The following is a 42506-nucleotide window of genomic DNA, read 5'->3' as shown; positions in this document are numbered from 1 at the left end:
TTTTTGATGAGGGCTTTTCGATTATTATACGATTCGCTTATTGTGCGTAATGCGCACGAGGACCACCAATATATTTGGGCCGTGATCCCAGAGCTGTGACATGGGCAGCGCCGAGGGACTTGATAGAGGGACGGATCGGGATTTGAACATGTTTGACATGCATGCCGATTGCTGTGTCGCCAATATCGATGCCAGCTTTTGCTACTATGTGCTCCACTTCAATAGGCTCATCGAACAGCTGGAAAGCGGCAACTGAGCAAGCACCGCCTGCATGCAACTGGGGCACTACTGCGACTTCTTCTAATTGATATAGTCGAGCCGTTTCACGCTCAACAGCTAAAGCCCGATTGAGATGTTCACAGCCTTGAACGGCTAAATGAATATTTTTGGGACGCAAGATCGCTCGTAGTGTTTCAACGATAACCATGCCTACTTCTTTACTGGAATTTTTGCCAATCAAGCCGCCTACGACTTCACTTGTTGAACAACCAAGGACAAAAAGATCATTTTCACCAACATTCGCTGTCGTAATGACTTCTTCAACGATCGTAGTTAAATCCGTTTTTAATTGATTGATATCTGTCATAAGAATCACCTTTCATTTAAAGAAAACTTTTTCGTGCGGCGTAAGGCATGCGTCAGGGGTAAAGCAACGATGCTGCCAAAGACCGTTTGGATCAAATTACTTGGGATCGAGGCGATCCCAGCGCCTAAACCGAATAGCAAAACTGTTGCTGCTGCATAGCCGGCGATCATGATTAAGCTGCCGACAATGACTGCTGCTAGTGGCCGATGGCTCATTCTACCTACGATCCAGCCTTGCACACCATGGATCACGATGGAAAAGAAAGCCCATTCAGGGTAACCTGATAGAAAATCAATGATGCCGCCGCTCATTCCACCGACGAAGGCACCGGCGCTAGGTCCGAACAAAAGGGCCGAGATATAGATCCCTGCTTCACATAAGGTCACAAAGCCCTTCGTTTGCGGAACAGGAATGATAAAGGTCAAAGAAAGTGCACACGTGAGTGCCGTCAGCATAGCGATCGTCGTTAGGTTTCTTACTTTCATAGGTGTTCCTCCTTTTTAAAATAGGCGAGCTGATTGACGTTGCCAGAGGTACCTAAAGGCAAACCGTCTTCAATCCCTGCCCAAACAAATGCTTTTGCGGTTTGGATAGCTGCTTCCAACGAAGTGCCTTTAGCAAGCATTGCGGCAATCGCTGATGAGAGGGTACAGCCAGCACCGTTGGTTGTGGTTCGCGTACTTTTTTCTGCCTCAAAAACGGTAAATTGTCCTTCTTGATACAAAACATCATAGGCTGTTTCCCCAGTTAGTCGACTGCCACCTTTGATCAGAACATTTGGGGCACCAAGCGCATGGATTTTTTTTGCCGCCGTTTTCATCTCTGCTAAAGAGGTAATGCTTTGTCCAGATAAGTGTTGTGCTTCGAGCAGATTAGGTGTCACTAATGCTGTGTAAGGAAACAATGAGATCAATCCTGCTTGATAGGAGTGGTTAAAGGCAGTATCTCCTTCTTTGAAGGCGAGAACGGGATCGAGCACGATCGGTCCGGTAAATGTTTGTAAAAAAACTCGCAGCAATTCAATGATGGCCGTTTGATGAAGCAGCCCGATTTTGATTGCATCTAGGGATACGACCGAGCGCAGTGAATCCAGCTGTGCTTGGATCACAGGCTCAGGGAGATCATGGAACATAAGATCATCCTTGATGGCGACCACACATGTTAATAGGGCATGGCCAAACACCCCGAATTCCTCAAATGTTTTCAAATCAGCCGTCATGCCGCCACCTGCCAAACTGTCGAGACCGGCGATCGATAAGACTTGTTTCATGTCTGCTGCTCCTTTCATTTCTCATTTCTTTCTATTATAAACAGTCGGTAAAAAAGAAAAACGGCCAATTGGATGTTTTTTCCTCATCCAATTGACCATTTGCTTATTTCTCATTTAGTAAATCTCGCTCACGATACCATTCATCGGGACGCCAGATCCATTCAAAGCCATCGGCAGCTAAGAGATCATAGGCTGCTTGGGGGCCCATCGTTCCTGCGGCATAGTTTGGAAAATCAGGTGTTTCTTGGTCCCAAGCGTGACGGATCACATCAACGATGCGCCAAGATTGGGCAACTTCATCCCAGTGGGTAAAGTTAGTGCCATCACCGTTCAAGGCATCTAGAATCAGTTTTTCGTAAGCTTCAGGGGTGTTTTCGACGATTTCAGTACTATTTCGGTAATCGAGCTTCACTGGCAATGTCTCAAACCCTTGGCCAATTTCTTTTCCGTTCAAGGAAAGAGAGAAGCCTTCCGTCGGTTGAATGTAAATCGTCAGCACATTCGGTGCCAAACTCTCGATTTGCTTTTGTTCATTTAGGTCTTGCTTAAAGACATTGACTGGGACTTGTTTAAAGACAATGTTGATGCGAGTGCCTTTTTCCGTCAACCGTTTCCCAGTGCGCACATAAAATGGTACGCCGGACCAGCGGAAGTTATCGATCAAAAATTTCCCAGCAACGAAGGTTTCCGTTGCCGATTCTTCATCCACATTGGCTTCTTCACGGTAGCCAACAAATTTCTTGTCTTCTAATTGTCCTTTATCGTATTGCCCACGAACGAAGTGTTGTTTCACTTCTTCTTCGGAGTAGATACGGATCGCATTTAAGGCTTTGATTTTTTCTGTCCGTAATTCTTTTTCAGAAAAAGCCACTGGCGGTTCCATGGCTAATAAGGAAAGAATCTGCAGAATATGATTTTGGACCATATCCTTCAAGGCACCGCTCTTATCATAATAGCCGCCGCGTTCTTCTACGCCTAAGTTTTCTGCGATATTGATCTGAACATTGTCAATGTAACGATTGTTCCACATTGACTCAAAAATGTTATTGGCAAAACGAATCGCAGAAATATTTTGGATCATTTCTTTTCCTAAATAGTGATCGATTCGGTAGATTTCTTGTTCCGTAAAGACTTGATTGATCTCTTCATTCAATTCTTTTGCTGAATTATAGTCGCTTCCAAACGGTTTCTCGATGATCACCCGATGGTAGCCGTCAGTATCCAGCATTCCTTGGGATTTCAAGTGAGAAACGATCGTCCCAAAGAAATTAGGGGACATTGCTAAGTAAAAAATCTGATTGCCTTCTAAATGGTATTTCTGATCTAAGGTTTCCGCCAAATCCTTTAATGAATCATAATGGCTCGTATCTGTTACATCATGTGATTGGTAGTAGAAATGAGAAGCGAATGTCTCTGCTTGTTCTTGTGAGTCACTCAACTCTTTGATTGTACCCATCACCACTTCACGATAGTGTTCATCCGACCAAGGACGGCGTGCAGTACCAATGACTGCAAAATCTTCTTTCAAATCGCCTTTTTTGTACAACCGAAACAAAGAAGGATATAGTTTGCGTTGGGCAAGGTCGCCCGTACCGCCAAAAATCGTAAAAAGGACTTTTTTTTCCATCATCTTCACTCCTTACAGTTTATCGACAAAAATCGTGCTGGCGGCTTTGTAGCTGACAGCAATTTCTTTTGTGTCATTTTTGATCGTAATCGGACCCTCGTATGCTGCCGCATCGATGATCTCGTATTCTTCATGAATATTCAATTTGATCGAAACGAGATAATCCAGCAGTTCTCGTTCGTCAAGGACACGGGCGATACGAATCTTGGTTCCTACCGGATAAGAACTCATGGTGTTTTTTTCGCCTTCGTGAATGAGTTCTCCTTGTTCAGGAATCATTCCCCCATGTGGGCAATACCGAGGATGATCAAGGTAGGCTTCTAAGCGGCTCGCCAACGTTTCTGAGGTGACATGTTCTAAAACTTCTGCGTCATCATGAACTTCATTCCATGAATAATGCAGGTGCTCCACAAGAAAGACTTCCCATAAACGATGCTTACGAATGAGGGCACTTGCAGAAGCTAAACCAGTTTCAGTCAACTGTACCCCTTGATAAGGTGAATGTTCGACTAAGCCTTCTTTTAATAATTTTGAAATCATTTCACTTACTGAAGCTGCTGAGACGTCCAGACCTGACACGATTTGTTTGTTATTGATCTTCTTTTGGTCACCACCAAGCTCTAAGATGAGCTTTAAATAATCTTCACGATTTGGTGTCATCGGATCCATCCTCTCTTATCAAAGACTATCAAAGTAGATTTTATCAAAAAAGCCAGCTGATTACTATGAAAAAAGCCGCCGGTTCTCAATATTCTATGTAAAAAGAAGACCGAGGGGAGCTACTCCACCTCAGCCTTTTTTTATTAAGCCCAATCACCATTGCGGAAGACAGGAACTGTGGTGCCATCTTCTTTGATGCCATCGATGGACATTTGGTCAGAGCCGACCATGAAGTCTACGTGGGTTTGGCTGCGGTTTAAACCAGCCGCTGCCAGTTCTTCTTCACTCATCTCAGTGCCGCCTTGTAAGCTGAAGGCATAAGCAGAGCCTAAAGCCAAGTGGTTTGAGGCATTTTCATCAAACAACGTATTGAAGAAGATGATGCCAGATTGTGAGATAGGGGAAGGGTCAGGGACTAAAGCGACTTCACCTAAAGATTTCGCTCCTTCATCGATCGCTAGCAATTTGCCTAACACTTCTTCGCCTTGTTCTGCAGAAAAGTCCACGACTTTACCGTCTTTGAAGGTGAATTTCATGCCAGAAATAATCGTTCCTGCGTAGCTCAATGGTTTCGTACTTGAAATATAGCCATCGATGCGACGATTATCTGGGGCAGTAAAGACTTCTTCTGTCGGCATGTTCGCCATGAATTTTTCATTGCGGGTGTTGTAGCTGCCAGCACCTTCCCACAAGTGATTTTTTGGTAGGCCGATGATCAAATCGGTACCCGGTGCTGTATAGTGTAATGCGCTGAATTGTTCTTTGTTCAATTCTTCTGCCTTGACTTGCAGTGTTTCATCATGTTTTTTCCAAGCAGCAACAGGATCTTCTTCGTAGATACGCGTCGTTTTGAAAATTTGATCCCATAGCTTGTCTTGTGCTTCTTCTGGGGAAGCATCAGGGAACACTTTTTGTGCCCAATCTTGACCTGCAGCAGCAACAACGGTCCAGCTGACTTTGTTGGCTTGTGTTGCTTGACGCAGTTTCATCATCGCCTTACCAGAAGCTGCTTGGAAAGCGGCGACCCGATCTGAGTCAACGCCCGCTAACGCATCGGGATTGGCAGAAACGACACTGATGCGGCTCGCACCTTTTTCGACCCAATCTTCTGTTTGATCAATTTTGTGTTGAGGGATCGTAGACAAGCGATCCTCAGCTGCATGCGCAAGAAATTCTTTTTGAACCACATCGTCGGTCCATTGAACGATTACTTCATCAGCGCCTAGCTCATACGCTTTTTTTGTCAATAGTCGAGCTAACGGTGCTTGGTCCACGGCGATTTGGATGACGATGGTGTGCCCTTTTTGGACATTTACACCAACTTCTGTGATCAGTTGGGCATATTTTTCAAGGTTCTGATTAAAGTTTGGTAAAACCATTAAAATTCCTCCATTTATTCTAAAATTATAACTGTCTTCATGATAGCACTAAGTATTTTTGAAAACAAACGAAAAAGAGAGCAAAAAAACAGAGGTCTTCAAATTGAAAAACTGAAAACACTAGGGGCAATAATTTTAAAAGTTTTTTTGCAAACTTAAAAAAACATGATACAATAAGTAAAAGGTATTTCTGAAAGCGATGTATAGCAGAATTAAGGAGATTAAAAAATTATGGCAAGAAAGAAAACTATTACTAGAGACCAGATTTTAAAAGCTGCCTATGAAGTTGTCGCAACCGAAGGATTTACACGTTTTACCGCACGCAATATCGCAGCGAAGATGAAATGTTCAACGCAACCGATCTACTTAGAATTTAAAAATATGGATGACTTAAAAAATGCATTGATCAATCAGATTTACGACTACTTAGCGACAGAAGTTTTTCCAGTTGAAAGACGGGGAGATGTCATCGTTGACTTAACGTTAAATTATATTGGCTTTGCAAATAAAGAAAAACGATTATACCGAGCGCTATACTTAGAAGAGCATGGTGGTGGGGATTCCATGCAGCAGTTTTCATTTGACCTTTTTGTGAAATCAGTGAAAAAAGAACCAAAGTATCAAGATCTATCGGACGTGAAATTACAGTCCTTGCATACTGGTGTCTGGATCGTCGCTACTGGCTTAGCGGCATTGATGTCTTCGGGGATCATTCATCCCACAGAAGATCAGATTGCTAAGCTGATGACGGAAACCACCGATAATATTTTAGCAAGAGAAACACCCATCGATATCAGTTATCATTAAGCAACAAGAAAACCTCCGACAGAATCAAGTGATTTTGTCAGAGGTTTTCTTGTTTTATTCTGCAAATGCTTCCGCTAGCTTTTTGGCAAAGGCTTCTAAGTTTTGAATATCGTCTTCTTCCGCAGCCAAGTCGACCTTGACGCTATCTGCCCCTTTTGTTGCACCTGTCTTACTAAAGACGGCTTCAAAGTCATCGACGGACTTACAAAAGTCATCATAAAAGGTATCGCCAGAGCCGCAGACCCCAAAGATTTTGCCACTTAAATCAAGTTCTTGCAAATCTTCGTAAAAATCGACGATCTCATCAGGCAATTCACCGTCACCGTATGTATAGGTTGCGACGATACAGATATCGGCGTCTTCAAACTCATCGGCATCCACTTGGGTACACTCATTCATTTCAACTTCCATGTCAAGATTTTCAAGGGCTTCAGAAACGATATCTGCAATTTCTTCCGTATTCCCCGTCATGCTTGCATAGACGATTTTTGCTAAAGCCATGGGCTTTTTCCTCCAATCTCATTCCTATTCTCAAGGAAAACTCTCTTACAGATTATAGCAAATGCATGAAAGATTGAAAACAAAACTTGAAAAACTCTTTACAATGTCTGTGAATTTTGTAAAATAAGGGATTTCTATGGTAAAATAAGAGGAATTTAATTAAGGGAGACGAGAACATGATTACATTAAAATCTGCCAGAGAAATTGACCGCATGGCCGAATCCGGCGCGCTGTTAGCAGATGTCCACAAACAATTACGCAGTTTCATCAAACCAGGTATCACGAGTTGGGATATCGAAGTGTTTGTCAGAGATTATATTGAAAGCCACGGCGGCATCGCTGCCCAAATTGGTTTTGAAGATTACAAATATGCCACTTGCTGCAGTATCAATGATGAGATTTGTCACGGGTTTCCTCGAAAAAAACCATTGAAAGACGGCGATCTGATCAAAGTCGACATGTGTATTGATTTAAAAGGCGCCATTTCTGATTCTTGTTGGAGTTATGTCGTAGGGAACTCGACGCCTGAGATCGATCGTTTAATGGAAGTAACCAAAAAAGCATTGTATCTAGGAATCGAACAAGCGCAAGTGGGTAACCGAATCGGTGACATCGGTCATGCCATTCAAACCTATGCGGAAAAAGAAGGCTACGGTGTTGTGCGCGATTTCGTAGGACACGGCATTGGTCCAACGATCCATGAAAGTCCGATGATTCCTCACTACGGAGAAGCCGGCAAAGGGTTACGTTTAAAAGAAGGAATGGTTATTACCATCGAACCTATGATCAATACAGGGACGTGGAAAATGAAAATGGATCCTAACGGCTGGACCGCCTATACTCTAGATGGTGGCTTAAGTTGCCAATATGAACATAGTTTGGCGATCACCAAAGAAGGGCCACGCATTTTGACTTCTCAAGGAGAAGAAGGAACCTACTAAATTTTGGCGGTAGGAGACTTCTGATTGTTACGTATGACAAAGAAAAAAAGGCAGATGATTCGCTGGCGGAGGAAGAAACATGAAAATCGTTGATAAAGTAAAAAGCAATCAAAAGCTGATGCGTTTCATTGAAACAACGCAAAATAGAATAACCGATTCAGAGATGGGGACCACATCGGTCGTCGTCGCCTACTATTTATTGCTTTCACTTTTCCCGTTAATGATTGCGCTGGGAAATCTGTTGCCTTATTTATCGATTGATCCGAACACGGTTTTATCTTATGTACAAGAATTGATCCCTAGTCAAATCTATGACTTTATCGGACCAGCGATCGAAAACCTCCTCACCACAAGCTCTGGCGGGTTATTATCGATCTCCGCCTTGGCTGCGTTGTGGTCTGCGAGTCAAAGTATCAATGCCTTGCAAATTGCGATGAACAAAGCCTTCGGTGTGGACCAGCGTTCCAATTTTGTCGTGGTGCGCGCAGTATCATTTGTGATCATCCTGCTCTTTATGATTGCGATCGTTGGTGTTACGATGGTATTTGGGCTTGGAAAAATCATTCTTGATTTTTTGCAGCCGATTTTTAAGTTTCAAGACAATCTGATCGATACGTTCCAAACAGTCAAATGGCCAGTCACGATCGTTGCTTTGCTGTTTATCATGATGCTGATCTATTGGTTAGTGCCGAATGCAAAGGTCAAGTTGCGTTCGACTTTGCCAGGGGCGATCTTTGCAACGATTGGCTGGATGTTGCTGTCACAAGTGTTTGGCTTATACGCCCGTTACTTTGCTGCGAAAATCATTGGCTATCAAATTATTGGAAGTTTTATTGTTTTAATGATCTGGTTGAATCTTGCTGCGACGATTATTATCTTGGGTGGAATCATCAACGCAGTGGTAGAAGAGTATGTGTCGGGACAAGAGATCAAAGAACGAACAGATCCTGTTCAGCGGATTTCTTCGAAAATCGAAGATACATTTACCAATAAAGAGAAATAACGGAAAGCGAGAATAAACGATGGATTTTGCATTCAAATTTGTAATGCGCTTATTTATAACAATGATCGTGTCTTTATTATTGACACCAGTCATCAAATTGATATCTTGCAAGATTGGTGCAGTTGATCGTCCAGGAGAGCGTCGGATCAATACGAAGACCATGCCTTCAGCTGGGGGATTAAGTATTTTTTTAGCCTTTTCCTTTGCGCTGCTTTGGGAATTTCGAACAATGATCCCTTTCGACTTCGTTTGGCCGATTCTTTTAGGTGCAACAATAGTGGTGATTACAGGATTGTTGGATGATATATTTGAACTGTCGCCAATGCAGAAATTAATAGGTCTGACATTCGCAGCGCTGGAAATTTATTTCGTTGCTGGAATAAAAATCAGCACAGTCACGATTCCTTATTTTGGCTTTATTGATCTGGGATGGTTTGCCTTGCCTATGACTTTGATTTGGATACTGGCAATTACCAATGCGGTGAACTTAATCGATGGTCTCGATGGGTTGGCGAGCGGCGTCTCTATTATCAGTTTGACGACGATAGGGATTATCAGCTATTTCTTTCTGCCGAATTTTGTGGAAGTACCAATGGTCATTTTTACTTTGATCGCAGCAATCATCGGTTTCTTTCCATATAATTTTTATCCAGCAACCATTTTTCTAGGAGATACTGGAGCATTGTTTTTAGGATTTATGATCTCTGTGCTCTCACTACAAGGATTGAAAAACGCAACTTTTATTTCTGTTCTGACGCCCATGTTTATTCTCGGTGTACCGATCACGGATACCGTTTATGCGATGATCCGAAGAAAGTTTAATAAACAGAAGATTTCCTCTGCCGATAAAATGCACTTGCATCATCGATTGTTGTCGTTAGGGTTTTCTCATCGCGGCACAGTGCTAACGATCTATGCCTTAGCATTAGTCTTTTCTTTTATTGCTTTACTAATGAATTACGCGAGCAATACAGCGATTGTTTTATTAATCATTAGCACAGGATTTGGAATTGAGCTGTTTATTGAGCTGATTGGATTAGTCGGTGAAAATCGTCAACCACTCATGTGTGCGTTAAAGTTTCTGGGAAATCGGCGATTCAGACAAAGTGTACTAACTGAACGTGCTGAAAGAAGAAATGCTGATCAAGAAAAAGAAAACAAAGATTTGGCTGCTAATGTTTCTCAGACTAAAGAAAAGCGGCGAAAGAGAAAACATTACCAAGCAAAACACAAAAAATAAACGATGACAGTTGCGGCAAAAGAACCCAACGGATGAAATGGATATTGATAGAAACCAAACGGTAAAAAATCAGGCCGGGAATCCTGATTTTTGCCGAGCAGCTGCGTATCAATGATTCTTAAAAAACAGTGGGGTGCTCTTGCCGCTTTTTTGAAGTGGCAGAAGCAAAGCCGTTTCCTGTCGAATTCTTCCGTCTTGAATTGACGGATCTAGCCCTAAACGTCTATACTTAAAAAGAGCAGCAGACTAATCAAAGAAAGAAGGATATGAACGAATGCCAAATGTGAAACAACTGACGTCAGAAAGAATGGGAACAATTTATGAGCTTTCCAATGATAGCGGTACCATCGTAAGGCTAAGTCCTGAAGGCGCACGCTTATTGGATTGGGTCGTTCCAGTAGAAGAAGGTCGCGACATTGTGGTCGGTTATGACACGATCGAAGGACATCGCCAAGCACGTTATTATGGCGCAACGATCGGCCCTGTGGCGGGAAGGATCGCAGGTACTCGCTTTGAGATCGACGGACAAGAATACCAAACGGAAGACAATGATGGCGGCAATACGCTTCATGGCGGTTCAAAGGGGCTGGATACTGATACATGGATCACTGAAACCTTTGAAGAAGCAGACAAAGCTGGGGTGATTTTTACTACCACACGGCAAGATGGCGATGGCGGGTTTCCTGGGAATGTTCGTTATCAAGTCACCTATACGTTGACGAATGACAATGAACTATTGCTTGCTTATGATGCCAACACTGACAAAGCGACTTTATTTAACCCAACGAACCACGGTTATTTCAATTTGACAGGTGATACCCAACAGCCGATCGATGACCACTTGGTTCAAATCAATGCCGAACATGTGGCTGAAACGAATGACGATGTGACGACGACCGGTGAAAAAACGCCTGTCGCAGGCACAAAGTTTGATTTTAGACAAGAACGCCCGATGGGAACGACGATGTTGGATGATCCGTTCTTATTAGACCATACGCAAGAGTGGGATCTAAAAGTAACCAGTCCCGATCAAAAAGTGCAGCTGACTGTAACTACTGACCGTCCTGCCGTTGTTATTTACACAACGGGTGAGGGAGAAGCTGGTGCATCAATGAAGACTGGTCCTTTTGCCAATCATGGCGGGATGGCGATCGAAACACAAGGTGTTCCTGGTTCTGAGAAATTTACCCACTTTGGTGAGATCGTGTTGCGTCCAGAAGAACCCTTCCACTCTGTGACGACGTATCAGGTCCACTTTTAAGCATAGGAACCAAATCATTTTTAATGAAATAGAAAAAAGCATTGTCAAAACGCAGAAAGTTTGGCGATGCTTTTTTTTGACAAAATACGATTACAAATGTAAACTTAAAAATGTGAATCACTTATGAAAGGAAGTGGACAAATGCAACCTGTGGTCGAACCAATCAAAATCAGCGATTCTGAATGGGAAGTCATGCGTGTGATCTGGACATTAGGACAATCCGACGCGAAAGAGATCACCGCTTTATTGAGCGAAAATAAAAATTGGAAAGCAGCAACGGTCAAGACGCTTTTAGGACGACTCGTCAAAAAAGGCGTATTGAAAACAGAAAGCCAAGGGAAAAAATTTGTTTATTCGCCGCTTGTTTCCGAAGAAGCAACCGTTCGCAGCGCAGCTGAGAATCTTTTTTCTCATATTTGTGCCAAAAAAGTTGGGCAGACATTAGCAGAAATGATCCAAGAAGCAGCATTGACGGCAGAAGATTTGGCGATGCTCCAAGCAGCAGTCGACCAAAAAGTGCCAGTAGCAGCGATCTCATGTAATTGTATTCCTGGTCAGTGCCAATGCAAAACCCATGCAACAAAATAAGTAGCCAACGAACTGTTAAAAGAAATGAGGAATCGTAATGAAAAAAAACATGCAAATCAGCGGAATGAATTGTGCCCATTGTGCCGCAAAAGTTGAAAAAGCGCTTAGTGAAGTACCGGGTGTGAAAAAAGCCAAAGTGGACTTGAAAAAAGCTCGCGGAACAGTCAAGTTTGACGAGTCGCAAGTGACAGAAACAGCCTTAGTCAATGCGGTCTCCGAAGCGGGTTATCAAGGGGTATTTGAGTAAGCAATGGAATTGCTAAAGTGAAAATGAAAAATCAAAACAAATGAAAAGTGTCCAGCCGCTTGAAGCTTTTGTATGAAGGAGCAAGACTGTACGCACATTCAGTGAAATAGGAAGGGGAATACTAGGATGAATCAGAAAAAAACGTCTTCCGCAAGTAATAGACAGACGTCAAGCCATCATAGGCATGAACCTGCTTTGAATGAGCGGGATAATGGTACACAGGGAAAAGAGCAACATGCGCAATCACAAGTGACAGAAGTCCCTGAGCCTAGCCATGAGATGAATGGGATGGATCATCTCATGGCGACATCAAAACAGCCGGAGCATGAAAGCTCCGATAGTAACCATGGTCTTATGGATCATGAAGTGTCCAGCATGGACTATAGCCATAAGGGCCATGAGATATCTGGCATGGATCACGGCCATAAGGACCATGAGATGTCTGGTATGAATCATAGTCACATGAATCATGAGATGTCTGGTATGGATCATAGTCATATGGATCATGGAATGGGTGGCATGGATCATAGTATGCATATGGGAAATTTTAAGCAAAAGTTTTGGCTATCCTTGGTTTTGGCGATTCCAATCGTCATTTTATCACCAATGATGGGCATCGAATTGCCCTTTCAGTTCACGTTTCCTGGCTCAGATTGGGTCGTATTGCTTTTAGGAACGATCCTGTTTTTCTATGGAGGGCAGCCGTTTTTAAGTGGTGCGAAAATGGAATTGAAACAAAAAAGCCCAGCCATGATGACGTTGATTGCTATGGGGATCACGGTTTCTTATTTTTATAGTCTTTACGCATTTATCGCCAATCATTTTCTTGCTGTTCCTCATGTAATGGATTTCTTCTGGGAACTAGCGACTTTGATCGTGATCATGTTGTTGGGCCATTGGATCGAGATGAATGCCGTTTCTAATGCTGGCAATGCATTACAGAAATTAGCAGAACTATTGCCAAAAGAAGTGATTCGGAAAAATGCGGATGGATCAGAAGAACAGATTCCATTAGAAGAAGTGACCAACAAAACACAGTTGATCGTTCACTCAGGAGATAAGATTCCTACCGACGGAACGATCCTTGAAGGAGAAACAACAATCGATGAGTCGGCAGTGACTGGTGAATCCAGACGGGTACCTAAAACCGTCGGCAGTACTGTCATTGGAGGATCTGTCAACGGCAATGGTACCATCACGATGGAAGTCACAGGAACTGGGGAAGACAGCTACTTAGCGAAAGTCATGGAAATGGTGCGAAAAGCCCAAGCAGATAAATCCCGCTTAGAAGCACTTTCGGACAAAGTGGCAAAATGGCTGTTTTATATTGCGTTAGTTGCTGGTGTCTTGGCATTTGCTGTATGGCTGTTTGTTGCTGACCTACCGACTGCTCTTGATCGAATGGTCACGGTGTTCGTCATTGCCTGTCCCCATGCGTTAGGGCTAGCGATTCCCCTCGTAGTTGCTCGTTCGACATCGATCGCTGCCAAAAATGGCTTGCTCTTAAAAAATCGCAACGCACTGGAGAATGCGCATCATGTTGATTATCTGATCCTCGATAAGACCGGTACGTTAACAGAAGGAACGTTTACCGTAACTGGCATCGAGGCGACAGGCAGTCTTTCTGCATCAGAAGTACTAGCTTACCTAGCAGGTCTTGAGAAAACCGCCAATCATCCGATCGCAGAAGGTATTTTAGCCCAAGCTGAAAAGGAAAACATCACAGCCAAAAAGGCGACTGATGTTCAAACAAGAACAGGGATTGGTCTGGAAGGCGTGATCGATGGACAGAAGTGGGTGATCGTCAATCAAAAAGGATTGGAGCAATTAGCCATTCAGTATCAAGGGAACTCCTTGGAAAATTATCAAGAACAGGGCAATACCATCAGCTATTTGGTTCATGACGGAAAAGTGGAAGGAATCGTCGCATTAGGGGATAAGGTGAAACCAGAAGCGAGTCAATTTATTCAAAAAGTGAAAGACTTAGGCATCACACCAGTTATGGCTACTGGAGACAACCAAGAAGCGGCGCAAGCCGTAGCCGGTTACCTAGGAATCGAAGCCTTCCATGCGGCAATGTTGCCAGACGATAAAGAACGTCTAGTCAGTGACTATGTCAAAGAGGGCAAGCACGTCGTAATGGTAGGCGATGGAATCAATGACGCCCCAAGTCTTGCAAGAGCGACGATCGGGATTGCGATCGGAGCGGGTACCGATGTAGCGATCGATTCAGCCGATGTCGTTTTGACGAATAGCGAACCTCAAGACATCTTGCACTTCTTGACTTTGGCGAAAAAAACAAGACGCAAGATGATTCAAAATCTCTGGTGGGGCGCAGGATATAATATTTTTGCCATTCCTTTGGCAGCTGGCGTCCTCGCACCGATCGGGATCATTTTGAACCCAGCAGTCGGAGCTGTCTTGATGTCTATGAGCACGATCATCGTTGCCATCAATGCAATGACCTTATCAATCGAAAAAAGCGGCGATTAGCCGCTTTTTTGTTTCTTTTCCTAGGAGCAGTGAAATACCTCTATAATCTGCTTCTGGATTTATGCTATAATGTGTTCGTTGAGACAAGGAGGACGTTGATTATGGAACTGAAGAAATTGGATGTTCCCACTACTTCAATTACTGAAGTAAAAAAATCTCCGATGGATGTATTTAATCAAGCGCGAGAAGCAGGAACAGCAGTATATGTATTCAATCGTGAAAAAGTGGCGGGGGTCATGTTGACACAAGAACAGTATGAAACGTTATTGCAGGAATTAGATTATTTGCGTCAGCGACCGATGATGGAAGAAGAACCCGAACAGCCGCCAGTGGCAGGGCTAGAGGAATTCTTACAAATCATGCGGCAAGCGCTGATCACCGGTGCGAGCATCTCGGCAAAAAATTTAGATGAGCGAATGGTGGCGTTAGGGTTCATCACTCGTAAAACTGGTTTTGGCGGTGTCGTTGACATGGTGAACGAATTGAAAGAAACAGGCAAGATCGTTTACCAGCTACGTAAAAAACAAGATGGTAAATCGGTGACCGCTGAAGTCATTGGAGAACAAGACAATCAAACGCAATTATTTGATAAATTGATCATCAAAAAAATCTTTCTAAAAGAAAAATAAACGCTGGAACTTGTCCCAGCGTTTCAGACGGTAGACAAAGTACGGATGTGTTCGTACTTTGTCTTTTTTTCTATAAAATACTGGAGCTTGTTAATTTTTTTAAAACTGTGAAAGATATTGCTCATCCAACCAACAAAAGTTCCAGCCAGTTACAGACTAGGTTTTAAGTCAGCCAGTAAGTTTTCCCGTCTTTCGTCCGTTGCATAAATCCGTATTCGATCAAATAACGTCGGACAGTGACGTAATCGGTGATCGCTTGCTTTAATACATCGTTTACGGCAGCTTCTGAATAATTTTTCTTCGGATCAAATTTTTGTGCCAGTACACTCAAGACAACGATCTTGCGCTTTTCTTTGCTGGGAAACTGTTTGATAAACCCCGTTTCATCAAAATAAGTAGCAATGATCTTTTCTCTTTCACTAGCCGTAATGGCATAGCGATCATCAAGCATCGTCGCCCCTTTGTGAGGCGGCAGCAACGGGGTATCTTGCAACAAGGACATGATACTTAAAAAAACAGTCGCTTGTCGCTGTTTTTCTTTTAGTTTAAAGCGATGATTCCTGACGGTCGAAGAAGAGATACCTAAGCGCTGGGCAATCACAGTATCGCTAACATCTTGGGCAAACAGTTGTAAAATCTCCTGTTGGCTTTCTGATAGGCCTGTTTGTTCTTTTGGTAAAGCCAACAATGCGGATAAAACGGTTCCGTGATGCTCAGTGATATGCTGCATCATTCGTTTTTTTGCTGTAAAAAAGGCGCCATCAACGGGATAGATTTCTTCTTTGTCGAAGGTCTCCTGACAAAAGACGCAACAATAATCCGTTGGTGTTGCGACATATCCTTGCTGATAATCAGAAATGGTAAACTCTTGATAAGGTTTCATTTTGGGTTCTCCTCTTATTGTTTATATATACTAACATAAGTTGAATTTGTTTGTAAATAGACAAACGAATTTATCGTTATTAGATTAATTTCATCCGTTGCTTAAAATCGTCGCCTTTTTGTGTTAGGATTAACAACAATAGCGAATGAATTTGCTTAATTCAAAGGAGTGATACTATGGCAGACGTAAGCCAACGCTTCAATCACGAAGTGTACAATATAGCTGTTTCATTGATTCGTAAATTTGATGAACGGGTTTCTTCAATTCCTGATATTTTAAAGTTAACGTTAGGCGAGCCGGATTTCAACACACCGGAGCACGTGAAAAAATCGGGTGTCCAAGCAATCGAACAAAATTTCAGCCACTATTCTGGAATGGCAGGCTTAGCAGATGTTCGGCAAGCAGCCAGTCTCTTTTTGAAAAATAAATATCAGCTTGATTACGACTTTCAATCAGAAGTATTAGTGACGATCGGTGCAACGGAAGCAATCTCAGCTTCTTTATTAGCCACGTTAGAACCTGGTGATAAAGTGATTCTACCAGCACCAATTTATCCAGGCTATGAACCAGTCATCCATTTAGCTCATGCCAAACCGATTTATCTTGATACGACGGATAATGAGTTTGTTTTAGCGCCAGAAGTTTTGGAAGCAGCCTTAAAAGAACATGGGGAGCAAGTCAAGGCAGTCATTTTAAATTATCCTAGCAATCCAACAGGGGTCGTTTATACCCGAGAACAAGTCAAAGCATTGGCAGAAGTTTTAGAAAAATACCCCGTTTTTGTTATTAGCGATGAAATTTATAGTGAGTTGACTTATGATGAAACCCACGTATCCATTGCTGAATACTTGCGGGATCAAACGATTGTAATCAACGGCTTGTCGAAATCACACGCGATGACTGGTTGGCGCGTCGGCTTCATTTTTGCACCAGCAGCGTTGACTGCTCAGATCATTAAGGTCCACCAATACTTAGTGACCGCGGCATCAACGATTTCTCAAAAAGCCGCAGTGCGGGCATTGATCGAAGGCATCAACGATGCAGAAGTCATGAAAGCCGATTACCGTGAACGCAGAGATTACTTGTTTGAAAAGATGACTGCCCTTGGTTTTGAAATGGCGAAGCCATCTGGTGCATTCTACATTTTTGCCAAAATACCAGCAGGTTTCAACCAAGATTCCATGGCTTTTTGTGTCGACTTAGCCGAAAAGAATCAATTAGCAATCATTCCAGGGATCGCCTTTGGTCCCGAAGCAGAAGGCTATGTTCGTTTAAGCTATGCGGCAAGTATGGAAAACTTGGTGGAAGCGATGGATCGCTTGACACGCTATATGCAAAGCAATTGATTCTACAAACGTTTCTTTAGTTCATAAGTGGTTAGATAAAGTAAGCCCCCTCTGATGGATGCAGCGGGGGCTTTTTTAGGCAATCGACGAACTTTACAAAAGATTTACATCACTTTATCGATTCTTTACATGAAATCCATCAAGGGTTTACACCGCCTTGCTAAACTAAGCATATAACGAAAGGAGATTTACTAAATGAAAAAATTGGGACTTTTATTTTTTGCAACTGGATTATTATTAGCTGGCTGTGGGAGCGGTGGCGCAAGCACTGAGAGCAGTCAAGCATCAGGCGGATCTTCATCAGGTGCCGCATCAAATGAAAATGTAGAAATTTTAGCTGTGGGCTCAACGGCATTGCAACCATTAGTTGAAGCAGCAGGTGAAAGCTTCTCAGCAGACAATCCCAATTATACAATTACGGTTCAAGGTGGCGGTAGCGGAACTGGCTTAAGTCAAGTAGAAGCAGGCGCGGTGACGATCGGCAATTCCGATGTGTTTGCGGATGAAAAAGATGGTGTGGATGCCAGCAAATTAGTTGACCATAAAGTAGCCGTAGTTGGTATGGCACCAGTGGTAAATAAAGACGCAGGCGTTACGGACCTTAGCCAACAAGAATTGATCGATATCTTTACAGGCAAAGTGAAGAATTGGTCTGAACTAGGCGGAGCAGATCAAGAAATCTCTGTAATCAACCGCGCATCAGGCAGCGGTACGAGAGCGACCTTTGAAAAATGGGGCTTAGATGGTGCAGAGACGATCCAAACACAAGAGCAAGATTCTTCTGGAACAGTCCGTAAAATCGTTGCTGAAACACCAGGAGCAATCAGCTACCTTGCTTTATCCTATTTGGACGATTCGATCCAAGCGCTGTCTCTTGATGGGGTAGAAGCGACTCCTGAAAATATTGCAGATAACAAATGGCCAATCTGGTCTTACGAGCATATGTACACGAACGGCGAGCCAGATGCAAACGTCAAAGCCTTTCTTGATTACATCATGACAGACGATGTCCAACAAGGAATCGTTATCGAATTAGGTTACTTGCCAATCACTGATATGAAAGTAGAACGCAGTGTAGACGGCGAAGTAACGAATGTTGAATAGTGAAATGACCGAAGAAGGAGAATGCTCCTTCTTTTTTTGTGTTTAAAGCATCAAGAAGATGGTATTGGCTGGTGCTTCATTTGGTAATGAAAAACAACTACAAAAACAGCCGATAACAATTATTCACCTGTTATCGGCTGTTTTTTATCAATATTCATCTTTTTCATGAAGTGGCAAAGTCACCGTAAAGGTAGAACCAATTTTGGGGAAACTGTCAACCTTGATGCTGCCATCTAATAATTTGGTATAGTCTTTAACGATAGCCAGCCCAAGTCCAGTGCCGCCAGAATTGCGAGCGCGGGCTTTGTCCACCCGATAAAACCGCTCAAAAATCCGTTCTTGATCTTCTTCATCGATGCCGATGCCTTGATCCTGCACTTGAAATAGCAGCTGGCCGTCTTGCTCTGAATAGGATAATGTGATGACCCCACCAGGTTTTGAATAGGTGACAGCATTTTCTACCAGATTTTTTACGATGGGCTGCAGCAGCTCTTTTTTGGTAGATAAAATGAAGTGTTCGGGTCCTTCAAATTGAAAGGTCAATTGCTTCTTAGCAGCTGCGGGACCATAGGTTTGAACGACTTGTTGCAGCAGCTCAGAAAAGTTGATCGGTTGGTCGACATACTGGAAAGAATCACTGTCTTGAGACAGTTGGATGATATCTTGTATTAGATTTTTCAAGCGATAAGCATCTTTTTGAATGATCTCTAAAAAGGTCTGCAACGTTTCTGGGTCTTCTTTGGCGCCGTCCAGCAGTGTTTCGGTAAACCCAATCAAGGAAGTTACCGGCGTTTTTAATTCATGGGAAACATTGCCGACAAAATCTTTTTGCATTTTTTCTAATTGTCGAATGCGCGTCAAGTCATAAGAAATACCAATCAACTGGTTTTCTTGGAAGCTTCGCAAGGTAACATCCAAGACTTTTGAACGTTCCCCGCTAAGGGTGGTTTCCGCATGGAAAATAGGGGTCTCGTCGTTAAATTGATAGATCAATTGGATCAGTTGTGTGTCATGAATCACTTCAGTGAAGGGCTGCGGCAAGGTTGGCGCAGTTTCCATCCCCAACTGTTCTTGCATCGTCGGATTCAACAGCAGCAGTTGATTTTCTTCATTAATGATAAAGACACCGATCATCAGTTCACTGAGCAGTCCATACAACTGTTGTTCAGATGCCGCATAGGCCCGATAGGTCTGGCTCATTTGTTCGCTCAGCTGATTGATCAGTTGATACAACTCGTCATGTTCAGGGGTTTCTTGCATAATGATTGCTTGTTGATCGGGCGAGGTGATCATTTTTTTTACGACGGGCAGAATCGTTTGGATTGGACGATTCCGCTGACGCAGCGTGTGAAAAATCAGCAGGCTGATCAAGAAACAAAAGACAAGATAGACAATCAAGATCGATTGCTTGATTCCTTGGTTTTTCGTAAAAAAAGCAGCAGTCGGTTCTGCGATCCGCAAGATTTGAGTTAAGTTTCCATCTTCTTTGACAGGAATCGCCACATAAAGCAATTCTTCATGCAAGGTGTCGCTTTCCCGCAACGATTGACCAACGGCGCTTCCGCGCAAAACGGCTTGAACCTCTGGACGATCGGAGCGGTTTTCATGGAGGGTATGATCATAAGTATCGAAAATGATTTGGCCTTGATCATCTAACAAAGTGATGCGGCTATTGCTGTCTTGAACATAGGCATCGGCAAATTGTTCGAGCGCTGCGGTTTGGTTATCTGAGAGATTCAAAAACACAGCGGCTTTCTCTTGCAGAAAATCCACTTGCTGGGCGATGACTTGCTGACGGTAAAAACTGCTTAGAACTTGCCAACACAGGAAAAAAATCAGCAATAGACCGATTGACCATAAACCATAGCCATAGCGTTTTTTCATTGGGTCGGCTCCTGAAATTTATACCCAAATCCTCGAACGGTCACCAAGTATTCTGGACGCTTGGGATCAGCTTCCAATTTTTCTCTTAAATGACTGATGTGAACATCCACGATGCGACTTTGTCCATCAAAGTCAAAATTCCAAATACGATTGAGTAAGGTATCGCGATCGATCACGCGGCCTTTACGTTTCATAAAGTAAACCAGCAGCTCGAACTCTTTCGGTGTCAGGAAGATTTTCTCCCCATTCACACTGACCTGGAAATTGGTCAGATCGGCTTGAATTCCGCCGATTTGCAAGATTTCTGCAGGTTGATCTTCTTCTCGTGCTTGTTGACGAGGTTCTAAGCGACGGAAGATGGCCTTCATTCGAGCCAATACTTCTCGAGGGCTGAAGGGTTTCGTCAAGTAGTCGTCAGCCCCGATCTCTAAGCCCAAGATCCGGTCGATCGGATCATCTTTTGCGGTCAAGACGAGGATCGGTGTCTCGATTTTTTCTTGACGTAATTTCTTTGTGATTTCGATACCGTCCAAATTCGGCAGCATGACATCCAAGATGATAAAGTCAAAAGGTTTTGACAACGCCAAGTCGAAGGCTTTTTGACCATCTGAGGCGGAAACGACTTGGTAGCCCTCTTTTTCTAAATTAAAGGTTAAAAGTGTGACGATTGAAGGTTCATCATCGACAACGAGTATTTTTTTCATGATAGACTCCTTTCGTTTCTTTTTTTCAAGAAACGATTAAATTTCAACGAACAAGTCCTATTTTAGCATGAATAGACAATTGGTACTATTGCAACCACTAAATAAATGCTATAATAAAGGACGATTTCATAGGAAAGCTGAGGGTGCTAAATGATTGGAATCAGTGCGTGTCTAGGCGGTGCCCTTTGCCGCTACGATGGAAAACATCAAGCAGTACCACAATTGATCGAACTTGTTCGTGCGGGTCAAGCAATGATGGTCTGTCCAGAAGTTCTTGGCGGCTTGCCGATTCCACGCGAACCGGCCGAAATCGTCGGTGGCGATGGGGTGGATGTTTGGGCGCAACGAGCGAAGGTCGTCACCATTTCAGGAGAAGACGTGACGGAACAATTTACTAAAGGCGCGAAAATTGCTTATCAAAAATTACAAGAGCAAGGCATCACCCAACTGATCTTAAAAGAGAAAAGTCCCTCTTGTGGCAGTCAGACGATTTATGATGGCAATTTTTCTGGAATCAAAAAAACAGGGGTCGGTGTCGCTTGTGCCTATTTTCGACAACAAGGCATGACTGTTTTGTCCGATGTCGAATGGCTTGCAAAACAGGAGGAAGCAAATGGAAATTGAAAAGACCAATCGCATGAATGCGTTGTTTGAGTTTTATTCCACGTTATTGACGGAAAAACAGATGAATTACATGGAATTGTATTACGCAGATGATTTTTCTCTAGGAGAAATCGCTGAAGAGTATCAAGTTAGCCGTCAAGCAGTCTATGACAACATCAAACGCACCGAACGTATTTTAGAAGACTATGAAAAAAAACTACATATGTTTTCGGATTATATCATGCGGGAAGACTTGCTGGATCAGCTAAGCGAGTATACGAAAACCCACTATCCAAAAGACGAAACCTTACAGGGGTTTATTCAACAGCTCCAAGAAATTGAAGAATAAAGGAATGAAAAAAAATGGCATTTGAAAGTTTAACTGAACGCCTCCAGCAGGCAATGAGCAAACTGCGCAGAAAAGGAAAAGTATCTGAAGCAGATGTAAAAGAAATGATGCGTGAGATTCGTCTAGCTTTATTAGAAGCCGACGTCAATCTACAAGTTGTAAAAGAGTTTACCAAAAATGTCCGTGAACGGGCAGTGGGGGTAGAAGTATTAGAAAGCCTATCTCCAGCGCAACAAATCGTTAAGATCGTTGATGAAGAATTAACCAAAACATTAGGATCAGAAACAGTTGGGATCGAAAAATCACCGAAGATCCCAACGATCATCATGATGGCTGGTTTGCAAGGGGCAGGGAAAACCACCTTTGCTGGGAAATTAGCCAACCATTTGATCAAAACCGAAAACGCACGTCCATTAATGATCGCTGGTGACGTGTACCGACCAGCTGCGATCGACCAGTTGAAAGTATTAGGGCAACAATTGGATGTACCTGTTTTTGATATGGGAACTGATGTCAGTCCAGTTGAAATCGTCCGCCAAGGATTGGCTTTGGCTCGGGAAAAGAAAAATGACTACGTTTTGATCGATACGGCGGGTCGTTTGCATATCGACGAAAACTTGATGGAAGAGCTAAAACAAATCAAGGACTTGGCACAGCCAAATGAAATTTTACTGGTAGTGGATGCGATGACAGGACAAGATGCTGTCAACGTGGCGGAAAGCTTCAATCAACAACTGGGGATCACAGGGGTAGTCATCACCAAGCTAGATGGCGATACTCGTGGCGGGGCGGCATTGTCGATTCGTCAAGTTACGGGCGCTCCAATCAAGTTCACTGGTACCGGTGAAAAATTGACTGACCTTGAAGTATTCCATCCAGATCGGATGTCTAGTCGGATTCTCGGTATGGGTGATATGCTGACTTTGATCGAAAAAGCACAGCAAGATTACGACGAGAAAAAAGCAGAAGAACTTGCTCAAAAAATGAAGGAAAACTCCTTCGACTTCAATGACTTTGTTGAACAGATCGATCAAGTCATGGGCATGGGCCCAATTGAAGATCTTTTGAAAATGATTCCGGGAATGAGCCAAATGCCTGGCATCGAGAACGTCAAAGTTGATCCAAAACAAATTGCCCGTCAAAAAGCCATGGTTTATTCTATGACACCAGCTGAACGGGAAAATCCTGATTTGTTGAATCCAAGCCGTCGCCGCCGTATTGCTGCTGGTTCTGGAAACAGTGTCGTCGAAGTCAACCGTATGATCAAACAATTCAAAGAATCTCGCAAAATGATGCAGCAAATGAGTAAAGGTAATATGAACATTCCTGGCATGGATCAAATGTTTGGCGGTGGGGTCAAAGGGAAACTTGGAAAAATGGCCATGAACCGCATGGTCAAGAAACAAAAGAAGAAAAAGAAAAAACGCAAATAATCGTTTAACACTGATAGGAACTGAGAACTGAACCTTATCTTTGTGTAATTAAAAAACATGATCTGAAAAGGCACCAAATCGAGAAGCTGTACCTGCTGATTCTAGCAACTGCAGCTCCTCAGATTGCCTTCTTCAGGTCATGTTTTTTTATGCTCACAGCGTCCTCTTTAAATGAACTCCTTCAAAGAACATCAAATAAAACATCTAGAGAACATCCTTTTTTATAGAGAAAGCCAGCTTTCTACCGAATATCTCAAATCGTCCAAGAGTCAAAAATAGCGATCAACTATCGTTGCGGACAACTCTAATAATAGGATAGAAGCAGAACATTCGTGCTTTTTGTTAAATGGTGCTACTATTAATTTATAGCAAGTATGAAAGGAGTTTTTTACGATGACAAACAAAGATCGCATTGAAGGAAAAGTAACCGAAACAAAAGGGAAACTTACAGGAGATGACTCCGAAGAATTAAAAGGCAAAACCCAAAATAAATATGGGAAAGCCAAAGATAAGGTTGAAGATTTTGCGGATGATGTTTCTCGTAAAGTAAATGACTTCTTTGACAAAAAAGACGACGACAAACCTAAACATTAAACTTAAAAGCATCCCTGCAACAAGAACATGTTGCAGGGATGCTTTTTTATATTCCACTGATTTGTTTGTTTTTTCGTTTGTACCACCAATTCATCAGCGCTTTAGGATAGACAAGCAGCAAACTGATGAATAAGCAGGCAACCAGTAATAAACCGAGCCGAAGAGCGATGTTCCAGAGACTGACATCATACCCCTCATAGAGATTACGGTAAAAAATTTCTAGTGGGTAATAAGAAATCATGGATAAATAGAACCAGGTTCCCAAAGAAAGCAGCCAATAAACTGGTGCGCGCAATTTAGGGATCGTTAAATAATCACCGTCATTTTCTAAAGAGATTTTCGAGAACACTTTTTCGGCAGCAAGAATCAGCAAGCCGCTCAAGCCGAGGTAAAGGAGCAGCAGCCACCAAGGGTAGACATATCCTTGCGGCCAATCGATCCACGTTTGAAAAGGAATCAGAAAATCCCCATGACCAAGAAACACAAAACTAAAAAACTCGCGGGTACATTGGAAAAAGCTATACCCCATTGATCCTAGAGAAATAGTGAAGAAGACCGAGAGCATGCCAGTAAACAGATTCCCCAGCAAAACGCCTAACAAGAGACCTGCAGCAAATACTAGCAGATTCGTTGCCAAGGTACTAAGGGCAGAAAGCAGCACGTCTTGAAGCGGCACAGCGAGATAGCGAGCTGGGATCATCGTGTATTCGATCAGGATATGACCTAACAGACCCAAGACTAAACAAGCGGTCAAGGGTAAGCCGATAAAAAGCAGTTTCTTGTGAAAGACGTGCTTTCTGCTAAAGGGTAAAGCAAATAAAAAGCGATTGAAATTGGTGCGGCCATCGACAAAAAAGGACAAGAAGCCCCAAATAAACAGGAAGACAATCACAAATTGATTCATGGTGGTCATATAAGGGCGATTGTAATAAATCTCATCAGGGGACTCATTGCTGATCGTCAATACCGCATCGCGGTACTCTGTTGCCGAATCAAAGTAAACCGGGGTTTCACCCTTGTAGCTTTTGACATAGTACTCTCGATTTTCGTTGAAATCTTTGATAAATTCTTCAGATGTCAAATAGCGTTCTTGCTGATGCCAGGCTTTTTGTGATTGACAGCCATCACCAAGGTACATTAAGAGTAAGACAAAACAAAAGCCGATCAGCAGCTTGCCGTAGCGTTCTTTAAATATATTGCTTAACATCGTTTTCCGCCTCTATCCTTCCACTAATGCCTCTTGTCGTAAATTTGCTTCAAACAGATCTTCCAAGGTCAATGGCAATTCTTCGAAAACCAAAGGATCAAGTTGCTGGATCTCAGCCGCCAGCTCCTCTGTGTAATTGTCAAACAAAGCGGTCAGAACCCGTCCTTGTTTTTGAATCAGCTTGGAGCGCTGCTTGATAAGGGGAGGAATCTGTTTGCTGCGAAAGACAAGTTGGAGTTTGCGAGATTGTTCGCGAATCGTTTCCAAACGGTAGTCTCCTTCAATCGTTTTCCCTTTGATCAACAAGGCACGATCAATAATATGCTCTAATTCATTTAGATTATGGGAAGCGATCAATGCGGTACGATTCGACTCACTGAGGCTTTCCAGCAATAGTCCGATCACTTTTTTACGGACGATCACATCAAGCCCATCAAAAGGTTCGTCTAACAGTAAGAACGTCGCATTTGAAGCGATCGCTAGAATCATCTTATAAAGACCTTGCATTCCTTTTGACATTCGCCGGTAAGAAAGCGTTAGCGGCAGACCATGGCTTTGCATCAATTCTAAATAAAGATTTTGATCAAAATTCGGATAAGCAAGCCGATAAAATTGATTGATTTTTTTTAACGAGTAGGCAGCCAGAAAGTTTTCTTTTTCATCGATATAAAAAAGCTGTTCTTTTAATTCCGGGTGCTGATCCAGGCGTTGGTTATCGATTGAAATCTCGCCATCATCTAGTAAATAATGTCCAGCGACCGTCCGAAACAACGTGGTTTTCCCAGAACCATTGCGGCCGATCAATCCTACGAGTTCTCCTTTTTCCAAAGAGAAGTTCACGTTTTCTAAGATAGTTGTTTGTTCCATTTTCTTGGTCACATGTTCGATCTTCACTGTGGATCGCCTCCTAACTCTTGTTCAAAGCCATTCATCCAATCGCTCAGCTCACGCATGCTGATCTGTAAATGGCGTGCTTCGATCACCAATTCTTTCAAACGTTCTTTCACTTGTAAGATCCGAATCTCATCGCGTGGCAGATCCTCAGTAACTTTCACAAAGGTGCCTTTTCCTTTGATGGTGACAAGCACTTGCTCATTTTCCAATACTTTGTAGGCTTTGCTGACTGTATTTGGATTCATCAACAGGTGCTTGGCCATTTCACGAACCGAAGGCACTTGATCTCCGGCGGTTAGAACACCGTTCAGAATATCTTCTTTGATACTTAAAACCAATTGCTCATAGTAAGGTTTGCTGCTGGCTTTGTTAATACGAACCACAAAATCAGCTCCTTTCATTTATGTGTACTAGTATACGTAGTACACTAGTGGAAGTAAAGTCTTTTATGATAAAATAAGCAAAAAGGAGCTGATGAGGACAATGGAACGATGTGAGTGGGCCAACAGTACACCAGCAATGCAGGAGTATCATGATACAATCTGGGGGAAACCTGAATACGAGGATCAGCAGTTGTTTCGAAAACTGGTGTTAGATATGAATCAAGCAGGATTGAGCTGGCAAACGATTTTAAACAAGATGACGAATTTCGATGCAGCATACGATCAGTTTAATATCATAAAAGTAGCGAACTATACGGAAGAAAAAGTGGAAGAACTGATGATGAATCCCGGAATCATTCGCAATCGACGAAAGATTGAAGCAGCGATCATCAATGCCCAAGAAGTTTTAAAAATCCAGCAAGAATACGGCAGTTTCTCCGCATTCTTGTGGCGATATGTCGATCATCAGCCAATCATTAATGAATTTCAGCAGCAATCCGATGTACCGACCCATTCGGAAATCTCTGATCAGCTAGCGAAAGATTTGAAAAAGCGAGGGTTTAAATTTGTCGGAACGACCATTATTTACGCCTTTATGGAAGCTGTCGGCATGGTCAACGATCATTTAGTCACTTGTGTTTGTCGAACATCAGCAGCAAACAAAGAATAAAGGAGCGAGCATAATGGGAAAAGTGATATTCTATGGTGCGATCAGCCTCGATGGCTATTTAGCAGGTCTGAAGGATCAACTGGACTGGCTGTTTCAAACTGATACCGGTGTCGCCACGACTTATGAAGCATTTTTTGCAACCATCGATGCGACAGTGATGGGGAGAAAGACCTATCAAGAAGCAAAAAAACTTATGGATGGAGGACTGTTGTATCCCGAAACGACAAATTATGTTTTTTCCCGTACACAAAAAGAACCGTTGCCGGATGCAATCCTAGTGGAATCGGATCCAGTGGCATTTGTTTCAGCATTGAAACAAGAGAAAAACGTATGGGTAGTGGGTGGGGGTTCCCTATTAAAACCCTTACTAGAAGCGGATCTGATTGATGAATGGTTCATTCAAATTGCGCCGGTTCTTTTAGGAGACGGCAAACGATTGTTTGAAGCAGGGGATTATGCGAGGCGCTTGACGTTTGTTGAAACAAAACAGATGGGGGAACTGACAGAACTTCATTATGTTCGAAAAGCTGAGCAAGTAAGCAAGTAAAAAATACAAACTATTTTTCTACGCAAAAAAGACCAAGAAACTCAACGCTGAGTTCCTTGGTCTTTTGATACAGATTCATGGATTAGTTGAATCGTTGAAAGAATTCAATATATTTTGCAAGGATCGTTTCGAAGAAGCTCACTGTATCTGGGTTGATCTCATTGTTTTCATCGATCAAGTTGGTGATTCCACCGATATAGGCTTCTGGTTGTTGCAGAGTAGGCATATCCAAAAAGACTAATGATTGACGTAGGTGATGGTTTGCACCAAAGCCGGCGATCGCTCCTGGAGAAACGCTGACGACTAAGGCTGGTTTGCCACCCCAACTGCTCGCACCGTAAGGACGAGAACCAACATCTAAAGCATTTTTCAAGGCTGCAGGAACAGAGCGGTTGTATTCTGGTGTAAAGAAGAAGACACCATCAACGGCGCTTAATGCTTCACGAAATGCTGTCCATTCAGCAGGAACTTTTCCTTCAACTTCCAAATCTTCATTGTAAAAAGGCAAGTTGCCGATCTCGATGAAAGATGCTTCAAAACCTTCTGGTAATAGTGATGCGAATTTTTTCGCTACGAGTTTATTGTAAGAACCTTCCCGCAAGCTGCCGACGATAAAACCGATTTTTTTTGTCATGTAAAATTCCTCCTTGTTGTTTTCTACTCATTTAGCTTACCAAAAGTAAGTGGATGGTGCAAATAAAACGATTTGACCTTAAAAAGGTTTCTCTAGTATTTATGATACGCGTCCAGATTCATTCTGGCAAAAGATAACCATGCCGAAAAAACAGGAAAGAAAAACTTTTTTCAGCTGTAAAGAAAAAACTCTTTACACCATCAGAAAAACCTGTTAAACTAGCTCTTGTGATTAAATCAATGGAGGTGTAAATAATGGCAGTAAAAATTCGTTTAAAACGCATGGGTTCTAAAAAGAAACCTTTTTACCGTATCGTCGTAGCAGATTCACGTTCTCCTCGTGACGGACGTTTCATCGAAACAGTTGGTACTTACAATCCTTTACTAGACCCAGCTGAAGTAACAATCAAAGAAGATCTAGTTCTTGATTGGTTATCTAAAGGTGCGCAACCTTCAGATACAGTTCGTAACATCCTTTCTAAAGAAGGCGTTATGAAAAAACACCACGAAGCAAAATTCACTAAGAAATAAGGTGACTTTGGATGAAAGATTTGCAAGAATTAGTCTTAACGATCGTTTCACCACTTGTTACCAAACCTGAGGATATCAAGCTTGAGCTGGTAGAGTCAGATGATTTCTTGGAATATAATCTTACTGTGGCACCAGAAGATATTGGCCGTATCATCGGTAAACAAGGTCGGGTTGCCAAAGCAATTCGAACGATCGTTTACAGTGTACGGACAAATGGACCGAAAAAAGTTCGTTTGAATATCATTGATGGTAAATAAGCAAGAGTGTAAAGCATTTCTCAAAGAGAAATGCTTTTTTTGTAAAATTCATGCTTAAGATGGAGGACAAAAAAGGATGGTTTTGAGATAATCAAAAATGAGGAGGTGCTTGTATGTCTCAACTAATCGCATGGATCGTCGTTCTTTTGATTCTCGTCTTTATTTATAAAATCGGTTCTTTTCTTTGGCGAACGCTAGGGATCTTGTTGTTGCTCTTTTTAATTTGGGTCTATCGTGAGGAGATCATGACGCAATTGAACCAATGGACACAAAACTTTCGTTGGGGCGACCTATCGACGATCGCCAATCAAGTTTGGCAATGGATCAAGGACGGCTTCCAATCACTGCAAAATTGGGTCACTAGTCTTTAAAAAATCGACAAAAAAAATGACAGACAATCTGACTTGTTTGTCATTTTTTTTATTGAGGGGTACCCTTTGTATAAGGAGGGGAACATCATGAAAAAAGAACTAGGATTATTTGTTACGCTGCTAGCGATCGGAACCTTGGCTGGCTGTACTAATCAAAAAGACCAAGAAACCAGTCAAGCCAGTACAGCTGAAACAACAGCAACGACTATGGTGGAAAGTACCCAAACACAAAAAAGTAGTCAGTCAGAAACCAGTCAATCAACTGCATCGACTAGTCAGGCGGTTTCTGAGGATTCTTCAAATACGAGTAGCACCACAGACATCTATAGCCAAATACAAGCGGTATTCCCTGATCTTGCCTTGCCAAAGGACGTTCCGCTTGCTTCGGGTAAAGTGTTGAATGCTGCCACAGCTGGCAGTCAATCCGATGCCTCGATTCTTTATTATGGACTTGATCAGCAATTGTCTCTCAATGACAAGGCGTTGAACGAAGAAACACCGCTTGCTGCTTTTCAATCAAAAGAGTATCAATCAGCGGCTGCAGCGGTCAATGTAACAGCGGATGATGGCGGACAAGCCGTTGATCTCGGATATGGGATTACTGGGCATATGCAAGGAGCTGCTGGCTCCAGTTATTTAAGTTGGCAAGAAGGAAATTGGTCATTGACTGTTCGAGCAGTCAACCAAGAGGAACAAGATCCTGTGCCGGTTGCCAAAGAAGTGGTAGCGTATCTAGAAGAAGCCATGCTTCCAGCACCTGAGGTCGGTCAAATCACTATCGATGTGGGAAAAAATGACCATACAGCAACTACCGTGGTCTGGCAACAAGAAAAGATGCTTCGAACGGTGCAACATCAAGATGCACGTTCAGCATTGGAAATGGCCGTTTCAATGAATCAATAAGTTTCAGATTAGGACATTGCCCCTTTGATCAAGCGTCGAAGGGGCGTTTTTCGCGCGATGATTTTGAGGAAAACAGGGGGTGCTAGGAAACGGCTAGAATTCGCTACTTTGCTATGCTAAAATAGAACAGAAGTTAGAAGAAATGGGGAACGAACGTGACAGAATATTTAAACGTAGGGAAAATCGTCAATACACATGGGATCCGTGGAGAAGTACGAGTGATATCGCAAACGGATTTTCCAGAAGAACGCTACCGTAAAGGGGCTGAATTGACACTTTTTCGTGAAAATAAAGAGCCATTACCATTGATTGTTTCAGGTCATCGCAAACATAAAAATTTTGATTTGTTAACGTTTGAGGGCTATCCTAACATCAACGACGTTGAACCGTTTCGTAACGGCATTTTAAAAGTTACCAAGGATGATTTGGTGGATCTAGCAGAAAATGAGTTTTACTACCATGAAATTATTGGTCTGGAAGTCGTCGAAGAAGATGGTACAGTCATTGGCAAAGTCAAAGAGATCCTTTCACCAGGCGCCAATGATGTTTGGGTCGTTCAACGAAAAGGGAAGAAGGATGCCTTGATTCCTTATATCGAGTCGGTTGTCCACACGATCGATCTTGAAAATGGTCAGGTCACTGTGGAAATCCCAGAGGGGTTGTTAGACGATGAGAATTGATGTATTGACACTATTTCCACGAATGTTCGAAGGTCCTCTAGGAGAGTCGATCATCGGCAAAGCACGGGAAAAGGGATTGTTAGAAATCAATGTCTCTAATTTCCGTGATTATTCTGACAACAAGCATCAAACAGTGGATGACTATCCTTATGGTGGTGGAGCAGGAATGTTATTAAAAGTCCAACCTGTCTATGACAATATCAAAGCGATCGAAGAAGCGACACCAGAAACGAAAAAGCGGGTGATCCTATTAGACCCAGCGGGAAAACCCTTTGATCAAAAGATGGCGGAAGAATTCTCTACCGAAGAGCACCTTGTTTTTATTTGCGGTCACTATGAAGGCTATGATGAACGAATCCGTTCATTGGTCACTGATGAAGTGTCACTGGGCGATTACGTCTTGACTGGCGGCGAATTGGGGGCAATGGTTATGATCGATGCGACGGTCAGGCTATTACCAGAAGTTTTGGGCAATCAAACCTCCGCACAAACTGATTCTCATTCCACTGGTTTATTAGAGCATCCGCAATATACACGCCCAGCAGAGTTCAAAGGCATGAAAGTGCCGGAAGTTTTGATGAATGGCAATCATAAATTGATCGAGCAGTGGCAATTAAAAGAATCCTTGCGCCGAACGTATCAGCGACGTCCAGATATGCTGGAAACTTATCCGCTGACCGCTGAAATGCAGAAGCTTTTAAAAGAAATTGAAGACGAAGCGAAGACTGGCAACTAAAATAGTGCCAGTTTTTTTGATATTCTGCGCCATGACAAGAAAATTCTCTTTACAGCCTATGGTCGACTGTGGTAAGATATTTCAGTGAGTGTAAACTCAACTATTACGATGTTCCGCTGGAGCTTTCATGCTTTAAGAATGTTTGGGAATAAGGAGAATGATAAACATGAATCCATTGATTCAAGAACTAACTCAAGAACAATTACGTACTGACATCCCAGCTTTCCGTCCTGGGGACACTGTTCGCGTTCACGCGAAAGTTGTCGAAGGAACTCGCGAACGTATCCAGTTATTTGAAGGTGTTGTCATCAAACGCCGCGGTGCTGGTATCAGCGAAACTTATACAGTTCGTAAAGTATCAAACGGTGTAGGTGTTGAACGTACCTTCCCATTGCACACACCACGTGTTGCACAAATCGAAGTTGTTCGTTACGGTAAAGTACGTCGTGCAAAATTGTACTACTTGCGTGCATTACACGGAAAAGCAGCTCGTATCAAAGAAATTCGTCGTTAATCATTTATTATCAGATGAAGCAAAAGCCCTTGATTTCAAGGGCTTTTTTCTTTTGTTCGGCGTTATGTTCTATCATTTTAAAGTTCTAGAATTGATTAATTGTGGAAAAAGGGGAGGCTGTTACAGTGTTTTCTTTCTTCATAGATAAAAAGACAAAGTACTGGTTATAGTACTTTGTCTATCGAGAGGCTGTCCATTGTTCGGACGAGCGTTTTTTAATTAGCTTTGTCTATTCATCCCTTGAAACAACAACCATAGATTTGATCGTTTTTCGTTCCTGCATATCGGCATAGGCTTGGTTGATATCATCTAAATCATAGGTTTGGGTGAAAACGCGGCCTGGATTGATAGTACCATCAAGCACCGCTTTTAACAGGATTTCCTTATCATATGTTGTGACCGATGCAGATCCTCCCGCAATGGAAATGTTTTGAGCAAAAGTGGAACCGATTGGTCGATCGTCATAGTGAGGGACGCCGACATAACCTACACGACCACCATTATGCAATACACCAAGGGCTTGTGTAATGGCAGCTTCTGTACCAACACATTCAAGAGCGGCATCCGCGCCTCCGCCAAGGATCTCGCGTACCTTCGCGATTCCCTCTTCACCACGCTCAGCCACAACAGCTGTAGCACCTGATTGAAGAGCCATTTCTTGTCGATCTTTATGACGGCTCATTAAAATAATTTGGGAAGCCCCACGCATTTTTGCCGCGATGACAGCACATTGTCCTACGGCACCATCGCCAATCACGACGACTTTATCCCCTTTTTCTACATGTGCACAACGTGCCGCATGATATCCTGTGGGCATAACATCTGCCAAAGTTAAAAGAGACTTGATCATACCTTCCGTATAATCAGCTGGCTGACCTGGAACTTTTACAAGGGCCCAGTTGCCGTAATGGAAGTTGATATACTCAGATTGGAAACCGTTAGACCAATTCTTTGTACCTTGATGACGGTCGCATGTGCCATCAAAGCCGGCACGGCAAGCATCACATTCACCACAACCATGGGTGAAGGGGACGATGACAAAATCTCCAGGTTTCACAGTCGTAATGTCTGGACCGATTTCTTCAACGATGCCTAATGCCTCATGACCATCATTAACTGAATGAGGTTCTTTACTATCGCCATGGGCATACGACCAAAGATCAGAACCGCAAACACATGCTCGGACAACTTTAATAATAACATCATCGGCTGCTTGCAAAGTTGGCTTTTTTACTTCTTCCACTTTAACTAATCCTGCTTTTTCAAAAATTGCTGCTCTCATATAAATCCTTCTTTCTTAAGTTAGTATTGTTAGTATAAATGCTGAAGTTAACTTTAGGTCAAGAAAAAGACACATCAAGAAATGACGTTCTCTAAAAAATTCCATTCAGGTTTTCCTTCAAGAGCAAACGTAGTGCTAACAAAAATAATTATTTCTATTCGTTAGCCGTTTCTTACGATGTTTTAAGTGGAGCATGCGCAAATGACGCCTGGAGACGGTTTGTCATTCAAACCGCCTGCCGTTTCTGAAACTTCTATCCAACTTCCCTCAATGCTTCATTTGGCGCAACAAAAATTACATGTACGTCAGAGTAACTTTTTTCATAAATGATTTTAGCTTATCTAGCAGAGGATACCATGAAATGATCGTCTAAAGTTTTGCGAAGACAGAATACTTTCTTCAGATTCAAGTTTATTTCCCTCTCAACAACTGTTACTGATCAGCAGTTTTTTATAAAAAAGGCAAAGAGGCAATAAACGGAGATTTTAATTAAACGTTCACTACACATTTAGGCTATAGAAGTTCATTTTGAGTGATTAGGTAGTTGCTGATTGATTACTATGTTTTTCCGTATTATGTGCCGATCGTAGTTGGGGAGCCTTTTGGGCTTTTTGATTTTGACACAGTAAGGCCATGAAGCAGGTTACGGGATGTTTCTTATGCTGCGTACCGCTGGGTACCCTTGTATTTTGATGGGAACAGTCGTCTGAGTGAAACACAATGCCATCGATTGAAACTTTTTGTGGATACTTATCGGCTGTCCAATAATGACAGAGTACAGATTGTCGATTGTTTGATCGACCGCCTTTGTGCACTAGTTGCTTTTGTGAGTAGAAAAGGAGAAGAAGGGAATGGAAATTTTCAGAAAAACATTGACGAGGGATATCTTGCTAAATACCAATAGGACATTCAGCGCCTGAAAGAAAATAAATCGCAAGTCATCGAAGGGATAAAAATAGAAGAATAGAAGAACAGTGAGTACAAATCATCCTACAGTCTTCTATCAGATCGTCTTGGTGTTTTTTATTGAAACGATTGTTATTTATAGAGATGAATTATCTCTATCTTTTTACTTTTTAATTTTATGTAATCTGGAAATAAAGAAAAAATTTTGAATGATTTCATTATTGTTTTCTAATAAATGATTACAGAAAAAAAGCAATAAATTCCCCTTTTTTTGATGATTTCTATGGTAATCTTCTCGATAGAGAACTTTCTTTTATCTAGCTATTGCTGACCTCTATGCGTTAGTTAACTACTTCACAAATAAAAGGAAGTTCTTTATTTAATCGAATTGAAAGAGGTGTCTTTGTGAAAGCAGCTGTAGTATCAAAAGATAAGGTTGTAAAAATCGAGGAAAAAGAATTAAGAGCGCTTCGTCCGAATGAAGCATTATTGAAAATGGAGTGTTGCGGTGTCTGCCATACTGACTTGCATGTAAAAGATGGCGACTTTGGAGATGCATCTGGGATCGTACTCGGACACGAGGGAATCGGTAAAGTGGTTGCAATCGGTGATGATGTTACTTCTCTAGCAATCGGTGACCGTGCAAGTGTCGCTTGGTTGTATGAAAGCTGTGGATCATGCGAATATTGTGTGAACGGGAATGAATCATTATGCCGTTCGGTTAGAAATGCCGGCTATTCTGTAGATGGTGGTATGGCTGAAGAATGTATCGTTGTAGCTGACTATGCAGTGAAAGTTCCAGAGGATTTAGGTTCTGCTGAAGCCAGCAGCATTACTTGTGCAGGTGTAACCACATATAAAGCGGTAAAAGTTTCTGACATTAAACCAGGTCAATGGATCGCCATCTATGGTTTAGGGGGACTAGGAAACCTAGCCTTACAATATGCTAAAAATGTCTTTAATGCAAAAGTGATTGGAATCGATATCAACGACAAACAGTTGGACTTCGCAAAAGATCATGGCGCTGATCTTGTAATCAATCCTGCGAAAGAAGATGCGGCAAAAATCATTCAAGAAGCAACCGGCGGCGCACATGCAGCTGTAGTAACAGCTGTTTCAAAAGCAGCCTTCAATTCTGCTGTTGATGCTGTTCGTGCGGGCGGTACGATTGTAGCGGTCGGTCTCCCACCAGAAAGCATGGACTTGAACATTCCTCGACTTGTATTGGATGGGATTAAGATTGTCGGTTCCCTTGTTGGAACACGAACTGATTTAGCAGAAGCTTTCCAATTTGCAGCGGAAGGGAAAGTCGTTCCTAAAGTAGTCATGCGTCAGTTAGAAGAGATCAACGATATTTTTGATGAAATGCTTTCAGGAAAAATCAAAGGACGGATGGTCATTGATTTTCAAGAAAAATAAACGAAAATAGAGAAACCGACTATGAATTTTTAGCGAAGGAGAAAATTTCGTGTGTAATTTATTGATCATTGACAGCGAAGAGCGAAGAGCAGTTAGCGAGATGGTTCGTTTGATTGATCGTCATTTCCCAAATGTCATCTTGCTTCCAATGGTTGATTCGAAAAAAGCACTTCAGCGTACCTGTCTTGAGCAGATGGTTGAGATTGCAGTGATCAATGCGGATGGCGAAGAGGACTGTTTTGAATTATACAAAGAGTTGCTTTCTTTTTATCCGAATGCAAAAGCAATTTTGTATTCTGCAGTAGAAAGTTTTGCTATCGCTCAAAAAGCGTTGCGTTACGACTTGATCGATTATTTGGTCGAACCGATCACCAATGATTTTGTTTATGCATTGGACCGAGGGATTCAATCCATCAATCAGATTTCCTTGCTGCACGTCGAGAAAAACAATGAAGCTTCTCCTTCGCTTTCTTTAAGACATAAGATATTGCGCTATATTCATGAAAATTATAGAGAACATATTACGTTAGACACTTTAGCAGATCACCTGCATTTAAGTCGGTATCACACCAGCCGTTTGATCAAGAATACATTAGGAATGACCTTTTCATTGTACTTGATGATTTATCGTATTGAAGTTGCCAAAAAAGAACTCTCAACAAGTGATCGATCAATCAGTGAAATTTCTGTTAGAGTAGGATTCAATGATCCAAATTATTTTAGTAAGAAATTTAAAAAAGCAACTTCTTATACGCCCAAAGAGTATCGAAAAATTTATCGTGGGAAAGTAACCGTGATCGACTCAAGACTTGAGCTTTGAGTATTAAATAAAGTAGTTTGGGCTGATTGTATTAGCGAAAACATGATTCTTTGCTAATGCTTATCAAGTTACTTTTTCATAGATGAGAAAAGCTAAAAGGCCTATGTGTGCAAGGCCTTTTTTTACTTGAAAAAAATTTTGGATCAAGTTATTCAGACTAGCAGCAGAGGACAAAGACTGATGTTTTTGTGAATGAACCGATAGGTGCTATAATGAGAACGGATTCAGCAGTGCAGCTTACCAAAGAAAGGGAGCAAGAAAATGGCGAACAAAATGGTGTTTATTAACTTGCCTGTCACTGATATCAAACGTGCAACATCCTTTTATGAAGCGCTGGGGTTTGTAAAAAATGAAGAGTTCTCAAACGAGACCAGCAGTGGAATGGTTTGGAGTGAATCGATTTGGTTAATGCTGTTAGAACATGCGTTTTACCAACAATTTCTAAATGGTAGAAGTATTGCAGATACAAAGAAGACGAGTGGCGCATTGATCGCGTTTAGTTTTGACACACCAGAAGAAGCAAAGAATTTTGCAAAAATCGCTGAAGAAAATGGTGGACAGTCGTTCCAAGTTGATATGGGGATTCCAGAGGACATGATGGTCGGTTATGAAATCGTTGATCCTGACGGCAATCAGATTGAGTCTGCTTGGATGAAGGGCTATTAGCAAAGTGCTCGTTTAAATAAAAAGGAAAAAAATGGTTCAGTATGCAGTTCCCTCAAGAAGTTAGGCTTTTGTGCTAACTTTTTGAGGGCTGCTTTTTCTTGATGGGATCCTCGAGTTTTGTAAGATTGGTCAGTACCCTTTGTCTAAATCTGAAAAAAGAGGTATGATACAAGAAAAAGGAGTGGAGACGAAGTGAAATATTCAACGAAATACAGCGACGCCATTCACATCCTCGCTTACATCCACCTCTTTAAAGGAACTGATCTATCAAGTGATCGGATCGCCCAGAGTGTTGAAACGAATCCTGCTTATGTTCGCCGGATTATGAGTGATCTGCGTATTGCCGGATTGATCGAAAGCCAAAGAGGAAAACCAAACCCTAAACTAACGAAGGAACCAAATGAGATTTCTTTGTTGGACATCTATGCGAGTGTTGAAAAAGATCAGCATCTTTTACATGCGGACAAAAAGACCAATCCCAATTGCTTGATTGGGGGGAATATCCAAACGGTATTAGAGGAAACTTACGATGTGCTGCAAAAGAAAATTGAGCAGGAAATGAGCGCTATCTCGCTACAATCCATCATTGACGGCATTCAAGTAGAAGCCAATCATTAAAAGTGTCACATAAAAGGCTGTAAAAAAAGAACTTTCACCTGCTAGGCAAATTCTTGACAGGGAAGAAAGTTTCTTTTATACTCTAGTTGTAACTTAATTAGTAACAACTGATTTTGAAAAAAACAAAAGTAGGAAGGATGATCATTATGAAAATCGGTATTATTGGCGCAACAGGGAATGCAGGTTCAGCAATTTATCAAGAAGCAGTACAGAGAGGACACGAAGTGACTGCTATCGTGAGAAATGAAGCGAAGGCCAAAGAACAACTTGGTGAGACGGTCAAAACACTTACAAAGGATGCTTTTTCTCTCACAGAAGAAGAGCTCAGTGACTTTGATGTGCTTGTTGACGCGTTTGCGACAAGTCCTGACAAAGCTTACTTGCATGTGGATCTGGCAGCAAAATTAGTGCACCTGTTTCGAGAAAAAAACACTCGTTTGTTCTTCATCTTAGGAGCCGGCAGTTTATTCAATGAAGCGGGGGAACGTAATCTCTCTGAGTTGAAAAAAGCACCAGGAAGCGAAAGTTGGATTGCGATTCCAGAAAATCAGCTAGACGAATATCTCTTTTTAGAAACAGTCAAAAATGTCCCTTGGGTGGGGATTTCTCCTGGGAATGTCTTTCAAGAAGGACCAGCTAAACCAGCGATTTTAGGGAAAGATCACTTACTATTCAACGAACAAAAGCAATCGGTGACATCTAGCGGTACGTTAGCTAAGGCAATTATCGATGAGATCGAAACAGTACAACATGAAAACACTCGCTTTACTGTGATTGATGCCTAGTAAGTTTTCAAAGACGACTGAGAAGGAAATGCCATGAGTAGCGTTGACTATTGGTACGAGTGGATGGATAGGCTATTTTAGGCAACAGTTCTTTTTTCACATTATTGTTTCCCATACTCAGTAATTTAGACAAGACAAATCCTCTGTCTTTGCTTATAATCAAGGACAGAGGTGAGAAAATGAATAAAAAAATCGAAGCGTATGAATTGATGCTTCTGCAATTAAAAGGATTATTAGAAGCAGAGAGTAATTGGATCGCTAATCTAGCAAACTCTTCTGCTTTATTAAATGAAACATTGGAAGATACGGTGTTTGCCGGCTACTATTTGTTTGAAGAAGGCGAACTGATCTTAGGCCCGTTCCAAGGAAGAGTATCTTGCACCAGAATCACTATGGGCAAAGGGGTTTGTGGGGAGTCAGCGGCAAAACAAACGACATTGATCGTCCCAAATGTCAAAGAACATGAGAACTATATCTCTTGTGACTCGGCAGCTATGTCTGAAATCGTTGTTCCTATGATAGCTGATGATCAATTGATTGGTGTTTTGGATATCGATAGTGGCAAAACGAACAGCTATGATGAGATCGATCAGAAATATCTTGAAGAATTTGCGGCGATCCTAGTAGCTAGTCGTAAATAAATCGTCATTTCTTAATAATTAGCAAAAAACAATATAACGTTTACAAAGCAAGTGTTCATTGAATAATGGGCACTTTTTTCATTTTCGTTTTAAATGGACATGCATATCGCTTTATTTTATTAGAATTAGATGATAAGATGATAATACAATTAGAGAAACGAGTAGTAAGGAGCGCATTATGGAAGCAGAAACAATTGTATTAGGTAAAGCATATGAATGTAAACCAGTCGGTTTAGAAAGCCGCGTTATCGGAGAAGTGGTCAGAAAAATGGAACGTTGTGCGGTTTTGCATGTGATCCGTTATGAAGAGACTGATCATGACGAGCTTGAAGAACGTTGTGGACGAGTTGTGGCAAAATACAACGAGATCTATCAACCAGCATTGGTTGAATGCTTTTCTAGCTAAGGGTTAATCCCAATCAAACGAAGCCATGCACGTAAACCAATTCCCTTAACAAAGGGGCTGTTTCTTGGAAGCAGCCTCTTTTTTTGATTCTTGGACACCGCTGCGTAGAAAAATACATGCTATAATGGGCGAGAAACTAGCAGAAAGCAGGGAGCGAAATGGAATTAGAAAAAACGGTCATTGATGACAAACAGATGCTTTTTGAATTGCCGAAGGAAGCAGGGCAACTGCAAATTGTTAAAGGAAAACTTATTGAAACAAAAGACAATACCGTCCTCTTAGCCATAAAAGAAGGCCAATTACTATCAGTAGCAGATGAGAAAACATTTGATGACAAGCAAGAATATGATCGCTTAATGATCCTTACACCACCTTGGGAGATCATGGCGCCATACTTAGCAGCCTATTATCAAGAGAAATATCAACTGTCCAATGCTTCCAACGCACCTATCGTGATTCCACAGGAACTGCAACAAGGGGTCGCTGTTTGTGCGGAACCATTTGATTGCTTGATCGATTTTCTGGGTTATGTATCTACCAGCAAAAAGGAAACGAAAGCGGTGAAAAAAGGGGGTAAGCCTCGTCATAAATGGTCAAAAGAATTACAAGATGAACCCTTTATGGTGGATTATCAAGGAAGTACAGCAACGGTCTATTGGCAGAAACGCAACGAGGTTCGAATTGAAAAAGGCGCTACTTTGCGTCAAGAGGTTCCTTTGAACAAAGACGGCTCGGTGGGCTTTTCAGCTCGATTAGCAGAAAAGATACGGCAAGAGAATCAATCAGCGATCAAAGAGGGACGAACGATTGCAGACGTCGTATTAAAAAGTGTCAATGAGGTCGGCATGTTTCTTTACTATGGGGGGACCAATGGCTGGCTTCAATTAAAAGATCAGCAAGGAAGAACCCTGAACGAGCGAACGGTAGAATAGAAAAGAGAGATACTGAACAAGAAAGCGATCCACCAAAGCGAACGGAATCAGCTTTGGTGGATCGCTTGTATCGTTTAACTAGGAGTAGGCTCTTCATCGATCAAGACAAATTCTTGACCTGTTTTGGACAAAACAAGGCTCGGTTTTGCAGTTCCTTCCTTTTCTGCTCGATACGCCTCTCGGTGCTTTTGCAGATGTTCGGGGCGTTTTAACCAAGCTTGAAATGCTTTTTTCTCAGTCCATTTTGACACCAACTGGAAAACGAGGCGGTCTTTTGATTCTGAAAACCAAGCTTCAGCAGAGTGACAGCCAGCAAATGTTTTCATTGAGGCGGTATCTTTTTTCATTTTAGCAAGAAAGATGTCTTTGCCTTCTGGAATGACTTCAAATGCGACGGTACGGATATACATGAAATTCCTCCTTTGACTGTGAGTGATTTCATTTAGTATAGCGCTAATTGAGAATCATTGTCAATTAGCGTAAGGAATTTGTACATTTTTATCGATTTTCATTTTTTGATTAAATCATTCAAAAGCCTTGAACAAATGAAAAAAGTACGTATAATTAATATACGTACTGAAGAGTCCGAAGAGTATTGGAGAAAATGGATACTTGGGGAAGTCTTTCTTTTCTCACGTGCAATACTCTTCGTTTGTTTAGTGTACCACTCCCATTTTAAAATAGATACGTTTTTTTTACTTTCTGAGGAGATTTCTTTTATTCCTTGAGTTGAAAGGCAAAAAAGTGGGAAGGCTCTGAGAAAGCGCTATGAAGACGAAATTTATGTCTTCTTTTTTTGTGTGAAAGGGAAGGAAAATTAAGAAAGTTTTTTTATCCATTTTACCTGCGAAATGATGTATAAGAAAGTATCAAAAGTTCTGATTACTAGAAGATCAGGACTTTTTTGTATGCTTTCTTGGCACGACTCCTTTCAACGATATTCAGTATAAAGTCGCTCTTTTCTACTTTTTACATTCAGAAGAGCGCTTCTGACACAACTATGTAACCTCTTACATTTTTTGGTCGTGTTAAATTGACAGGCTGCATAAACATGCGGTAAACTCGGTACAACAAACAGAATTTTTTGAATTATCTGAATGTTAGAAGGGGATGAGTAAAAATGGGGAAACGTAGCAAATATGCAGTATCGCTTGTGTTACTAGGCAGCTTATTTTTAGCAGCTTGTCAAAATGGCAATGAAGATAACGAGACGGATTCATCAGCCGCTTCTTCTGCAGAGCAAGTGATCAATGTGCAATTTTCGGCAGAGATGGGCAGTGCAGATATTTCTTTAGCAACCGACTCTTACAGCTTTATCACGTTAAACAACGCCTATGAAGGTCTTTATCGCTTAGATGAAAACAATGTTCCTGTGATCGCTGGTGCAAGCGAAGACGCTGAAGTTAGTGAAGATGGGCTTTCTTACACCATTTCACTGCGGGAAGAGGCAAAATGGTCCAATGGCGATCCAGTTACTGCAGCTGATTATGTTTTTAGCTGGCAACGCACCGTTGATCCAGCCACTGCTTCCAATTACGCTTATATGCTGGCACCCGTTAAAAACGCTGCCGCT

General features: G+C 42.0%; 49 protein-coding genes (1 of these 49 only partly in view). 33 read left to right on the top strand and 16 right to left on the bottom strand.

Annotated elements, in window-relative coordinates; all coding sequences use genetic code 11:
- Positions 1 to 37: 37 nt before the first annotated feature.
- The 6 genes from ECA1_RS11575 to ECA1_RS11550 form a co-directional block, all read right to left on the bottom strand.
- The gene (locus tag ECA1_RS11575; protein WP_060792545.1) at positions 38 to 586 is read right to left on the bottom strand and encodes a TIGR01440 family protein; all 549 of its coding nucleotides are present in this window, start codon (positions 584 to 586) and stop codon (positions 38 to 40) included.
- A 5-nt stretch (positions 587 to 591) separates the two neighbouring features.
- Positions 592 to 1071, bottom strand: a complete 480-nt coding sequence (locus ECA1_RS11570) for an ECF transporter S component (RefSeq protein WP_015510153.1) — start codon at positions 1069 to 1071, stop codon at positions 592 to 594.
- Positions 1068 to 1856, bottom strand: a complete 789-nt coding sequence (gene thiD / locus ECA1_RS11565) for a bifunctional hydroxymethylpyrimidine kinase/phosphomethylpyrimidine kinase (protein ID WP_060792544.1) — start codon at positions 1854 to 1856, stop codon at positions 1068 to 1070. The genes ECA1_RS11570 and thiD overlap by 4 nt, the downstream gene beginning before the upstream one ends.
- 103 nt (positions 1857 to 1959) lie before the next feature.
- Positions 1960 to 3486, bottom strand: a complete 1527-nt coding sequence (gene zwf / locus ECA1_RS11560; protein ID WP_010749749.1) for a glucose-6-phosphate dehydrogenase — start codon at positions 3484 to 3486, stop codon at positions 1960 to 1962.
- Between the two features lie 9 nt (positions 3487 to 3495).
- Complete coding sequence (efaR, locus tag ECA1_RS11555) at positions 3496 to 4143, bottom strand: transcriptional regulator EfaR (RefSeq protein WP_015510150.1); 648 nt, start codon at positions 4141 to 4143, stop codon at positions 3496 to 3498.
- A gap of 143 nt (positions 4144 to 4286) precedes the next feature.
- The gene (locus ECA1_RS11550; RefSeq protein ID WP_015510149.1) at positions 4287 to 5522 is read right to left on the bottom strand and encodes an aminopeptidase; all 1236 of its coding nucleotides are present in this window, start codon (positions 5520 to 5522) and stop codon (positions 4287 to 4289) included.
- Positions 5523 to 5753: 231 nt separating this feature from the next.
- Between ECA1_RS11550 and ECA1_RS11545 the strand changes: the two genes are divergently transcribed.
- Positions 5754 to 6329, top strand: a complete 576-nt coding sequence (locus ECA1_RS11545; RefSeq protein ID WP_005228861.1) for a TetR/AcrR family transcriptional regulator — start codon at positions 5754 to 5756, stop codon at positions 6327 to 6329.
- 54 nt (positions 6330 to 6383) lie between these two features.
- Here the strand turns inward: ECA1_RS11545 and ECA1_RS11540 are convergent, their stop codons facing one another.
- A complete protein-coding gene (locus tag ECA1_RS11540) occupies positions 6384 to 6830 on the bottom strand; it encodes a flavodoxin (RefSeq protein WP_015510148.1) in 447 nt (148 codons plus the stop codon).
- 176 nt (positions 6831 to 7006) lie between these two features.
- Between ECA1_RS11540 and map the strand changes: the two genes are divergently transcribed.
- The 8 genes from map (at position 7007) to ECA1_RS11500 (ending at position 15232) form a co-directional block, all read left to right on the top strand.
- Positions 7007 to 7771, top strand: a complete 765-nt coding sequence (gene map / locus ECA1_RS11535) for a type I methionyl aminopeptidase (protein ID WP_005228863.1) — start codon at positions 7007 to 7009, stop codon at positions 7769 to 7771.
- 79 nt (positions 7772 to 7850) lie between these two features.
- Entirely contained in the window at positions 7851 to 8774 is a 924-nt protein-coding gene (locus tag ECA1_RS11530) for a YihY/virulence factor BrkB family protein (protein ID WP_060792543.1), read from the top strand.
- A 19-nt stretch (positions 8775 to 8793) separates the two neighbouring features.
- Positions 8794 to 10014, top strand: coding sequence for a glycosyltransferase family 4 protein (locus tag ECA1_RS11525; RefSeq protein ID WP_010749745.1), 1221 nt, complete (start codon positions 8794 to 8796; stop codon positions 10012 to 10014).
- 274 nt (positions 10015 to 10288) lie between these two features.
- Positions 10289 to 11275 (top strand): aldose epimerase family protein, encoded by a 987-nt coding sequence (locus ECA1_RS11520; protein WP_015510146.1) that lies wholly within the window; start codon positions 10289 to 10291, stop codon positions 11273 to 11275.
- 141 nt (positions 11276 to 11416) lie between these two features.
- Positions 11417 to 11863: a CopY/TcrY family copper transport repressor gene (locus tag ECA1_RS11515; RefSeq protein WP_060792542.1), complete on the top strand. Its 447-nt coding sequence runs from the start codon at positions 11417 to 11419 to the stop codon at positions 11861 to 11863.
- Between the two features lie 37 nt (positions 11864 to 11900).
- A complete protein-coding gene (gene copZ, locus ECA1_RS11510; RefSeq protein WP_060792541.1) occupies positions 11901 to 12110 on the top strand; it encodes a copper chaperone CopZ in 210 nt (69 codons plus the stop codon).
- A gap of 126 nt (positions 12111 to 12236) precedes the next feature.
- Complete coding sequence (locus tag ECA1_RS11505; RefSeq protein WP_060792540.1) at positions 12237 to 14603, top strand: heavy metal translocating P-type ATPase; 2367 nt, start codon at positions 12237 to 12239, stop codon at positions 14601 to 14603.
- A gap of 101 nt (positions 14604 to 14704) precedes the next feature.
- Complete coding sequence (locus tag ECA1_RS11500) at positions 14705 to 15232, top strand: hypothetical protein (protein WP_010749742.1); 528 nt, start codon at positions 14705 to 14707, stop codon at positions 15230 to 15232.
- 163 nt (positions 15233 to 15395) lie between these two features.
- Here ECA1_RS11500 and ECA1_RS11495 read toward each other — a convergent pair whose 3' ends face one another.
- Positions 15396 to 16115: a DUF2087 domain-containing protein gene (locus tag ECA1_RS11495; RefSeq protein WP_010749741.1), complete on the bottom strand. Its 720-nt coding sequence runs from the start codon at positions 16113 to 16115 to the stop codon at positions 15396 to 15398.
- Between the two features lie 176 nt (positions 16116 to 16291).
- Between ECA1_RS11495 and ECA1_RS11490 the strand changes: the two genes are divergently transcribed.
- Together ECA1_RS11490 and ECA1_RS11485 are read left to right on the top strand one after the other, a co-directional pair.
- The gene (locus ECA1_RS11490; RefSeq protein WP_060792539.1) at positions 16292 to 17461 is read left to right on the top strand and encodes a pyridoxal phosphate-dependent aminotransferase; all 1170 of its coding nucleotides are present in this window, start codon (positions 16292 to 16294) and stop codon (positions 17459 to 17461) included.
- 195 nt (positions 17462 to 17656) lie between these two features.
- On the top strand, positions 17657 to 18565 hold the full coding sequence (locus tag ECA1_RS11485; protein WP_060792538.1) for a phosphate ABC transporter substrate-binding protein PstS family protein: 909 nt from the start codon (positions 17657 to 17659) through the stop codon (positions 18563 to 18565).
- 147 nt (positions 18566 to 18712) lie between these two features.
- Here the strand turns inward: ECA1_RS11485 and pnpS are convergent, their stop codons facing one another.
- Complete coding sequence (gene pnpS, locus ECA1_RS11480) at positions 18713 to 20449, bottom strand: two-component system histidine kinase PnpS (RefSeq protein ID WP_060792537.1); 1737 nt, start codon at positions 20447 to 20449, stop codon at positions 18713 to 18715.
- A complete protein-coding gene (locus ECA1_RS11475; protein ID WP_010749737.1) occupies positions 20446 to 21153 on the bottom strand; it encodes a response regulator transcription factor in 708 nt (235 codons plus the stop codon). Before ECA1_RS11475 ends, pnpS begins: the two co-directional genes overlap by 4 nt.
- A gap of 150 nt (positions 21154 to 21303) precedes the next feature.
- Between ECA1_RS11475 and ECA1_RS11470 the strand changes: the two genes are divergently transcribed.
- The 4 genes from ECA1_RS11470 (at position 21304) to ECA1_RS11455 (ending at position 24132) form a co-directional block, all read left to right on the top strand.
- Positions 21304 to 21777 (top strand): 2-thiouracil desulfurase family protein, encoded by a 474-nt coding sequence (locus tag ECA1_RS11470; RefSeq protein WP_016608717.1) that lies wholly within the window; start codon positions 21304 to 21306, stop codon positions 21775 to 21777.
- Positions 21767 to 22105 (top strand): putative DNA-binding protein, encoded by a 339-nt coding sequence (locus ECA1_RS11465; protein WP_005228897.1) that lies wholly within the window; start codon positions 21767 to 21769, stop codon positions 22103 to 22105. Before ECA1_RS11470 ends, ECA1_RS11465 begins: the two co-directional genes overlap by 11 nt.
- Before the next feature lie 14 nt (positions 22106 to 22119).
- Positions 22120 to 23538, top strand: a complete 1419-nt coding sequence (gene ffh / locus ECA1_RS11460) for a signal recognition particle protein (RefSeq protein WP_005228902.1) — start codon at positions 22120 to 22122, stop codon at positions 23536 to 23538.
- 393 nt (positions 23539 to 23931) lie between these two features.
- Entirely contained in the window at positions 23932 to 24132 is a 201-nt protein-coding gene (locus ECA1_RS11455; protein ID WP_008377398.1) for a CsbD family protein, read from the top strand.
- A gap of 46 nt (positions 24133 to 24178) precedes the next feature.
- Here the strand turns inward: ECA1_RS11455 and ECA1_RS11450 are convergent, their stop codons facing one another.
- The 3 genes from ECA1_RS11450 to ECA1_RS11440 are packed head-to-tail and all read right to left on the bottom strand — an operon-like array spanning position 24179 to position 26616.
- Positions 24179 to 25339: an ABC transporter permease gene (locus tag ECA1_RS11450; RefSeq protein ID WP_060792536.1), complete on the bottom strand. Its 1161-nt coding sequence runs from the start codon at positions 25337 to 25339 to the stop codon at positions 24179 to 24181.
- A gap of 12 nt (positions 25340 to 25351) precedes the next feature.
- Positions 25352 to 26233, bottom strand: a complete 882-nt coding sequence (locus tag ECA1_RS11445) for an ATP-binding cassette domain-containing protein (protein WP_060792535.1) — start codon at positions 26231 to 26233, stop codon at positions 25352 to 25354.
- Positions 26230 to 26616, bottom strand: coding sequence for a GntR family transcriptional regulator (locus tag ECA1_RS11440; RefSeq protein WP_005228910.1), 387 nt, complete (start codon positions 26614 to 26616; stop codon positions 26230 to 26232). Before ECA1_RS11440 ends, ECA1_RS11445 begins: the two co-directional genes overlap by 4 nt.
- 100 nt (positions 26617 to 26716) lie before the next feature.
- On the opposite strand from ECA1_RS11440, the gene ECA1_RS11435 reads away from it, so the two are divergent.
- Both ECA1_RS11435 and ECA1_RS11430 read left to right on the top strand, forming a co-directional pair.
- The gene (locus ECA1_RS11435) at positions 26717 to 27286 is read left to right on the top strand and encodes a DNA-3-methyladenine glycosylase I (RefSeq protein WP_060792534.1); all 570 of its coding nucleotides are present in this window, start codon (positions 26717 to 26719) and stop codon (positions 27284 to 27286) included.
- A gap of 13 nt (positions 27287 to 27299) precedes the next feature.
- Positions 27300 to 27833, top strand: a complete 534-nt coding sequence (locus tag ECA1_RS11430) for a dihydrofolate reductase family protein (RefSeq protein ID WP_060792533.1) — start codon at positions 27300 to 27302, stop codon at positions 27831 to 27833.
- Positions 27834 to 27915: 82 nt separating this feature from the next.
- Here the strand turns inward: ECA1_RS11430 and ECA1_RS11425 are convergent, their stop codons facing one another.
- On the bottom strand, positions 27916 to 28467 hold the full coding sequence (locus tag ECA1_RS11425; RefSeq protein WP_005228916.1) for an NADPH-dependent FMN reductase: 552 nt from the start codon (positions 28465 to 28467) through the stop codon (positions 27916 to 27918).
- A 254-nt stretch (positions 28468 to 28721) separates the two neighbouring features.
- On the opposite strand from ECA1_RS11425, the gene rpsP reads away from it, so the two are divergent.
- The 7 genes from rpsP (at position 28722) to rplS (ending at position 32458) form a co-directional block, all read left to right on the top strand.
- Complete coding sequence (gene rpsP, locus ECA1_RS11420; protein WP_005228917.1) at positions 28722 to 28997, top strand: 30S ribosomal protein S16; 276 nt, start codon at positions 28722 to 28724, stop codon at positions 28995 to 28997.
- A gap of 11 nt (positions 28998 to 29008) precedes the next feature.
- Positions 29009 to 29254: a KH domain-containing protein gene (locus ECA1_RS11415; RefSeq protein WP_005228918.1), complete on the top strand. Its 246-nt coding sequence runs from the start codon at positions 29009 to 29011 to the stop codon at positions 29252 to 29254.
- A gap of 113 nt (positions 29255 to 29367) precedes the next feature.
- Complete coding sequence (locus ECA1_RS11410; protein WP_060792532.1) at positions 29368 to 29625, top strand: hypothetical protein; 258 nt, start codon at positions 29368 to 29370, stop codon at positions 29623 to 29625.
- Positions 29626 to 29712: 87 nt separating this feature from the next.
- Positions 29713 to 30528, top strand: a complete 816-nt coding sequence (locus tag ECA1_RS11405) for a hypothetical protein (RefSeq protein ID WP_060792531.1) — start codon at positions 29713 to 29715, stop codon at positions 30526 to 30528.
- A 155-nt stretch (positions 30529 to 30683) separates the two neighbouring features.
- Entirely contained in the window at positions 30684 to 31208 is a 525-nt protein-coding gene (rimM, locus tag ECA1_RS11400) for a ribosome maturation factor RimM (protein WP_005228921.1), read from the top strand.
- Positions 31198 to 31944 (top strand): tRNA (guanosine(37)-N1)-methyltransferase TrmD, encoded by a 747-nt coding sequence (trmD, locus tag ECA1_RS11395; RefSeq protein ID WP_010749727.1) that lies wholly within the window; start codon positions 31198 to 31200, stop codon positions 31942 to 31944. Before rimM ends, trmD begins: the two co-directional genes overlap by 11 nt.
- A 166-nt stretch (positions 31945 to 32110) precedes the next feature.
- On the top strand, positions 32111 to 32458 hold the full coding sequence (gene rplS, locus ECA1_RS11390; protein WP_002357176.1) for a 50S ribosomal protein L19: 348 nt from the start codon (positions 32111 to 32113) through the stop codon (positions 32456 to 32458).
- Between the two features lie 229 nt (positions 32459 to 32687).
- Here the strand turns inward: rplS and ECA1_RS11385 are convergent, their stop codons facing one another.
- A complete protein-coding gene (locus ECA1_RS11385; protein WP_060792530.1) occupies positions 32688 to 33740 on the bottom strand; it encodes a zinc-binding dehydrogenase in 1053 nt (350 codons plus the stop codon).
- 1311 nt (positions 33741 to 35051) lie between these two features.
- Here ECA1_RS11385 and adhP point away from each other — a divergent pair.
- The 8 genes from adhP to ECA1_RS11345 all read left to right on the top strand — a co-directional run bounded on the left by adhP (position 35052) and on the right by ECA1_RS11345 (position 40933).
- On the top strand, positions 35052 to 36065 hold the full coding sequence (adhP, locus tag ECA1_RS11380) for an alcohol dehydrogenase AdhP (RefSeq protein WP_005229064.1): 1014 nt from the start codon (positions 35052 to 35054) through the stop codon (positions 36063 to 36065).
- 100 nt (positions 36066 to 36165) lie between these two features.
- Positions 36166 to 36885, top strand: a complete 720-nt coding sequence (locus tag ECA1_RS11375) for a response regulator transcription factor (protein ID WP_171805173.1) — start codon at positions 36166 to 36168, stop codon at positions 36883 to 36885.
- Positions 36886 to 37146: 261 nt separating this feature from the next.
- On the top strand, positions 37147 to 37551 hold the full coding sequence (locus tag ECA1_RS11370) for a VOC family protein (RefSeq protein ID WP_005229066.1): 405 nt from the start codon (positions 37147 to 37149) through the stop codon (positions 37549 to 37551).
- Positions 37552 to 37743: 192 nt separating this feature from the next.
- Complete coding sequence (locus tag ECA1_RS11365; RefSeq protein WP_010749722.1) at positions 37744 to 38169, top strand: Rrf2 family transcriptional regulator; 426 nt, start codon at positions 37744 to 37746, stop codon at positions 38167 to 38169.
- A 137-nt stretch (positions 38170 to 38306) separates the two neighbouring features.
- On the top strand, positions 38307 to 38954 hold the full coding sequence (locus ECA1_RS11360) for an NAD(P)H-binding protein (protein ID WP_005229078.1): 648 nt from the start codon (positions 38307 to 38309) through the stop codon (positions 38952 to 38954).
- 179 nt (positions 38955 to 39133) lie between these two features.
- Positions 39134 to 39595, top strand: coding sequence for a free L-methionine (R)-S-oxide reductase MsrC (gene msrC, locus ECA1_RS11355; protein ID WP_015510123.1), 462 nt, complete (start codon positions 39134 to 39136; stop codon positions 39593 to 39595).
- Between the two features lie 178 nt (positions 39596 to 39773).
- Positions 39774 to 40001 (top strand): hypothetical protein, encoded by a 228-nt coding sequence (locus tag ECA1_RS11350; protein WP_005229082.1) that lies wholly within the window; start codon positions 39774 to 39776, stop codon positions 39999 to 40001.
- A gap of 158 nt (positions 40002 to 40159) precedes the next feature.
- Positions 40160 to 40933 (top strand): hypothetical protein, encoded by a 774-nt coding sequence (locus tag ECA1_RS11345; RefSeq protein ID WP_060792529.1) that lies wholly within the window; start codon positions 40160 to 40162, stop codon positions 40931 to 40933.
- 74 nt (positions 40934 to 41007) lie between these two features.
- Here ECA1_RS11345 and ECA1_RS11340 read toward each other — a convergent pair whose 3' ends face one another.
- Positions 41008 to 41343 (bottom strand): antibiotic biosynthesis monooxygenase family protein, encoded by a 336-nt coding sequence (locus tag ECA1_RS11340; RefSeq protein ID WP_005229087.1) that lies wholly within the window; start codon positions 41341 to 41343, stop codon positions 41008 to 41010.
- A 710-nt stretch (positions 41344 to 42053) separates the two neighbouring features.
- On the opposite strand from ECA1_RS11340, the gene ECA1_RS11335 reads away from it, so the two are divergent.
- Positions 42054 to 42506, top strand: the 5' end (the start) of a protein-coding gene (locus tag ECA1_RS11335; protein WP_016608695.1) for a peptide ABC transporter substrate-binding protein. 1209 nt of this gene lie beyond the right edge of the window; only the first 453 of its 1662 coding nucleotides appear in the window; the start codon lies at positions 42054 to 42056; the stop codon falls past the right edge of the window.

This window comes from Enterococcus casseliflavus NBRC 100478, assembly GCF_001544095.1.
Taxonomy (GTDB): Bacteria; Bacillota; Bacilli; order Lactobacillales; family Enterococcaceae; genus Enterococcus_D; species Enterococcus_D casseliflavus.
Note: the sequence above shows the minus strand (reverse complement) of the source record. Positions and strands in the feature narration are given on the sequence as shown.

Coding starts and splice junctions, on each gene's coding strand:
- ECA1_RS11435 (WP_060792534.1), top strand. CDS start 26,717: ATGGAACGATGTGAGTGGGCCAACAGTACACCAGCAATGCAGGAGTAT.
- ECA1_RS11530 (WP_060792543.1), top strand. CDS start 7,851: ATGAAAATCGTTGATAAAGTAAAAAGCAATCAAAAGCTGATGCGTTTC.
- ECA1_RS11550 (WP_015510149.1), bottom strand. CDS start 5,522: ATGGTTTTACCAAACTTTAATCAGAACCTTGAAAAATATGCCCAACTG.
- ECA1_RS11375 (WP_171805173.1), top strand. CDS start 36,166: ATGGTTCGTTTGATTGATCGTCATTTCCCAAATGTCATCTTGCTTCCA.
- pnpS (WP_060792537.1), bottom strand. CDS start 20,449: ATGAAAAAACGCTATGGCTATGGTTTATGGTCAATCGGTCTATTGCTG.
- ECA1_RS11475 (WP_010749737.1), bottom strand. CDS start 21,153: ATGAAAAAAATACTCGTTGTCGATGATGAACCTTCAATCGTCACACTT.
- ECA1_RS11410 (WP_060792532.1), top strand. CDS start 29,368: ATGTCTCAACTAATCGCATGGATCGTCGTTCTTTTGATTCTCGTCTTT.
- efaR (WP_015510150.1), bottom strand. CDS start 4,143: ATGACACCAAATCGTGAAGATTATTTAAAGCTCATCTTAGAGCTTGGT.
- ECA1_RS11405 (WP_060792531.1), top strand. CDS start 29,713: ATGAAAAAAGAACTAGGATTATTTGTTACGCTGCTAGCGATCGGAACC.
- msrC (WP_015510123.1), top strand. CDS start 39,134: ATGAATAAAAAAATCGAAGCGTATGAATTGATGCTTCTGCAATTAAAA.
- ECA1_RS11450 (WP_060792536.1), bottom strand. CDS start 25,339: ATGTTAAGCAATATATTTAAAGAACGCTACGGCAAGCTGCTGATCGGC.
- ECA1_RS11570 (WP_015510153.1), bottom strand. CDS start 1,071: ATGAAAGTAAGAAACCTAACGACGATCGCTATGCTGACGGCACTCACG.
- ECA1_RS11520 (WP_015510146.1), top strand. CDS start 10,289: ATGCCAAATGTGAAACAACTGACGTCAGAAAGAATGGGAACAATTTAT.
- map (WP_005228863.1), top strand. CDS start 7,007: ATGATTACATTAAAATCTGCCAGAGAAATTGACCGCATGGCCGAATCC.
- ECA1_RS11385 (WP_060792530.1), bottom strand. CDS start 33,740: ATGAGAGCAGCAATTTTTGAAAAAGCAGGATTAGTTAAAGTGGAAGAA.
- ECA1_RS11575 (WP_060792545.1), bottom strand. CDS start 586: ATGACAGATATCAATCAATTAAAAACGGATTTAACTACGATCGTTGAA.
- ECA1_RS11350 (WP_005229082.1), top strand. CDS start 39,774: ATGGAAGCAGAAACAATTGTATTAGGTAAAGCATATGAATGTAAACCA.
- ECA1_RS11500 (WP_010749742.1), top strand. CDS start 14,705: ATGGAACTGAAGAAATTGGATGTTCCCACTACTTCAATTACTGAAGTA.
- ECA1_RS11425 (WP_005228916.1), bottom strand. CDS start 28,467: ATGACAAAAAAAATCGGTTTTATCGTCGGCAGCTTGCGGGAAGGTTCT.
- ECA1_RS11360 (WP_005229078.1), top strand. CDS start 38,307: ATGATCATTATGAAAATCGGTATTATTGGCGCAACAGGGAATGCAGGT.
- ECA1_RS11470 (WP_016608717.1), top strand. CDS start 21,304: ATGATTGGAATCAGTGCGTGTCTAGGCGGTGCCCTTTGCCGCTACGAT.
- ECA1_RS11545 (WP_005228861.1), top strand. CDS start 5,754: ATGGCAAGAAAGAAAACTATTACTAGAGACCAGATTTTAAAAGCTGCC.
- rplS (WP_002357176.1), top strand. CDS start 32,111: ATGAATCCATTGATTCAAGAACTAACTCAAGAACAATTACGTACTGAC.
- ECA1_RS11455 (WP_008377398.1), top strand. CDS start 23,932: ATGACAAACAAAGATCGCATTGAAGGAAAAGTAACCGAAACAAAAGGG.
- copZ (WP_060792541.1), top strand. CDS start 11,901: ATGAAAAAAAACATGCAAATCAGCGGAATGAATTGTGCCCATTGTGCC.
- ECA1_RS11370 (WP_005229066.1), top strand. CDS start 37,147: ATGGCGAACAAAATGGTGTTTATTAACTTGCCTGTCACTGATATCAAA.
- ffh (WP_005228902.1), top strand. CDS start 22,120: ATGGCATTTGAAAGTTTAACTGAACGCCTCCAGCAGGCAATGAGCAAA.
- thiD (WP_060792544.1), bottom strand. CDS start 1,856: ATGAAACAAGTCTTATCGATCGCCGGTCTCGACAGTTTGGCAGGTGGC.
- rpsP (WP_005228917.1), top strand. CDS start 28,722: ATGGCAGTAAAAATTCGTTTAAAACGCATGGGTTCTAAAAAGAAACCT.
- trmD (WP_010749727.1), top strand. CDS start 31,198: ATGAGAATTGATGTATTGACACTATTTCCACGAATGTTCGAAGGTCCT.
- ECA1_RS11430 (WP_060792533.1), top strand. CDS start 27,300: ATGGGAAAAGTGATATTCTATGGTGCGATCAGCCTCGATGGCTATTTA.
- zwf (WP_010749749.1), bottom strand. CDS start 3,486: ATGATGGAAAAAAAAGTCCTTTTTACGATTTTTGGCGGTACGGGCGAC.
- ECA1_RS11505 (WP_060792540.1), top strand. CDS start 12,237: ATGAATCAGAAAAAAACGTCTTCCGCAAGTAATAGACAGACGTCAAGC.
- ECA1_RS11515 (WP_060792542.1), top strand. CDS start 11,417: ATGCAACCTGTGGTCGAACCAATCAAAATCAGCGATTCTGAATGGGAA.
- ECA1_RS11495 (WP_010749741.1), bottom strand. CDS start 16,115: ATGAAACCTTATCAAGAGTTTACCATTTCTGATTATCAGCAAGGATAT.
- ECA1_RS11340 (WP_005229087.1), bottom strand. CDS start 41,343: ATGTATATCCGTACCGTCGCATTTGAAGTCATTCCAGAAGGCAAAGAC.
- ECA1_RS11525 (WP_010749745.1), top strand. CDS start 8,794: ATGGATTTTGCATTCAAATTTGTAATGCGCTTATTTATAACAATGATC.
- ECA1_RS11485 (WP_060792538.1), top strand. CDS start 17,657: ATGAAAAAATTGGGACTTTTATTTTTTGCAACTGGATTATTATTAGCT.
- ECA1_RS11345 (WP_060792529.1), top strand. CDS start 40,160: ATGGAATTAGAAAAAACGGTCATTGATGACAAACAGATGCTTTTTGAA.
- ECA1_RS11540 (WP_015510148.1), bottom strand. CDS start 6,830: ATGGCTTTAGCAAAAATCGTCTATGCAAGCATGACGGGGAATACGGAA.
- ECA1_RS11490 (WP_060792539.1), top strand. CDS start 16,292: ATGGCAGACGTAAGCCAACGCTTCAATCACGAAGTGTACAATATAGCT.
- ECA1_RS11415 (WP_005228918.1), top strand. CDS start 29,009: ATGAAAGATTTGCAAGAATTAGTCTTAACGATCGTTTCACCACTTGTT.
- ECA1_RS11465 (WP_005228897.1), top strand. CDS start 21,767: ATGGAAATTGAAAAGACCAATCGCATGAATGCGTTGTTTGAGTTTTAT.